This window comes from Streptomyces sp. BA2, assembly GCF_009769735.1.
In the GTDB taxonomy this organism is placed as follows: Bacteria; Actinomycetota; Actinomycetes; order Streptomycetales; family Streptomycetaceae; genus Streptomyces.
This window is the reverse complement of record NZ_WSRO01000002.1, coordinates 7,948,758-8,006,428: the sequence shown is the minus strand read 5'-3', so window position 1 is coordinate 8,006,428 and position 57,671 is coordinate 7,948,758. Positions and strand designations below refer to the sequence as shown.

Annotated in this window: 48 protein-coding genes, 1 tRNA gene and 1 pseudogene (2 of these 50 cut by a window edge); 16 read left to right on the top strand and 34 right to left on the bottom strand. The window is 70.4% G+C overall.

Translation table 11 applies throughout. The features are described from left to right. Together E5671_RS38520 and E5671_RS38515 are read left to right on the top strand one after the other, a co-directional pair. A pseudogene (locus E5671_RS38520) lies at positions 1-22 on the top strand (IS110 family transposase); its annotated part reaches 343 nt to the left of the window's first position; the annotation flags it as partial. A gap of 134 nt (positions 23-156) precedes the next feature. Continuing rightward, positions 157-636 carry a Haze protective factor 1 gene (locus E5671_RS38515; protein WP_160508811.1) on the top strand — a complete coding sequence of 160 codons (480 nt, stop codon included), beginning with the start codon at positions 157-159 and terminating at the stop codon, positions 634-636. Between the two features lie 262 nt (positions 637-898). Here the strand turns inward: E5671_RS38515 and E5671_RS38510 are convergent. Next, positions 899-972: transfer RNA gene (locus tag E5671_RS38510), tRNA-Pro, on the bottom strand. A gap of 130 nt (positions 973-1,102) precedes the next feature. Here E5671_RS38510 and E5671_RS38505 point away from each other — a divergent pair. Together E5671_RS38505 and E5671_RS38500 are read left to right on the top strand one after the other, a co-directional pair. After that, on the top strand, positions 1,103-1,831 hold the full coding sequence (locus tag E5671_RS38505; RefSeq protein ID WP_160508809.1) for a transketolase: 729 nt from the start codon (positions 1,103-1,105) through the stop codon (positions 1,829-1,831). 120 nt (positions 1,832-1,951) lie between these two features. Next, a complete protein-coding gene (locus tag E5671_RS38500) occupies positions 1,952-2,866 on the top strand; it encodes a transketolase family protein (protein ID WP_160508807.1) in 915 nt (304 codons plus the stop codon). On the opposite strand, the gene E5671_RS38495 is transcribed toward E5671_RS38500, so the two are convergent. The 3 genes from E5671_RS38495 to E5671_RS38485 form a co-directional block, all read right to left on the bottom strand. Next, positions 2,832-4,148, bottom strand: a complete 1,317-nt coding sequence (locus E5671_RS38495; RefSeq protein ID WP_160508805.1) for an MFS transporter — start codon at positions 4,146-4,148, stop codon at positions 2,832-2,834. The genes E5671_RS38500 and E5671_RS38495 overlap by 35 nt on opposite strands. A gap of 279 nt (positions 4,149-4,427) precedes the next feature. Then, the gene (locus E5671_RS38490) at positions 4,428-4,808 is read right to left on the bottom strand and encodes an MmcQ/YjbR family DNA-binding protein (protein WP_160508803.1); all 381 of its coding nucleotides are present in this window, start codon (positions 4,806-4,808) and stop codon (positions 4,428-4,430) included. 476 nt (positions 4,809-5,284) lie between these two features. Then, positions 5,285-6,331 carry an alpha/beta fold hydrolase gene (locus tag E5671_RS38485; RefSeq protein WP_160508801.1) on the bottom strand — a complete coding sequence of 349 codons (1,047 nt, stop codon included), beginning with the start codon at positions 6,329-6,331 and terminating at the stop codon, positions 5,285-5,287. A 486-nt stretch (positions 6,332-6,817) separates the two neighbouring features. Here E5671_RS38485 and E5671_RS38480 point away from each other — a divergent pair, with 486 nt between their 5' ends. After that, on the top strand, positions 6,818-10,351 hold the full coding sequence (locus E5671_RS38480) for a ThuA domain-containing protein (protein ID WP_160508799.1): 3,534 nt from the start codon (positions 6,818-6,820) through the stop codon (positions 10,349-10,351). A 76-nt stretch (positions 10,352-10,427) separates the two neighbouring features. Beyond that, positions 10,428-11,246: a sugar phosphate isomerase/epimerase family protein gene (locus E5671_RS38475; RefSeq protein ID WP_160510688.1), complete on the top strand. Its 819-nt coding sequence runs from the start codon at positions 10,428-10,430 to the stop codon at positions 11,244-11,246. Here the strand turns inward: E5671_RS38475 and E5671_RS38470 are convergent. From E5671_RS38470 to E5671_RS38450, 5 genes are all read right to left on the bottom strand, one after another. Continuing rightward, entirely contained in the window at positions 11,216-11,812 is a 597-nt protein-coding gene (locus E5671_RS38470) for a GNAT family N-acetyltransferase (RefSeq protein WP_160508797.1), read from the bottom strand. The two genes, E5671_RS38475 and E5671_RS38470, sit on opposite strands and share 31 nt — an antisense overlap. Next, positions 11,809-12,372: a helix-turn-helix domain-containing protein gene (locus E5671_RS38465; RefSeq protein WP_202121427.1), complete on the bottom strand. Its 564-nt coding sequence runs from the start codon at positions 12,370-12,372 to the stop codon at positions 11,809-11,811. Before E5671_RS38465 ends, E5671_RS38470 begins: the two co-directional genes overlap by 4 nt. Positions 12,373-12,433: 61 nt before the next feature. Further along, positions 12,434-13,279 carry an ABC transporter ATP-binding protein gene (locus E5671_RS38460; protein WP_160508794.1) on the bottom strand — a complete coding sequence of 282 codons (846 nt, stop codon included), beginning with the start codon at positions 13,277-13,279 and terminating at the stop codon, positions 12,434-12,436. A gap of 38 nt (positions 13,280-13,317) precedes the next feature. Beyond that, on the bottom strand, positions 13,318-14,346 hold the full coding sequence (locus tag E5671_RS38455) for an ABC transporter substrate-binding protein (RefSeq protein WP_160510686.1): 1,029 nt from the start codon (positions 14,344-14,346) through the stop codon (positions 13,318-13,320). Between the two features lie 52 nt (positions 14,347-14,398). Beyond that, positions 14,399-15,262, bottom strand: a complete 864-nt coding sequence (locus E5671_RS38450) for an ABC transporter permease subunit (protein ID WP_160508792.1) — start codon at positions 15,260-15,262, stop codon at positions 14,399-14,401. A 1,076-nt stretch (positions 15,263-16,338) separates the two neighbouring features. Here E5671_RS38450 and E5671_RS38445 point away from each other — a divergent pair. Continuing rightward, on the top strand, positions 16,339-17,334 hold the full coding sequence (locus tag E5671_RS38445) for a LacI family DNA-binding transcriptional regulator (RefSeq protein WP_336605972.1): 996 nt from the start codon (positions 16,339-16,341) through the stop codon (positions 17,332-17,334). Between the two features lie 219 nt (positions 17,335-17,553). Here the strand turns inward: E5671_RS38445 and E5671_RS38440 are convergent, their stop codons facing one another. Continuing rightward, entirely contained in the window at positions 17,554-18,480 is a 927-nt protein-coding gene (locus E5671_RS38440) for a LysR substrate-binding domain-containing protein (protein WP_160508788.1), read from the bottom strand. Positions 18,481-18,570: 90 nt separating this feature from the next. Here E5671_RS38440 and E5671_RS38435 point away from each other — a divergent pair, with 90 nt between their 5' ends. The 3 genes from E5671_RS38435 (at position 18,571) to E5671_RS38425 (ending at position 21,441) form a co-directional block, all read left to right on the top strand. Further along, positions 18,571-19,341, top strand: coding sequence for a TSUP family transporter (locus tag E5671_RS38435; RefSeq protein WP_160510685.1), 771 nt, complete (start codon positions 18,571-18,573; stop codon positions 19,339-19,341). Between the two features lie 11 nt (positions 19,342-19,352). Then, on the top strand, positions 19,353-19,883 hold the full coding sequence (locus E5671_RS38430) for a hypothetical protein (protein WP_160508786.1): 531 nt from the start codon (positions 19,353-19,355) through the stop codon (positions 19,881-19,883). Between the two features lie 280 nt (positions 19,884-20,163). Further along, entirely contained in the window at positions 20,164-21,441 is a 1,278-nt protein-coding gene (locus E5671_RS38425; RefSeq protein WP_160508784.1) for an RICIN domain-containing protein, read from the top strand. 33 nt (positions 21,442-21,474) lie between these two features. Here the strand turns inward: E5671_RS38425 and E5671_RS38420 are convergent, their stop codons facing one another. The 7 genes from E5671_RS38420 to E5671_RS38390 form a co-directional block, all read right to left on the bottom strand. Beyond that, complete coding sequence (locus E5671_RS38420; protein ID WP_160508782.1) at positions 21,475-22,374, bottom strand: LysR family transcriptional regulator; 900 nt, start codon at positions 22,372-22,374, stop codon at positions 21,475-21,477. A gap of 103 nt (positions 22,375-22,477) precedes the next feature. Next, positions 22,478-23,677, bottom strand: coding sequence for a glycine C-acetyltransferase (locus E5671_RS38415; protein ID WP_160508779.1), 1,200 nt, complete (start codon positions 23,675-23,677; stop codon positions 22,478-22,480). A 43-nt stretch (positions 23,678-23,720) separates the two neighbouring features. After that, positions 23,721-24,749, bottom strand: a complete 1,029-nt coding sequence (tdh, locus tag E5671_RS38410; RefSeq protein WP_160508777.1) for an L-threonine 3-dehydrogenase — start codon at positions 24,747-24,749, stop codon at positions 23,721-23,723. Positions 24,750-24,871: 122 nt separating this feature from the next. After that, on the bottom strand, positions 24,872-26,059 hold the full coding sequence (locus tag E5671_RS38405) for a Gfo/Idh/MocA family protein (protein WP_160508775.1): 1,188 nt from the start codon (positions 26,057-26,059) through the stop codon (positions 24,872-24,874). Positions 26,060-26,115: 56 nt separating this feature from the next. After that, on the bottom strand, positions 26,116-28,359 hold the full coding sequence (locus E5671_RS38400; protein ID WP_443032759.1) for a right-handed parallel beta-helix repeat-containing protein: 2,244 nt from the start codon (positions 28,357-28,359) through the stop codon (positions 26,116-26,118). Then, positions 28,356-29,807 (bottom strand): M1 family metallopeptidase, encoded by a 1,452-nt coding sequence (locus tag E5671_RS38395; RefSeq protein ID WP_160508773.1) that lies wholly within the window; start codon positions 29,805-29,807, stop codon positions 28,356-28,358. Before E5671_RS38395 ends, E5671_RS38400 begins: the two co-directional genes overlap by 4 nt. A gap of 264 nt (positions 29,808-30,071) precedes the next feature. Then, positions 30,072-31,349: a serine hydrolase domain-containing protein gene (locus E5671_RS38390; protein WP_237330328.1), complete on the bottom strand. Its 1,278-nt coding sequence runs from the start codon at positions 31,347-31,349 to the stop codon at positions 30,072-30,074. Between the two features lie 346 nt (positions 31,350-31,695). Here E5671_RS38390 and E5671_RS38385 point away from each other — a divergent pair, with 346 nt between their 5' ends. Both E5671_RS38385 and E5671_RS38380 read left to right on the top strand, forming a co-directional pair. Continuing rightward, a complete protein-coding gene (locus E5671_RS38385) occupies positions 31,696-34,137 on the top strand; it encodes a polysaccharide lyase 8 family protein (protein ID WP_160508771.1) in 2,442 nt (813 codons plus the stop codon). Positions 34,138-34,202: 65 nt separating this feature from the next. Further along, positions 34,203-36,092, top strand: coding sequence for a DUF2264 domain-containing protein (locus tag E5671_RS38380; RefSeq protein ID WP_160508769.1), 1,890 nt, complete (start codon positions 34,203-34,205; stop codon positions 36,090-36,092). Positions 36,093-36,119: 27 nt separating this feature from the next. Here E5671_RS38380 and E5671_RS38375 read toward each other — a convergent pair whose 3' ends face one another. From E5671_RS38375 to E5671_RS38355, 5 genes are all read right to left on the bottom strand, one after another. Continuing rightward, the gene (locus E5671_RS38375; RefSeq protein ID WP_160510682.1) at positions 36,120-36,692 is read right to left on the bottom strand and encodes a GAF domain-containing protein; all 573 of its coding nucleotides are present in this window, start codon (positions 36,690-36,692) and stop codon (positions 36,120-36,122) included. Continuing rightward, positions 36,689-37,285 carry a GTP-binding protein gene (locus tag E5671_RS38370; RefSeq protein ID WP_160508767.1) on the bottom strand — a complete coding sequence of 199 codons (597 nt, stop codon included), beginning with the start codon at positions 37,283-37,285 and terminating at the stop codon, positions 36,689-36,691. The genes E5671_RS38375 and E5671_RS38370 overlap by 4 nt, the downstream gene beginning before the upstream one ends. Further along, on the bottom strand, positions 37,263-37,634 hold the full coding sequence (locus E5671_RS38365; RefSeq protein WP_160508765.1) for a DUF742 domain-containing protein: 372 nt from the start codon (positions 37,632-37,634) through the stop codon (positions 37,263-37,265). The genes E5671_RS38370 and E5671_RS38365 overlap by 23 nt, the downstream gene beginning before the upstream one ends. Before the next feature lie 2 nt (positions 37,635-37,636). After that, positions 37,637-38,071 (bottom strand): roadblock/LC7 domain-containing protein, encoded by a 435-nt coding sequence (locus E5671_RS38360; RefSeq protein ID WP_160508763.1) that lies wholly within the window; start codon positions 38,069-38,071, stop codon positions 37,637-37,639. Between the two features lie 67 nt (positions 38,072-38,138). After that, entirely contained in the window at positions 38,139-39,929 is a 1,791-nt protein-coding gene (locus E5671_RS38355) for a sensor histidine kinase (RefSeq protein ID WP_160508761.1), read from the bottom strand. 276 nt (positions 39,930-40,205) lie between these two features. Between E5671_RS38355 and E5671_RS38350 the strand changes: the two genes are divergently transcribed. Beyond that, positions 40,206-40,754 carry a YciI family protein gene (locus E5671_RS38350; RefSeq protein WP_160508759.1) on the top strand — a complete coding sequence of 183 codons (549 nt, stop codon included), beginning with the start codon at positions 40,206-40,208 and terminating at the stop codon, positions 40,752-40,754. 69 nt (positions 40,755-40,823) lie between these two features. Here the strand turns inward: E5671_RS38350 and E5671_RS38345 are convergent, their stop codons facing one another. Continuing rightward, on the bottom strand, positions 40,824-42,068 hold the full coding sequence (locus tag E5671_RS38345; RefSeq protein ID WP_160510681.1) for an MBL fold metallo-hydrolase: 1,245 nt from the start codon (positions 42,066-42,068) through the stop codon (positions 40,824-40,826). 109 nt (positions 42,069-42,177) lie between these two features. On the opposite strand from E5671_RS38345, the gene E5671_RS38340 reads away from it, so the two are divergent. Together E5671_RS38340 and E5671_RS38335 are read left to right on the top strand one after the other, a co-directional pair. After that, on the top strand, positions 42,178-43,356 hold the full coding sequence (locus tag E5671_RS38340; protein ID WP_160508757.1) for a glutamate dehydrogenase: 1,179 nt from the start codon (positions 42,178-42,180) through the stop codon (positions 43,354-43,356). A gap of 24 nt (positions 43,357-43,380) precedes the next feature. Next, a complete protein-coding gene (locus E5671_RS38335; protein WP_336605970.1) occupies positions 43,381-43,995 on the top strand; it encodes a TetR/AcrR family transcriptional regulator in 615 nt (204 codons plus the stop codon). Positions 43,996-44,134: 139 nt separating this feature from the next. Here the strand turns inward: E5671_RS38335 and E5671_RS38330 are convergent, their stop codons facing one another. After that, on the bottom strand, positions 44,135-44,953 hold the full coding sequence (locus E5671_RS38330; protein ID WP_336605969.1) for an SGNH/GDSL hydrolase family protein: 819 nt from the start codon (positions 44,951-44,953) through the stop codon (positions 44,135-44,137). A gap of 124 nt (positions 44,954-45,077) precedes the next feature. After that, positions 45,078-47,168: an alpha-galactosidase gene (locus tag E5671_RS38325; RefSeq protein WP_160508755.1), complete on the bottom strand. Its 2,091-nt coding sequence runs from the start codon at positions 47,166-47,168 to the stop codon at positions 45,078-45,080. Between the two features lie 168 nt (positions 47,169-47,336). On the opposite strand from E5671_RS38325, the gene E5671_RS38320 reads away from it, so the two are divergent. After that, on the top strand, positions 47,337-48,143 hold the full coding sequence (locus E5671_RS38320; RefSeq protein ID WP_160508753.1) for a tyrosine-protein phosphatase: 807 nt from the start codon (positions 47,337-47,339) through the stop codon (positions 48,141-48,143). Between the two features lie 16 nt (positions 48,144-48,159). On the opposite strand, the gene E5671_RS38315 is transcribed toward E5671_RS38320, so the two are convergent. From E5671_RS38315 to E5671_RS38275, 9 genes are all read right to left on the bottom strand, one after another. Next, on the bottom strand, positions 48,160-48,282 hold the full coding sequence (locus E5671_RS38315) for a DUF6126 family protein (protein WP_160510678.1): 123 nt from the start codon (positions 48,280-48,282) through the stop codon (positions 48,160-48,162). Positions 48,283-48,335: 53 nt separating this feature from the next. Then, on the bottom strand, positions 48,336-48,968 hold the full coding sequence (locus E5671_RS38310; protein ID WP_160508751.1) for a helix-turn-helix domain-containing protein: 633 nt from the start codon (positions 48,966-48,968) through the stop codon (positions 48,336-48,338). A 74-nt stretch (positions 48,969-49,042) separates the two neighbouring features. Then, on the bottom strand, positions 49,043-50,428 hold the full coding sequence (locus tag E5671_RS38305; protein WP_160508749.1) for an aspartate aminotransferase family protein: 1,386 nt from the start codon (positions 50,426-50,428) through the stop codon (positions 49,043-49,045). Continuing rightward, positions 50,425-52,314, bottom strand: coding sequence for a 1-deoxy-D-xylulose-5-phosphate synthase (dxs, locus tag E5671_RS38300; protein WP_160508747.1), 1,890 nt, complete (start codon positions 52,312-52,314; stop codon positions 50,425-50,427). The genes E5671_RS38305 and dxs overlap by 4 nt, the downstream gene beginning before the upstream one ends. A 25-nt stretch (positions 52,315-52,339) precedes the next feature. Continuing rightward, entirely contained in the window at positions 52,340-53,506 is a 1,167-nt protein-coding gene (gene ispG, locus E5671_RS38295) for a flavodoxin-dependent (E)-4-hydroxy-3-methylbut-2-enyl-diphosphate synthase (RefSeq protein ID WP_160508745.1), read from the bottom strand. 4 nt (positions 53,507-53,510) lie between these two features. Beyond that, positions 53,511-54,536 (bottom strand): adenosyl-hopene transferase HpnH, encoded by a 1,026-nt coding sequence (hpnH, locus tag E5671_RS38290; RefSeq protein ID WP_160508743.1) that lies wholly within the window; start codon positions 54,534-54,536, stop codon positions 53,511-53,513. Between the two features lie 5 nt (positions 54,537-54,541). Next, on the bottom strand, positions 54,542-55,192 hold the full coding sequence (locus tag E5671_RS38285) for a phosphorylase family protein (protein WP_160508741.1): 651 nt from the start codon (positions 55,190-55,192) through the stop codon (positions 54,542-54,544). Further along, entirely contained in the window at positions 55,192-57,189 is a 1,998-nt protein-coding gene (gene shc, locus E5671_RS38280) for a squalene--hopene cyclase (RefSeq protein WP_160508740.1), read from the bottom strand. The genes E5671_RS38285 and shc overlap by 1 nt, the downstream gene beginning before the upstream one ends. A 103-nt stretch (positions 57,190-57,292) precedes the next feature. After that, positions 57,293-57,671 carry the final stretch of a polyprenyl synthetase family protein gene (locus E5671_RS38275; RefSeq protein ID WP_443032758.1) on the bottom strand. It continues 767 nt past the right edge of the window, so 379 of the gene's 1,146 nt are visible here — the last part of the coding sequence; its start codon lies beyond the right edge, outside the window; it ends in the stop codon at positions 57,293-57,295.

The following is a 57,671-nucleotide window of genomic DNA, read 5'->3' as shown; positions in this document are numbered from 1 at the left end:
CGCCCAAGCCCAGCAGACCGCACAGGACCGCATCCTCGACGGAGACCCCTACAGGATCTACATTGACTAGTCTGCAATCGTAGGCAGTTGATGTCTGACCGAGGACCAAAGAAGGCCCTCGCTCAGCTGCATGCCCATTAGGTATAGAAGGTTCCCGTGCCTGAAAACGCGGACCAGCAACTCTCTGGCATCGTAACGATCGATCGATCGATCTTCGGCCTGGATCAATCAAGGAGGCCCGGGGAGGACGACGATCCCTACTGGACAGACCTGCCATTGGACAGTAAAGCGGCGGTTCACGTCGAGAAGGGGGCCGCCTTAATCATCAGCAACGCCCAATCGCATGAAGCTGCGGTCACGCTGAAGGTTCAAGACTCCACGACCGGTGACGCTTATCCAGGGTTTCAGCTTCTTGGTAACTGGCCTTTCCTCAGCCGGAGTGGCGACGTCTCTCTTCTGAACATAGACGGCCCTGAGTTGACGTTCAATCTGGATCCTGACTCGAGTTACACGCTTCAGGTTTGGCGAAAAGGAGGTGAAACCGCGTCGACACGCTTCAACGAACTAATGGGAAACGAGCACCCCATCACAGGGCTTGAGAACTATCGCCTCGTATTCACACGACAGACGCCGTAGTGCGATCCTGGACTAAAGGGTGTTCCGCTCATGATCTTCAGCTTGGGTGGGGTGAGCCCGCTGACTGTTCGGCCCGATCGTCTACCCAGCGAGGGCGAGGTCCGTGAACATCCCGCCGTTGTGCAGGGCCCTGACAGCCGGTTGACGTTGCTCCCAGACTGCCGCCCCCAGGGAGCGCAGGGAGCCGCTCCCCACTCCCGAAATCGCTCCCAAACACGAAGTAGGGGCCACCCGAAGGTGACCCCTACCTGCGACGTTTCCGTCGGGACGACAGGATTTGAACCTGCGACCCCTTGACCCCCAGTCAAGTGCGCTACCAAGCTGCGCCACGTCCCGGTGCCCGTGTGACCTGGGGTTTCCCCTGGCCGAACGCGCACCGAAACAATACCGCACTCCGAGCCGTGATCGCTCACGCCTTTCCCTCCCTGTTGACCTCAAGCGAACTTGAGGTTGCACGCTCTGTGGCATGACGACGACAACGGAACGCACGCACGGATACGGATTCGGGGACTTGTCCCGCCTCATGGCGCGGATGACGGGGGACGAGAAGCACGGGCCCGCCGCGACGTCCACCCTCGACGCGCTCTGGGTCCTCTACGACCGGGTGCTCAGGGTCACACCCGAGCAGGTGGACGACCCCGGGCGCGACCGGTTCCTGCTCTCCAAGGGGCACGGGCCCATGGCGTACTACGCCGTCCTCGCCGCCAAGGGCTTCCTTCCCGTCGACTGGCTGGAGGGGTTCGGGGCTTACGACTCACCGCTGGGGCACCATCCGGATCGGGTGCTCGTGCCAGGGGTCGAGATCGGCAGCGGGTCGCTCGGGCACGGGCTGCCGCTCGCGGTCGGGACGGCGCTGGGGCTCGGGGCGCGCGGCATCGCGGACGCCCGGGTGTGGGTGCTCGTCGGGGACGCGGAGCTGGACGAGGGCAGCAACCACGAGGCCATCGCCTTCGCCGGCCCCTCCGGGCTCGAACGGCTGCACACCGTCGTGATCGACAACGCCTCCGCCCGGCACGCCAGGCCCGGCGGCATCGCCGCGCGCTTCGAGGCCGCCGGGTGGTCGGCCGAGACCGTCGACGGGCGTGACCACGACGCGTTGTACGCGGCGTTCACCGCGCCGCACCCGGGGCGGCCACGGGTGGTCGTGGCCCGGGTCGAGCCGAAGGGGTCCGTGAGCGAGCCCAAGGTGGCTTGAGCGGGGCAGCGTCCTCCCCCCCCCCGGCCCCCCGGCGCCGCGCTTCTTGGCCGTTCTTCAGCCCTCACGGGGCTCTTCTCCGTTCTTTTATCGGTTCTTCTCTTTGGAGGTTTCTCTGTCATGGACACCATGCGTGATCGCTTCGCCCCCGTCCTCTCGCGGCTGCTCGACGAGGATCCGCGCGTCGCCGTCGTCCTCGCCGAGATCGGCGCGGACGGGTTCGCGGAGGCGCGGCGCAAGCACCCGGGCCGGGTGATCAATGTCGGGATCCGGGAGCAGCTGCTCGTCGGGGCCGGCGCCGGGCTCGCCCTGGCCGGGCTGCGGCCCGTCGTGCACACCTTCGCGAGCTTTCTCGTGGAGCGGCCGTTCGAGCAGGTGAAGCTGGACTTCGGGCATCAGGGCGTGGGCGGGGTCCTGGTCAGCGCCGCCGCGTCCTTCGACTGGCCCGCCGGTGGCTTCACGCACATGTCGCCGGGCGATGTGGCGCTGCTCGACACGCTGGACGGCTGGACCGTTCATGTGCCGGGGCACCCGGACGAGGCCGAGACGCTGCTGCGGCACGCGGTCGCCGCGGGCGACGACAAGGTGTACGTCCGGCTCTCGGTGCAGTCGAACGCTCGGGCGCTGCCGGTCGACGGGGCTCGCTTCCGCACCGTACGGGAAGGCCGAGGCGGGGTCGTGATCGCCGTCGGGCCGATGCTGGACAACGTACTCGCCGCGAGTGAGGGCCTCGATCTCACCGTGCTGTACGCGACCACGGTGCGGCCCTTCGACGGGGAGGCACTGCGCCGCGCGACGGGGGCGGGAACGGCGGCCGACGTCGTGGTGGTCGAGCCCTATCTGGCCGGTACCTCCACCGCCGCCGCGAACGACGCGCTCGCCGACGTAGCGCACCGGGTGCTCGGGCTCGGCGTCGGCCGTGCCGAGCTGCGCCGCTACGGGCAGGTCGACGAGCACATGGCCGCGCACGGTCTCGACATCCGCTCGCTGCGGGAGCGGATCACCGGCTTCGTGGGGGCGCGGGCTCTCGTATAGGCCCGCCTCCGTGCCCATGATGTGGCCGGTCCGTTCCCGCTCCCCCGCCCTGGACGGGCGCCTTGCCGTCCACCCGCACCAATCCGCGTATCGCGGGCACCGAAAGCAGGGCCAGGCAGACGACGACCGTCGTCACGGCGCCCGTGATCAGCACTTGCTCCGCGCCGAAGGCACTCGCGGCGGGGCCCGCGAGTGCCTGGCCGACCGGCAGCAGGGCGATCGATCCCGCGACGTCGTACGCGTGGATGCGGTTGAGGACGTCGGACGGTACCTGGGTCTGGACGCTCGTCGCCCACATGACTCCCCAGAAGGAGAGCCCCGCGCCCGCGATCGCGGCGCCCGCAGCCATCAGCGGCACGCCGAGCTGCGCGCCGACGGCCGCCGGAAACGCGCAGTAGCCGATCAGGGCGACGGAACCGGCGCGGAGCATGCGGCGGGGGCGCAGCCGCAGAGCGACCAGGCCGCCGAGTACGGTGCCGGCGCCCAGGGCGGAGTTCACCAGGCCGTACGCCCCCGATCCGTGCTCCTGGACGACGAGCGTGGCGACGAGGGGCGTCAGTGGACCGGTGGTCGTGATCATCAGTACGCAGAAGATGGCGATGACGCCCCAGAGCCAGGTGCGGGACCTGAACTCCCGCCAGCCCTGCACCAGATCGGCCCGGAAGCCGCTGCTGTGCGGCAGCGAGCCGGGGAGCGCGGGCGGCAGCCGGAGCAGGACCAGACACAGGGCGCTCAGGCCGTACGTCCCCGCATGCGCGGCGAAGACGGCGCCGGGCGAGGCGAAGGCGACGAGGACGCCCGCGACGGCCGGGCCCGCCAGGGCCGCGGCCGACTCGGCCACGCGTATCGCGCCGTTGGCCTTCTGGACGTCGGCGGCCAGGCGCGGGACCGTGCTGGCGACGCCGGGCTGGAAGAGGGCGCCCGCCGCGCCGTTGACCGCGCCGATCACGCAGATCTGCCAGAGGACGACGTGGCCGGTGAAGAAGAGGACCGCCGCGACCGACTGCGTGCCGAGCCGGACCACGTCCGCGCCGATCATCAGCAGGCGGGTGCTGAACCGGTCGGCGAAGACCCCGCCGAATATCACGAGGCCCGCGAAGCAGACCGTCGTGGCGGCCATGGCAAGACCGACGGCACCCGCGCCGTGCCCGTGCTGGAGCAGCCCTGCGGCGAGCGCGACGGGCAGCATCGTGTCGCCCAGCTTGGCGATGGTCCGCGCCCCGAAGAAGAACCCGAAGTCCCGCGACCAGATGCTCTTCCGGTCCACGGCCGCTTCAGTCATCGACCGAACTCCGCGGCCAGGGGCCCCCCGCTTACCGCGCGCGGCCGCCGGGGCCACCGGGGCCCGATTCTCCGCCGGGGTCTGCGCACGCCCGCCTTCGTCAACCCCGTCCTCGTCAACCCCGCCCCCTGAAACCCCTTCCCCTGACGGCACCCCTGTCCCCTCCCCTGGCGACAAACCCCCTCCCCCGGCAGCAGCGAAGGCCCGGTGTCCCGTGAGCCCTCGTCCTCCACCCCTGCCTGGATCATGCCACGGGGCACTGACAACGGCCGCCCCGTTTCAGCTCGTCGGCGGGAGCCCCAACTCCGGGTAGGCGTCGAGGAGTCGGGTGGGGGCGGCCTGGCGCCAGGAGTCGGCGAGGATGTCACTCAGTTCGTCCTTGTCCAGCGCCGACAGACGTGCGCGCACCCAGGCGAACATCGCCTCGTGGTCGGCGATCCAGAACTTGTCCGGCTCCGCCAGGACCAACTCGTCGCGCTCCTCCTTCGGGCACCGCACGGCGATGGACGTCTCGTCCTCGGGGAGCGTGGCGAACATCTTTCCTGCCACCCGGAAGGTGGGCATGCTCCAGGCGATCTTCTCCGTCGTATCCGGCAGGGCCAGTGCGATACGCCGGACGTCGTCACCCGTGACCTGGGCTTTGGCATGAACTCGAGACATGCCCCGAACGGTAGCCAACGCCACTGACAGCGGCCCCCGGACGCCGTTCACGACACGGCGAAACGGCGCCCCGGCTACACGGCTACACAGCTACACAGCTACACAACAAAACGACGAAACGGCGGGCCGCCACACTGGAGGTGGCAGCCCGCCGCGTCACGGCGAAGAGGAGGGGTCAGGTCGCGAGGGCCCAAGCCTTCTGGTAGCCCGGCATGCCGTCCGCCGTGCTTCGATCCTCGCACTGCTCACAGACGGTGTGCTGCGCACAAGCCCGCGGTTGTGCGGGCTCGCCCTGAGCACTGCGTGCGGCCAACCACACCGCGATGTAGGCAGGACCGGCCGTAATCACAGCTACGGCGATCTCGGTGAAGGCCATCGGTCTCACCCCCAGGTTCACTGTCGTGTCCGTATCACCATAGGGGCGCGGGGTGTTGACGGTAGGCAGCTGGCGACCGGGGCCATCAGCTCGGCGCGTTTCACAGCACCCGCTTGTCCATCCAGTTCCTCAGGTCCTCCTGCACCTCGTCCCTGTTGGTCTCATTGAGGATCTCGTGCCGCGCCCCCTCGTACCCCCTCAAGGTGAGATCGTCCAGGCCCAGATACCGGTAGTCCTCCACGAGTTCATGCACCAGCGTCATGCCCTGGTTGCAGGGGTCCTCGGTGCCGACGGCGATATGGACGGGCAGGTCGGCCGGGACCCGGGCCAGGTTCCGCGGGTCGTTCATCTTGCGCACGGCACGCACCCAGTCCAGGCAGAGACCGGCCGAGAAGGGAAAGCCGCAGCGCTCGTCGGCTACGTACGCATCGACCTCGGCCTCGTCACGGGAGAGCCATTCGAAACCGGTGCGGTGCGGGTACGGGTCGTTGAAGGCCGCGAAGAGTTCGGGGAGGTACGACGAGAGTGCCTCGCGGCCGTCCTCGGCGATCTCGCGCTCCAGACGGGCGATCGACTCGTCGATCCCGACCCCGGGCAGGGAGCGGAAGGTGCCGGAGAGGATCAGGCCCGCGAGACCGTCCGGGTACTCCTGCGCGTAGTCCCTCGCCAGGTGCGAGCCCATGCTGTGGCCGAGCAGGAAGAGGGGGGTCCCCGGATGCAGGGTGCGCACCTGGTCACCGATCGCCTTGAGGTCGTCGACGATGGCGCGCCAGCTGTCGGAGGCTTCCGCGTCGGACGGCGCGGTGGTAGAAGACGCGTCGGAAGAGGACGCGTCGGCAGCAGACACCTCGGCAGCAGACGCGTCGGCGGACGAATCCGTCACCCCGTACCCACCCGTCGCCTGCGCCGTCGCGCCATGCCCCCGGTGGTCGGAGGCGATCACCCCGTAGCCGTGCGCCATCAGATGGCGCGCGAACCGGTCGTAGCGCAGGGCGTGTTCACCCGCGCCGTGCGCGATCTGCAGAAAGGCGCGCGGCCTGCCGCCGTCGGGCAGCCAGGTGTACGTGGCGACGGGGACGCCGTCCATCGCGTTCACGAGTCCGGCGGTGTACGCGGCGGGGGCGGGCGTCGAGGCGTGGTCAGGCATTGCGGAAGGCTCCCCTGTACGAGATCTGGAACGGGTTCTTGGCCGACTTCTGCAGAGCTGGGTTCCCTGCGACGGTGACGGCTTCTGCAGAGCTGGGTTCCCTGCGACGCCTTCTGCAGAGCTGGGTTCCCTGCGACGGCGACGGCCTCTACAGAGTTGGGTTCCCTGGGTCGGCCTCTGCAGAGCTGGGTTCCCTGCCCCTGAAACCCTCCCCCGCACACGCGCCCTCATACCAGTGCCTCTCCGTGACTCCCTTCTCACGCCAGGCCCTTCCGACCCATTGACCCCCCATCAGAGAGGAACCTACGCTGAACAGCGCGCAGGAGAAAGCGCTTTCTAGCCTCCGCCTCCCCAGGCCCAGGTCAAGCACCCCGCGCACTGCACCCCCCGCACCACACCCCGCGTAACTCGCACTCACCGCACTCACCGCACTCACCGCACACCCGGCTACCGGCAGCCGTCCACCCGCCCAGCCCAGGGAGCGCCATGAGTTCCACGAGTCCCACCGCGCCCAGACGCGGCCCCGCCCCATCGAGACCGGGCCCCACCACGCCGAGCCCCTGGCTCGCGCTCATCGCCCTGCTGGCCCTCGTCATCGGCCTCGGCCTCACCGCCCCGGCCCAGAGCTCGGCAGCGGAAGCGGAAGCGGAGCCGAAGGCCGCGGCGGCCCCCTTCCGTGTCCTGGTCTTCTCCAAGGTCACGAACTTCCCCCACGACTCCATCCCCGCGGGTGTCGAGGCCATCAAGAAGCTCGGCAGCGAGAACGGCTTCGAAGTGGAGGCCACCGACGACGCGGCGGCCTTCACCGACGCCAGTCTCGCCCGCTTCCAGGCCATCGTCTTCAACAACACCAACTCCACCCCGGAGAAGGGCGACCTGCTCGACGCCGACCAGCGCGCGGCCTTCCAGAAGTACGTCCGTGGGGGCGGCGGCTGGGTCGGCCTGCACGCGGCGTCGGCCAGCGAGCGGGACTGGTCCTGGTACGAGGGTCTGGTCGGCGCGATCTTCGACAAGCACCCCGAGGTGCAGACCGGGCGGATCAAGGTGCTCGACCACGCGCACCCCTCCACCAAGGGGCTCCCGGAGCTCTGGGAGCGCACGGAGGAGTGGTACAACTGGCGCGCCAACCCGACGGGGAAGGTGCACACGCTCGCGCAGGTGAAGGTGCGCGACGGCGTCACCGGGCTCGACGAGGGCGTCGACCAGCCGTGGTCCTGGTGCCAGAACTACGACGGCGGCCGCTCCTGGTACACGGCGGGCGGGCACGCCAAGTCGGCCTTCCAGGAAGAGGGCTTCCTGAAGCACCTGCTCGGCGGCATCGAGTGGGCCGCCGGCAACAAGCCCGGCGACTGCACCGCCACCAAGACCGGGGCCTTCCAGCGGACGCCGCTCGCCACCAACGACCTGGCCGACCCCTTCGAGCTGGCCGTCGCCCCCGACCGCCGGGTGTTCTTCATCCAGCGCACCGGGAAGCTGAAAATCATCGACCAGGAGACGCTGAAGGTCTCCACGGCGCTCGACTTCGACTACACCCCCGAGATGACGAGCCAGTCGGACGGGCTGCTCGGCCTCGCGCTCGACCCGAAGTTCCAGGACAACCACTGGGTCTATCTCCTGAACTCCGACAAGAACGAGAAACGCATCAACCTCTCCCGATTCACCGAAGCGGGCGGCAAGGTCGATCCGGCCACGGAGAAACGGATCCTGACCGTTCCCACCTTCCGTGGCGAGGGCCGGGCGAACTCGCACATGGCGGGCTCGATCGCCTTCGACAAGAAGGGCGACCTGTATATCGCGACAGGTGACAACACCGATCCGTTCGCGTCGGACGGATTCAGCCCGATCGACGAGCGCGAGGGCCGCCGCGCCTGGGATGCGCAGGGCACCTCCGGCAATACGAACGACCTGCGCGGCAAGGTCCTGCGCGTCACGCCGAAGGACGACGGAACGTATTCGGTGCCCGAGGGGAACCTCTTCGCGCCGGGGACGGACAAGACCCGCTCCGAGATCTACGCGATGGGCATGCGCAACCCCTTCCGCATCACCACGGACCCGCTGAGCGGCGCCCTGCTGATGGCGGACTACGGGCCCGACGCGAAGGGCGCCGTCGCCGACCGTGGCCCCGAGGGGACCGTCGAGTACCACCGCATCACCAAGGCGGGCAATTACGGCTGGCCCTACTGCATCGGCAACAACACCCCGTTCAACGACTACGACTTCGCGACGAAGAAGTCGGGCGCGAAATTCGACTGCGCGAAGATCGTGAACGATTCGCCGAACAACACGGGCCTGCGCGAGCTGCCGCCCGCGCAGCCCGCGGACGTCTGGTACGCCTACTCCGCCTCCGAACAGTTCCCCGAACTCGGCACGGGTGGCGGCGGCCCGATGAGCGGTCCCGTCTACGACTACGACGCGGCCAACACGTACAAGACGAAGTTCCCCGAGTACTTCGAGGGGAAGTGGTTCAACTACGAGCTGACGCGGAAGTGGTTCAAGGCCTTCTCGATGCAGGAGAAGGACCAGACGTTCACCGATCCGCGTTTCGAGCCCGCGAAGGCGGGCGATCTGAACTCGATCAACTCCATTTTCCCGGACATGAAATGGAACCAGCCCTTCGACGCCGACTTCGGTCCCGACGGGGCGATGTACGTCATCGACTTCGGGCTCGGCAGCGGCACGGGCCGCGGCGGCAGCAACGAAGGGGCGGGCATCTACCGTATCGACTACGTGGCGGACGGACGGCTGCCCGACGCCCGCGTCAAGGCCACTCCGGACAACGGCGGCACCCCTCTGAAGGTCAAGTTCTCCAGCGAGGGTTCGGGGCTGCCCGGCGGCAAGCCCGTCACGTACGCATGGGACTTCGACGGCAACGGCACGACCGACTCGACCGAGGCCGACCCGACGCACACGTACACCAAGAAGGGGCTGTTCAGCGCGCGGCTGAAGGTCACGGGCCCGGACGAGCTGAGCGGTATGGCCGTGCAGGAGGTCACCGTCGGGAACACCCGCCCCGTGGTGACCATCCAACAGCCGCCGAACGGCGGGACGTTCAGCTTCGGCGACACGATTCCGTTCAAGATCAAGGTGACGGACAAGGAGGACGGGCCGATCGACTGCAAACGGGTCGTCGTCCAGTCCCAGCTCGGACACGACACCCATCTGCACCCGCTGGACAACTACACCGGCTGCGCGGGCGAGATCGTGACGGACGCCGGGGACAGTCACGGCCCCGGCCAGAATCTCTACTACGGGATCACGGCCCAGTACGAGGACAAGGGCGCGGCCGGTGTGCCCGCCCTGACGGGTTCCTCCTCGCTGACCCTGCGGACCTCCTTCCGCGAGGGCGAGCACCGCACCACGACCGGGGGCGCGCACGAAGGGGCGGTCATCGGTGACCGCGCCGACGCGTCCGGCGGCAAGCGGCTCATCGAGATCGAGGACGGCGACTGGGTCTCCTTCGACCCCGTGCACCTCAAGGGCGTCGACTCCGTGACGGTGGGCGCGGCTTCGGGCGGGCTCGGCGGTGACATCGAGTTCCGCGCCGGGTCTCCCACGGGCAAGCTGCTCGGCAAGGTGAGCGTGCCGAACACGGGCGGCTGGGGCAACTTCGTCTCACCGACCACCGAACTGGCCGGCCACGACGGCACGACGAAGCTGTACGCCGTCTTCACCAACCCCGAGTGGACGCCCGAGAAGGCCGATCTCCTGACGGTCGACTGGCTGCACTTCAACGGTCCCGGAGTCGAGAAGAAGACCGGCGCGAAGGTGACGGTCAAGGCGGCCCCGGCCGACGGCACCGCACCTCTCGCCGTCAAGCTCACCAGCACGGTGAAGCTCCCTGAGGGCCGCACCGCGGCCTCGTACCACTGGGACTTCGGCGACAACGCCAAGCCTTCCGGCACGGAGACCGGCAGCGCCGAGCACACGTACGCGCGCAAGGGCTCGTACACGGCGCATCTGACCGTCACCGACGACAAGGGCGACACGACGACCGGCGCTGTCCGGATCACGGCGAAGTGAAGGGTCAGCCATGACAGCCATGAAGAGAACCGGAACCGGTCTGAACGGGACCAGACGCGCCTTTCTCGGTACGTCGATGGGGCTGGCGGCAGCAGTCGGTACCGCACTGCCCGCGCGCGCGGGTGACGCGTCACGGTGCCGGCGCATCCCGCGCGGCGGCATCGGCATGCACCTCTACACGATGCGCAATGCCCTCGCGCAGGACTTCGCGGGCACGCTGGAGCAGCTCGCCGACATCGGCTACGCGACGGTGGGCGTGAGCGGCCGGCACGGGAACAGCGCGGCCGGCATCAGGCGGATGCTCGACGCCGTGGACCTGAAGGCGGTCCTCGAACACGTCTCGTACGACATCCTCAAGGGCAGCGGTCTCCCGCAGGCGCTGGAGGACCTGCACACCCTCGGCGCGAAGTGGCCGGTGGTGCCGAGTCTGCCCGGCGCGCTGCACACGCCGGACGGATTCCGGGAAGCGGCGCGGCAGTTCAACCGCATCGGGCAGGCGTCGCGCGACGCGGGCCTCGGCCCGGTGCTCTTCCACAACCACGGCACGGACCATGTGGTGGTGGACGGCACGAGCCTGTACGACATCCTCGTCACCGAGACCGACCCGCATCTGGTCGGCTTCGAACTGGACGTCTACTGGGCGGCGAAGGGCGGCGCCGATCCGGCGACGTACTTCGTGCGGCATCGGCGGCGGTTCCCCGCGCTCCACGTGAAGGACATGGCACCGGACGGCGGCTTCGCCGACGTCGGCTCGGGGACCCTGGACTTCGCCGCGATGTTCGCCCACGCGCGCGTGGGCGGCGTCAAGCAGTGGCTGGTGGAGCACGACAGCCCTGCCGATCCGTTCGCCACGGCGCGGAACAGTTACGCGTATCTGGCGGCGCTGCGGTACTGAAGTGCCGGTTCGTCCGGCCGGGGTGCACTCGAACTGGCCACCTTCTTAAAGAAGAGGGTCGTCGGGTGGAGCACTCCGGCCGGATCAGCCGCGTAGTCCGGAATGACCCCGGCAGCCGTCCAACCCCCTGACCGGTAAAGGGACTCGGCGGGGCTGCCGGTCTCGGTGTCCAGGATCAGGAGGGTCACGCCCGCGTCGGCCGCCGCCTGCTCCGCGGCGGCCAGGAGGATGCGGGCGAGGCCCTGCCCGCGGGCGGAGCTGTGGACCATCAGCTTGAGGATCTCGGCGCGGTGCCTGCCGTTGGCCTTGTCCACGAAGCCGACGCTGACGGTCCCGGTGATCCGCTCGCCCTCGCGCGCGGCCCAGACGGCGAGCCGCCCGTCCGCCACCGCAGGGGCCAGGCCCCGCCACCAGTCGGCGGCTGCCGCCCGGTCGAAGGGCGCGAGGAAGCCGAGGGAGGAGCCGCCGTCCACGACGTCGGCGAGCAGGGCGCCCAAGTCGTCGGCGCACTCGATGAGTTGATCTGCGGAGAGCCGCGTCACCACCGGCTTGGACAGTGCCCTCATGGCGCGACCACCACCAGGGCGTACCGCACGGCCCGCTCCCCCACGCACCGGAACCGCGTCGGCCCCCACAGCCGGAAGCGAAGGCAGTCCCCTGCGTCCAGGACATGCGGATCACCCTGCACGGTGACCTCCAGCGCCCCTTCGAGCACCCAGATGTGCTGTTCGAGACCGGGCACGGGGGGCCTGTCGTACGCGACGTCCGCGCCCAGTTCCAGGCGGCCCTCGACGAGTTCGCCGCGCAGTCCCGCCTGGGGCGGGGACACCGACCGCCGCACGAAGCCGGACGCGCTGTCGGTCCACACGCCCTGCTCAGCCGCGCGCACCAGCTGCGCGGGCTCAGCCTCCACCTCGCTCAGGAGCTGCGACATGGTGCGTTCGTAGACGGCGCAGAGCCGGTTCAAGAGGGACGCGGTGGGGCTGATCTCCGCGCGTTCGGCCCGCGACAAGGTGGAGCGGCTCACGCCGCTGCGGTCCGCCAACTCACCCAGGGACCAGCCGCGTTCCGCGCGCAGCTCTGCGAGGCGGGCGGCGAGCCGGTCGTCGACACCATCGTGTTCCATATCTGGCACGCTATCCCGGATATGACACGGACGGCAATCGCCGATGCCGGTGGCTCATGCCTCAGTCGTGCACAGACACCGCCCCCAGCAGCTCGCGGATGCGCCCGGTGCCCTCGCGGAACTCGGCTGTCGCCAGCGTCGTCGCGTACGAACGCTCGGCGGGTAGGCCCACGTCGATGATCTCCTCCACCGTTCCCGGGCGCGGGCTCATCACGACGACGCGGTCCGCCAGATAGACGGCCTCCGGGATCGAGTGGGTCACCAGGAGCACGGTGGTCCCGGTCTCGCGCCAGATCCGGTTCAGCTCGACGTTCATCTGCTCGCGCGTGAGCGCGTCGAGCGCCCCGAAAGGCTCGTCCATGAGCAGGACCGGCGGCTCATGCAACAGCGCCCTGCAGAGCGCGACGCGCTGTTGCATGCCGCCGGACAGCTCGTGCGGATAGGCGTCCTCGAAGCCGCCGAGGCCGGTCATGCGGATCAGCTCGTCGGCACGCGCGCGTGCCTCGGCTCCGGGGATTCCCCGCATCTCCGCCTGGAGGAGGATGTTGCGGCGGGCCGTGCGCCAGTCGAGGAGCGCGGCCCGCTGGAAGACGTATCCGATGTCGCGGCGTGGCCCGCGCACCTGCTCGCCGTTGAGAAGTACACCGCCCGACGAGGGCGCGAGCAGCCCTGCGACCAGCTTCAGGAGGGTGGACTTGCCGCAGCCCGAAGGCCCGACGATCGCCACGAACTCGCCCGCGCCGACGTTCAGCGAGACGTCGCGCAACGCGGTGACGTCCTTCTTCTTCGTACGGAAGCGGACGGCGACGTCATCGAGGCGTACCGCGGTCGGTCGCGCCTCCCCCGGTGCCGCCCCCGGTGCCTCCCCTGCCGGCTCCCCCGCCGTCGCGCGTGGCTCGTCACTCATCTTGAGAGTCGCATCCTTCGCCATTCCCCTGCCGCCCCTCAGCCCTTGATCCCCTTGGCCGCGTCCCAGTACTCCGCGACGGGCTTGGCCTTCTTGACCATGCCCGCCTCCGCGAAGACGTCGATGGTCTGCTGCCAGTCCGCCTCGGTGTTGGCGCCCGGCGCCTTCCCCTTCGTGGCGTCGGTGTGCAGCAGGGTCAGCGTCGTCTTGAACTGCTCGGACAGCACGTCCTTGGGCGGCAGTTGCTCGGAGGCGCCCTCCATCGAGGCGACCGCGGGCTCCGGGCTCTTCTCGGCGGCCGCCCAAGACTCGCTCACGGCGGCGGTCATGCGCTTGGCCAGATCTCCCCTGCCCTGAAGGGTCTTGGGCCCGGCGATGAGGCCGTTGGAGTAGAAGTTGAGGCCGTTCTCGGAGAAGCGCAGATACGAGACGTCCTTCTTGGCCTTGTTCTGCATGGTGGGGCCCTGGTCGCTCGCGTACCCGAGCAGCGCGTCCGTCTTTCCGGAGATCACCGCGGCGATCTTGCCCGCCGGGTCGGTGTTCTGGACCTTGACGTCGGAGAGCTCCATGTCGTTCTTCGCCAGGAAGATCGGGAAGGTCTTGGTGAGCGCGTCGCCCGCCGTGCCCGCGATCGTCTTGCCCTTGAGGTCGGCGGGCGACTTGATGCCCTGGGCATCGAAGAACTGCACGGAGGCGGGCGTCGTCTGCAGGAAGACACCCAGGCTCTTCACCTCTACGCCCTGGTCGACGCCCGCGAGCACCGCCGGAGTGTCCGCCCAGCCGAAGTCTGTTTGCCCGGCGCCGGTGGCCTGCACGGTCTTCTGCGATCCCTGGCCCGCCCTGATGTCCAGGTCGATGCCGTGCTTCTCGAAGATCTTCTGCTTCTCGCCGTAGTAGAACGGCGCGTGCTCGCCGTACGGATACCAGTTGAGCGTCAGCGTCACCTTGTCGAGCTTCTTGCCGGAGTCGCTGGTGCTCGTCTTGTCGTCATCGCCGCCGCAGGCCGTCGCGGTCACCGCGACGAGGGCCAGGGGGGCGAGGCCGGTGAGCAGTCTGCGCGCGTGCATGGGGCGGCCCTTCTCGCGTACGACGGACATGGCTGGAGGGGGAGGGCGGGGGTCAGTACGTCGTGGTGGCGGCCACGTCCCTGCGGCTGGCGTGCCACGGCAGGAGCAGCTTCTCGGCGATCTCTACGAGCACGAAGAGGACGACGCCGATCAACGACATGACGAGCAGCCCCGCGAAGAGCATCGGGGTGTCGAGGTTTCCGTTGGCCTGGAGGATCACATATCCGAGGCCTTCGTTCGCGCCGACGAACTCGCCCACGACGGCGCCGGTCACGGCGAGCGTGACGGCCACCTTGAGGCCGGAGAAGAGGTGCGGCAGCGACGCCGGGAAGCGGATCTTGAGGAAGGTCTGCCAGGGACGAGCGCCCATGGTGGCGGAAAGCTGGAGCATCTCCGGGTCGACGGCTTTCAGTCCCGTCACCATCGAGATGACGACAGGGAAGAAGGCGATGAGCACGGCGATGAGGATCTTCGGGGCGATCCCGAAGCCGAGCCAGACGACGAAGAGCGGGGCGATCGCGATCTTCGGCACGACCTGGGCGAAGAGGAGGATCGGGTAGAGCGTCTTCTCGACGGTCGTCGAGTAGACCATGAGGACCGCGGAGAGAATCCCGACGCCCACGGCGATGACGAATCCGAGCAGGGTCTCGTACGTGGTGACCCAGCTGTGCTGCCAGAGATAGTCCGGCTTGTCGAGGATCACGTCAAGGGTGGCGCCGGGCGAGGGCACGAGATACGCCTCGACCATCTCGGTGGCGGCGATCAGCCACCAGGCGCCGAAGCATACGAGTAGCAGGAGGAGCGGACGCCAGCTCTTCTCGGCCGCCTCGGCGGTACGTTGTCGCAGGGTCGGGCGGCTGCGGTCGGCAACGCCTGCCGTTTTCACGGGAGTTTCCTGCAGTGCGCTCTGACTCACGGTGAACTCCCCTGGCGGTCAGCGAACTTCGGAGGCAGTTGCGGAGTTTCGATGATGCGGAGGGTGGCGCGGAAACCGCTTTCAGAAAGCGCTTTCTGATAAGGTGTCCGCCACGCTAATGACTGGCTGACCGCAGGGTCAATAGGTCGGCTCGAAGTTTCGCGACGCGAGACGAGGGGGGCGCGGTGCGGGCGCTAGGGCGCGAGCAGGAACCTGGGGCGGGGCGGGCCCGCGGGGGGCTGCCTGGAGCGGGGTTTCCCGGTGAGCGGCAATCGGCGCCCGGGGGCGGACGCCCCGGAGAGCCCCGGGCCGGGCGTGTGCCCGAGGAGGATGCCGGAGCCGGAAGGCCCCGCGAGGAACAGCCCGGAGCGGGGCAGGGGTTGGAGGAACTGCCCGGAGCGGGGCGAGCCAGCGATCGGCAATCGGCACCCGGGCGCGGACGTGAGGAACAACCCGGAACCGGGCGCAGCAGGTCCGAGGAGCAACCCGCAACCAGGCACGGACAGGAGAGGCACCCCGAAACCAGGCCCGGACCAGAGCAGCCACCCCAAACCGGGCGCGGACGCAAGGGAGAGCTCCGGGCCGGGAGCGGACCCGAAGAACGGGCCGGAGCAGGGCGCGGACGCGAGGAGCAAGCCGGAACCGGACGTAGAGCCGAGGAGCAACCCAAAACGCTACCCGGACGCCAGGGAAAACCCGGGGCCGGGCGCGGACCTGCAAGAGACTCCCAGACCGGACGCGGGCTCGACGGGATACCCGGAGCCGGGCGCGGACCCGAAGGAAAGCCCGGGACCGGACGCGAACCCGCGGAGCAACACGGAACCGGGCGTAGGCCCGAGGACCAGGCCGCACCCGGGCGTAGGCCTGAGGACCAGGCCGCACCCGGGCGTAGGCCCGACGACCAGGCCCCACCCAAGCGAAGGCCTAAAGCCCTGACCCCACCCAAACGCACACCCGAAAACCAGACCCCACCCAAGCGCACGCCCGCGCAGTCCCCCCAAGCCGGGCGCGGGCGGGGGCGAGGCGTGGGGCCCGGGCGGGGGCGGGGGGGTGGGTTGCATGTCACTCTGCATGCCGTGGCCCGCGCCGCCGGGGTCTCGCCGGCCACCGCGTCGCGCGCCCTGAACGGCACCACACGCGTCCGCGAGGACCTGCGGCGTCGGGTGCTCGAAGCGGCGGACCAGCTCGGGTACATCCCCAACGCCCATGCGCAGGCGCTCGCCAGCTCGTCGAACAACACCGTCGGGGTCATCTGTCACGACGTCGGCGACCCCTATTTCGCGGCGATCGCCAGCGGGGTCATGGCGGCGGCCGCCGAGCAGGACCTGCTCGTCATGCTGGCCAGCACCTTCCGCGCCCCGGCACGGGAGATCGCGTACGTCTCGATGCTGCGGGCGCAGCGGGCCCGCGCGATCCTGCTGATCGGCTCAGGCTTCCAGGACCCCGCGTGGGAACGGTCGTTGGCGTCCGAGCTCGCTCCCTACATACGTGACGGTGGCCGCGTCGCCGTGGTCAGCCGGCACCGCAGCCTCCGCGTGGACACGGTGCAGCCCGAGAACCGCGCGGGGGCGGGCGCACTGGCACGGGCACTACTGACCCTGGGCCACCGGGAGTTCGCCGTCCTCACCGGCCCCGAACGGCTCACCACGGTCGCGGACCGCCTGTCCGGGTTCCGCGCGGCACTGACCGACGCGGGGGTCGCCCTTCCCCCGGAGCGGATCGTGGAGGGTGCCTTCACCCGTGACGGAGGCCATGCGGCGGCGGTCGAACTGCTGCGGCGTGGGCAGCGGCCGACGTGCGTCTTCGCGGTGACGGACGTGATGGCCGTGGGGGCGCTGGGCGCGCTGCGGGAGCGGGGACTCCGCGTACCGGACGACGTGTCACTCGCTGGCTTCGACGACATCCCCCTGGTCGGGGAACTCACGCCGCCGCTGACCACGGTGGCGCTGCCGCTGACGCGGATGGGCCGGGACGTACTCGCCCTGGCCCTTCGTGAACGGGGCGCGAGGTCGCGGGTGGTGCGGGTACGGGGGGAGGTCGTGCTGCGGGCCAGCACCGTCTCCCCTGGGTAAGGCCCCGGCGGCGCCACCGTCGCCAAACAACCCGTACAGCCGCCCGGCGCCTGCCGAAGTTGACCGGACTCCGTCGAGCCCCCGCCGTCACCAACACGGCTTATTCATAAAGGAGTTACCTCCACCTACCCGAGTTGCCCACCAACCCACGATCGCGTGGGTCCGCCTCTTACGCCACAGCAAATCCCTCCCGGCCCGGCCCTGCCCAGCCCGATCCGCTCACTCCAGACCACGACGGGTCCACGCCTCCCCATCCTCAGCCCGCGCCGCACGCCGCAAGTGTTCGGCGAGCGCTTCCGTCGCCGGGGGCGGTGAGGGGTTCTTGGCGCCCCACGCCAGCAGGTGCTGCCGTCGGGCCCACGGATCCTGTAGTTCGCAGACGTCGAGGGGCCGGCTCGGGTCGATGGCGCGGCGTGGTACCACCGCGAGGCCCACGCCGGCCGCCGCGAGGGCGACGACCGCGTTGAGGTGGGCGACGCTGGTCCGGTGGCGTGCCACCGGTGCGTGCGGGCCGAGGTGCTTCTCGATCCAGCGCCCCAGCGAGGAGTCGGCGGAGAGGCCGACCAGCGGGTGTTCCGCGGCCTCGCGGTAGGTCAGTTCGGTCCGGCCCGCGAGGATCCCGCCCGCCTGGCCGATCACGACGAGGGAGTCGTCGCCCAGGGGTTCCATCGCCAGGCCGCAGTCGCGTGCCTCGTCGTCGACGACCACACCCAAGTCGGCCTCGCCGTCCGCGAGCCTCCGCACGGTCTTCGGCGTACGGCTCTCGGACACCGTGACGTCGACGTCCGGGTGCGCCCGGAGGAACGAGATCAGGGCGCGCGGCACCAGCCGGTGCATCGCGGAACCGCCGCACAGGAGCGTCAGCGGAGCTGCGGGGGACCGGGTGTAGCCCGCGACCGCGCTCTCGAGCCGTACCGTCTGGGCGAGGACCTCGCGCGCGTGCCGGGCCAGCGTGCTCCCCGCCGGGGTGGGGCGCACTCCCCTGCGGCCGCGGATCAGCAGCGCCACACCGGCCTGTTGCTCCAGGGAGCGGACCCTGGCACTGGCCGAAGGCAGGCTCAGATGCATCCGGCGGGCGCCCGCTGTGATCGACCCCTCCGTCACGATGTCGAGGAAGAGCCGCAGATCGTCCAGGTCATAGCGCACCCCCGTGAGCCTATGGCACAGCCTTAGGCTGGGTACACCGATAACGCATTGTGGGCCCACGGGCCACGGGGCGATGCTCGGCGGGTGGCAGTGGCAGACATACTCCTCGTTCTCGTGGCAGGCACCGCCGCCGGAGCCTTGAACTCCGTCGGCGGCGGAGGCACGTTCGTGGCGCTGCCCGCCCTGGTCGCGGTCGGCCTGTCGCCCGTGACGGCGAACGCGTCGTCGACCATCGCCCTCGTTCCGGGAGCGGTGGCCGGCGGATGGGTCTACCGACGCGAACTCGCCCCGGTCGGGGCGGCGTCCACCAAGGCGCTGACGGCCATCAGTGTGATCGGGGGCGGGCTCGGCGCCGCCCTGCTCCTCGCGCTCCCCGCCGCGTCGTTCGACGCCGCGGTGCCGTGGCTGCTCGCGTTCGCCACGGTGGTGCTCGCCTTCGGTCGGCGCGTCTCCCGTGCGGTGAGCGGCGCGCTCGGCCGCGAGATCAGCATCAGCTCCCGGGCCGTCCTGATCGGCCAGTTCTTCCTCGCTCTGTACGGGGGATACTTCGGCGGCGCCGTAGGCATCATGATGTTCGCCCTGTGGGGCATCGGCCTCGGCCTCGACACCGCGGTCAGCAATCCGATGCGGGTCACCCAGATCGCGGCCATCAACCTCAGCGCGACCGCGCTGCTCCTCGTCGCATCGGACGCGCTGAGCTCTCCGCTCATCCTCGCCACCATGCTGGTCGGCGCGCTGGCAGGCGGCTTCACCGGCGCCCACTTCGCACGCCGCCTCTCCGACCGGCTGCTACGGAGCATCATCCTGACCACCGCCGTGACGATGACCGTCCTCTACTTCGTGCGCGACGTGCGCGGTTGAGGACGATCGACATGGCGGACGAGGACTACACGGACGCGGCCCGAGCGCGTCTCGCGATGGCTTACGAGGCCTGCGAGCTGGCCGGGCTCGCGCGCGGCGCCGTACCCATCGGCGAAGACGAGCTGCACCCCGACGGCACCGCGCGCTCCCCCGGAGCGGTCCTTGCCGACGCCGCCCACGTGCTCAGGGCCGCGCAGCGCTTCTTCGAGGCCGCCGCCGTGTGCGAGCGGCTCGGCGGCGCGAGCTGGCAGCTCATCGGGGACGTCCTGGGCGTGGACGCGCGCACGGCGCGGGCGCGCTTCGCCGTCGCCGAGTCCTGCTTCCGGGAGGAACCGCGCTCCCCCGGTGAAGTCTCCGCCACCGGAGCACTCGACGGTGCGGGCTGGTGGCGGGCGTACGCGGCGGGCAATCCGCTGGAGGCGGCACGTGACCTCGACGACTGGGTCCTGCGCCACGAGGACGGGGACGACGGCCTGGGGCCCGCGCCGGTCTCCGGCGGCCTTGCGCGGAGCCGCAAATGGATCGCGCCGCACGGCAGTTGATACGGGATCGGATCGCTCACGAGTGAGAACCGGCCCGCTCACTACAGGCACGTTCCGACCTGCCGCGCCTCCCACGAACTGGCGTACCGGCGCGTCGAGTTGAGCCCACCTGGAGGTACGCCCGTGCGGATGACTGCCCCAAGTCCCGGTAATTGAGGGGTAAATAGCAGCCGAAATCCACCCGTATCGGTAATCGGGCCCAGCTCCTACTCTGTGAGGCGCACACGCGGGGGATCACTGCTTTCGGGGGATCGCTGTCCGTCTTCCACGGAGGTTGGCAATGTCTGCGTCATCCGATGCGTTGTCCGGTGCGTCATCCGATGCGTTGTCCGAGGGGATCTACCTGCTCAAGAACGAGGCGAGCGGGCTGTACGCGGGAGTGCGAGGGGCCAAGACCGCGCAGAGCGTCCCGATCGTGCAGCAGGAGCTGCACCCGCAAGGAACCGCCCGGCACAGCCAGTTGTGGCATCTGCGGCCCAACGCCGCCAAGGAGGGCGCCTGGACGCTGCAGAACGTGCACAGCGCCCTGCGCATGGACATCATGACCGGCCGCGGCCGCGCGGGCTCGCCGGTGCAGCAGTGCCCGGCGGAGACCCGGCAGGATCTGCTGGTGTCCCAGCTGTGGCGGCCGGTGGCGTCGGGCGACGACCGGTACACGCTGGTCAACGTGAACAGCGGCCACCTGCTGTCCGTCCACGACGACAGCAACGCGCCGGACGCGACCCTGGAACAGGCGGCCAAGCCCGCCGCGGAGGCCCGCCCCGCTCAGCAATGGCGCCTCGAACGGGTGGAGAGCCGCGGCGAGACCACGGCGTTCGACGCGCTGACGGCCACCGTGGTCTCCTCCAGCGGCGGCATCCTCGGCTCGGTCCTCGGCTCCCTGAGCGGCGCTGCCAAGCAGGCGCTCGACGCGGGCGGCGGGATCTTCGAGGCCGCGGCCAAGGCGATCCCGGACAGCGATACGCCCTACGTACGTTTCGAGGGCTTCCGCGGGGACGAGTTCATCCGCTTCTCCAAGCGGCGCGGCATCGAGGCAGGGCCCAGGAAGATCGCCGATCAGTTCCCGCACCTGCCCAAGCCGTTCAGCGACGGTTTCGACGCCGTCGGCCCTGCCGCCAAGCGAGGCGGTCACACCTATCTGGGCTTCACGCGCGACCAGGCCGTCGAGTTCTCCGACAAGGGCCATGGCCCCGTCCACGACGCGGAGAGCATCCTGCACCCCGGCCTCGTACAGGCGGTCGGCGAGTTGTGCGACGTCACCGGCTTCGGTGCCGAGGGCGGCAGGCTCGTGGTCTTCGGCCGCAAGGACAGCTGCACCATGGACCCCACGAGGGTCGACCTGGCACGCGGCTCGTCCCACCAGCAGTTCCTGCTGACGGCCGCGCCCGATGCCTTCGGGTTCGGGCCGGACGCGGCGGCCACGGCCGTCTCCGACTCCACGGCGCACTACTTCCTCACCAAGGGCGACGAGTTCGTCGTCGTCTCCGAGGACAAACTCATCCAGGGCCCGGCCAGGCTCACCGAGGCCTACCCGTTCCTGGACGGCCTCTGGATGTAGCCACCACGTGGATGTGACGACCGCCCGGTGGTGTCACCCCGCCGCTTCGCCCAGTGCGTCGAGCACCGGGCGGATCAGCGGATGCTCCTCCGCACCGCACCGCACCGCCGCGAAGACGCGGCGGGTGGGAGCGACGCCCTCCACCGGGCGGATCACCACCCCGGAGACGTCCATGCCCCGCAGCGCCGACCGAGGCACCAGGGCGACGCCCGCGCCCGCCGACGCCAGGGCGACCACAGCCCGGAAGTCGTCCGACCAGTGTTCGAGCAGGGGCTGGAAGCCCGCCGCCTCGCAGGCGAGGATCACCACGTCATGGCAGGGGTTGCCGACGAAGGGCCCGATCCACGCGTCCTTGGCCAGCTCCGCGAGCGGCACACGCTCCGCCTCCGCGAGGCGATGCGTCTCCGGCAGCACCGCGTCGAACGGTTCCGCGTACAGCGGGACGCGCGTCAGCCGCGGGTCGTCCGCGCCCGGCGCTCCCCGGTACTCCACCGCCACGGCGACGTCCACCTGCCGGTCGAGCACCATCGGCAGGCTGGCGTCGCCCTCCGCGTCCTGGACCCGCACCCGTATCCCCGGCGCGGCGTTCGCGAGACGGGCCAGGGCGGGACCGACCACCAGGGCGATCCCCGTGGCGAAGGACGCCACCGTCACCGTCCCGGCCGCGCCCGAGCTGTACGCGGCGAGCTCCGCCTCGGCCCGTTCCAGCTGGGCGAGGACCGCGTTCGTGTGGGAGAGCAGGATCTCGCCCGCCGGCGTCAGCCGGACCCCGCGGGCACCTCGCTCGACCAGGCGGTGGCCCGTCTCCTGCTCCAGGGCGGTCAGCTGCTGGGAGACCGCGGACGGCGTCAGATAGAGCGCGGCGGCAGCGGCCGTGACCGTGCGGTGGTCGGCCACCGCACGGAGGATGTGCAGCCGCCGCGCTTCGATCATGGGGTCGATTGTCCCAAACCACGGGCCCCACCGACACCAGCGGTCCAGCCAAGGGTCTCAGGCACCCTCACTCAAGGGCACCCTCACTCAGGGGCACCCTCACTCAGGCGTCCAGCTCCGCCCGCGCGGCCACGAACGCCTCCACCGCGCGGTTCACGTCCTCCGTGGAGTGCGCGGCCGACAGCTGGACGCGGATGCGGGCCGCGCCCTGCGGCACCACCGGGTACGAGAAGCCGATCACGTACACGCCGCGCTCCAGGAGCAGCTCGGCCATCCGTCCCGCGACCGAGGCGTCACCGATCATCACCGGGGCGATGGCGTGGTCGCCGGGCAGGATGTCGAAGCCTTCCTCGGTCATCCGCGAGCGGAACAGCGCCGTGTTCGCGGCGAGCCGCTCCCGCAGGTCGCCCGCCGACTCCAGGAGGTCGATGACCTTCAGCGAGGCCGCCGCGATCACCGGGGCGAGCGTGTTGGAGAAGAGGTAAGGGCGCGAGCGCTGGCGAAGCAGCGCGACGATCTCCGCACGGGCGGCGACGTAGCCGCCGGAGGCGCCGCCGAGGGCCTTGCCCAGCGTGCCCGTGATGATGTCGACGCGGTCCATGACGCCGTGCAGCTCGGGGGTGCCGCGACCGCCGGGGCCGACGAAGCCGACGGCGTGCGAGTCGTCGACCATCACCATCGCGTCGTAACGGTCGGCGAGGTCGCAGATCTCCCGCAGCGGGGCGACGTACCCGTCCATGGAGAAGACGCCGTCGGTGACGATCAGCTTGCGGCGCGCGCCGCCCTCGGCGGCCTCCTTCAGCTGCTGCTCCAGGTCGGCCATGTCGCGGTTGGCGTACCGGAAGCGGCGGGCCTTGCTCAGCCGGATGCCGTCGATGATCGAGGCGTGGTTGAGCGCGTCGGAGATGACCGCGTCCTCGGCGCCGAGCAGCGTCTCGAAGACTCCGCCGTTGGCGTCGAAGCAGGACGAGTAGAGGATCGTGTCCTCCTGGCCGAGGAACGCGGACAGGCGCCCCTCCAGCTCCTTGTGCACCTCCTGCGTGCCGCAGATGAAGCGCACGGACGCCATGCCGTAGCCCCAGCGGTCCAGTGCCTCGTGCGCGGCGGCGATCACCTCGGGGTGGTCGGCGAGGCCGAGGTAGTTGTTCGCGCAGAAGTTCAGCACCTCGCCGGGGCGGCCGCCCGCGGTGACGGAGACCGTGGCGGACTGCGGGGTGCCGATGACGCGCTCGGGCTTGTGCAGGCCGGCGGCGCGGATCTCGTCGAGGGTGGTGCGCAGGTCGTCGCGTACGGAGTCGAACATGCTTGATTCCTTCAGGAGTCCGGGAGGTCGGGAAGCCGGTGGGTCAGTGGGTCCAGTCGAGGATGACCTTGCCGCCGCGGCCGCTCGCCGCGTCGTCGAAGGCCGCCTCGAAGTCGCGGTGGCCGTAGCGCCCGGTGATGACGGGGGCGAGGTCGAGGCCGCCTTCGAGCAGCACGGACATCGAGTACCAGGTCTCGAACATCTCGCGGCCGTAGATGCCCTTGATCGTGATCATGGAGGTGACGATCCGGGACCAGTCGACGGCGAACTCCTCGGCCGGCAGACCGAGCATGGCGATCTTGCCGCCGTGCGTCATGTTGGCGAGCATGTCGCGCATCGCGACGGGGTTGCCGGACATCTCCAGGCCGACGTCGAAGCCCTCGCGCAGGCCCAGTTGGCGCTGTCCCTCGGTGATGGAGGTTTCGGCGACGTTCAGTGCCAGGCTCGCGCCGACCTTGCGGGCGAGTTCCAGGCGCTCCTCGCTGACGTCCGTGATGACGACGTTGCGGGCGCCCGCGTGCCGGGCCACGGCCGCGGCCATCAGGCCGATCGGTCCCGCTCCGGTGATCAGGACGTCCTCGCCGACCAGCGGGAAGGAGAGCGCGGTGTGCACCGCGTTGCCGAACGGGTCGAAGATCGCGGCCACGTCGAGGTCCACGGGGACGCGGTGCACCCACACATTGGCGGCGGGCAGCGCGACGAACTCCGCGAACGCCCCGTCCCTGCCGACACCGAGACCCACCGTGGCGCGGCACAGGTGGCGGCGGCCCGCCTGGCAGTTGCGGCACTTGCCGCAGACGAGGTGGCCTTCGCCGCTGACCCGGTCGCCGATCTTGATGTCCGCGACGTCACGCCCGGTCTCGACGACCTCGCCGACGAACTCGTGCCCGACGACCAGCGGCGCCGCGATCGCCTGCTGCGCCCAGCCGTCCCAGGCCCGGATGTGCAGATCGGTGCCGCAGATCCCGGTGCGGAGCACCTTGATCAGGACGTCCCCGTGGCCGATGACCGGCTCCGGTACGTCCATCAGCCGGAGCCCTGGCTCCGCCTTCTCCTTGACCAGCGCCTTCAACGCAACGGCTCCTGTCGTACGTCGCTTCTTCCACCGACGACACAGGAATCTTCCCTACGGCGGCGCCCTGGTCCATCGAGGATTTCTTAAGCGCCGCCGCAGCTTTCCTTCAGGCCTCTCCCTCAGGGCCGGGTCTGACCCCGCTCGAAGTAGGCGACGAGCTCCGGATCAAGCTCCGGCACCTCCCTCGGCGTACCGCCGTCCCGGAGCGACTGCGTCGCGCGCACGCCCGCCGCCACCGCCATCCGGGCCGCGACCGGCGACGTGTCGGTGCGCCCTCCCTCGCGCACGAAACGTACGAACTCCTCGATGAGCAGCGGGTCGGAGCCGCCGTGCCCGCCCTCGTCCTGGGCGTCGGGCACCGCGTACTCGGCGTCGGCTTCGGGGCGATGGGCCGAGCGCCGCGCGTTCCAGACCTTCACCACTCCCCCGGGGCCGTCGCCGAAGTTCTCCAGACGGCCCGCGTCCCCGATGACGGTGTAGTTGCGCCAGTAGTCCGGGGTGAAGTGGCATTGCTGGTAGGAGGCCAACACCCCGTTGTCGAGGCGCATGTTGACCAGGGAGACGTCCTCGACGTCGATGACGGGGTTGAGGTCGCGCTGGGTGTGCGGCGGCCAGTGCCCGTCCTTGGTGTACCAGTCGTCCGTCTTCGGCTCGCCCGGCTCACGGCGGTGCGGATTGTCCCCGTAGACCATGAGGTCGCCGAGGGCCTGCACCTGGCGGGTGTAGCCGCCGGCGAGCCAGTGCAGTACGTCGATGTCGTGGGCGGCCTTCTGGAGCAACAGGCCGGTGGTGTGCCGCCGTTCGGCGTGCCAGTCCTTGAAGTACCAGTCGCCTCCGTAGGCGACGAAATGGCGGACCCAGACGGTCTTGACCTCGCCGATGTCTCCGCGCCGGATGATGTCGCGCATCAGCCTGACCACGGGCATGTGGCGCATGTTGTGGCCTACGTAGAGGCGCGTTCCCGTCTCGTGGGCGGTCCGCAGGATCTCGTCGCAGGCCTCGATGGCGATGTCGAGTGGCTTCTCCACGAAGACGGGCTTCTTCTCGCGCAGCGCCTCGCAGGCGAGCCGCGCGTGGGTGTGGTCGGGGGTGAGGATCACGACGGCGTCGACGTCCGGGTCCTCGACGACCTTGCGGTGGTCGGTGGATATCAGGGCGCCGGGGAAGGCCACGGCCGCCTCCGTCCGCGCGGTGACGTCGTGGTCGGCGAGCGCGGTGACGCGGGAGCCCGCGCCGGGCCGGTGTGCGGTGCGGGCGAGCGAACCGCGCAAGCCGTAGCCGAGGACGCCGAGACGGAGGTCGGTCATGGTGTGCCTTTCCGTACCGATACCTGTGCACATACCTGTGCGCGTGCGGGTGTTGACTATGTACGTGCAGGGTGCACGAGTACGTGGGCGAGCGCCACGCGTGCCGTGCCGGTGCGCTTGATCCTTATGTATCTGGCTTCCGTGTCCGTGTCGAGGAGTGTGGGCCGAAGCGCTCGCCCGGTGACGTGCAGGGTCGTGGCGTCGGAGAAGTCCGCGCTCCTCGCGAGCTGCACGTCGAAGTCGGCGGTGGCCATGGAGGTGTTGTTCCAGACCTCGACCTGCCCCACGCGCCGCGCGTCGCCGAGGTCGACCTGCCACCAGGCGCCCGGTTCGGACAGCGTGCGCGTGTCGGTGGAGGTGTCCCCGTCGGTCGCGTACGCCGCCTCGGCCGCGCCGTCCGTGGACGACTGGGACGCCGTGCCCGCGCGGGCGAGGTCGGGGCGCAGCCGCTCGGCCGGCCCTCCGTGCGCACCCGCGCGGGCCGCCACGGCGAGCGCACGCGAAGGCAGCCGGTCGAGTTTGGTGTGGTTGCCCTCCATCGTCGATCCGGTGCCGGTGAGGGCCGGTGCGTCGGTGTCGGTCCAGTTGCCGGTGGCGTGGTTCTGGATGCCGTAATCGGCCCAGTTGGAGACCCACTTGTAGCCGACGCGGGTGATGACGTTGCCTTCGACGCGGATGTACGAGGACTGCTCGTCGAGGTAGATGCCGTTGCCGTCGCGCTCGGTGTTCCCGTAGGCGGAGCGGTTGATGTAGTTGCCGGAGACGACCGTGCCGGGCTGGGCGCCCTGGGTGTAGATGGCGCCGCCGTCGTGCTGGGCGTGCTCGACGCGCATCACGTTCGTGATCCGGTTGTGCGTGATCCGGTTGTCGCGGAGCACGGACTTCTGGGCCTCGGGCTGGTTCCAGCCCCAGCCGACGGAGATCCCCGAGTAGGGCAGGTCGTCGAGAGTGTTGTGGTCGACGGTCAGCTCGGCCTCGTATCCGGCCCAGATGCCCACGGCGTCGGTGTACTCGACTCCGGTGCGGCGGATCGTGTTGTACGCGACGGTGTTCCGCTCGCCCCCGAGTTCGGCCTCCGGCTTCGGCTCGGTGTCGCCGACGTACACGGCGCCGGACGACAGGTCCGTGAAGCGGGAGCGGGTGACCGACGTGTCCTTGGTGCCCGCTTCCAGGATGACTCCGGCGCCGCCCAGATGCGTGAACTCGGCCCCGCTGACGCTCACATGGCGACCTCCGCGCACCGTCAGCGCCGCGCTCGGCTTGGTGTAGTGGCGGCCCGCGTGATCGACCGGCCCCGTCGCTCCGGTGAGGGTGAGACCGGCCTGGGTGCCCGCGTAGCCCTCGTCGGTGGAGGGCTGGCCGTACGCCGCGTAGGCGAAGCCGATGCCCTGCACGCGCAGGTCGTGGGCGCCGTCGAGGACCATGAGGCGCTCGGTCACCGGGGTGAACACGCCCGCGCGCCGCATGTCCTCGCCCTTGCGCGGGAGGTAGGTGACGGTGCGGTCATCGGCGTCCCAGACGAATTCGCCCTGCTTGTCGAGGAGTTCGCGGGCGTTCTCCAAGAAGGCGACTCCGGAGTAGCGCGACGAGTCGACGGTGGTGGAGTCCCAGGCGGGGCCCGTACGGTTCGTGCTGCTCGCGGAGTTGGTCCAGCAGGGCTGCGCGAAGGTCATCCGGTCGCCGTCCACGGAGGCGATCCGGCAGTGGTAGTCGCGCCAGCGGATCTTGATGACGGCTTCCGCGTCTGTAGGGCGCCGCCACTTGTCGATCCCGGTGGCGGTGGCCCCCGTCATGCCGGTCTTCGTCGCGTCGCAGGTGGTCGCCGCGCAGGCCTCGCCACGCGCGCGTACCGCCCGCTCGCCGTCCACGAACAGCTGGCGCGGGGTGACCCCTTCGGGGACATCGGCGGTCCAGGTGCCGTCGGCGGCTTCGGACCATCCCTTGAGCGCCCGGCCGCCGGAGAACACGGGCTCGGCCCCGCGCGCGGCGGTCCAGGTGACGGTGTGGCCGTCGCGCCCGGAGTCGGCCGCCCCCAGCTTCAGCGGCTCGCTCATCTCGTAGGTGCCGTCGGCGAGTTCGACTCGTATGTCGCGTCCGCTGACAGAGCGGGCGGCGTCACGCGCGGCCTGCGGGGAGCAGGGCCGGGAGACGGTACAGGACGCTCCCGAGCCGTTCGGGGAAGCGTGGAGGATCTTGGGGCCCGGGGTGGCCTGGACGGCCTGAGCGGCGCTCTGCGGGGCGATGAACGCTGCGACGGCCGCGACGGCGAGCACCCCCGCGGTCATGTGTGGCCGCTTCACTTCGCGACACCCCAGTCCGGGTGGCCCGGCATGGGCGGGTTGTCGAGGTCGAACAGCCAATGGTCGAGGAACGTGCCGACCGAGTCGTCGCCGGTGACCTCGACGGCGTTGTCGATGAAGTCCTGGGTGGAGGCGTTGCCGTGCCGGTGCTCGGTCAGCCACGACTTCATGACGGCATCGAACTTCTCTTTCCCTATCTGCTGGTTGAGGGCATAGAGGGAGACCGCCGCGCCGTCGTAGATGTTGAAGCCGCCGAGCCCGGTGGGCTTTCCGGGCGGTCCGTCGGTCTTGCGGACCGCGTCCAGCTTGGCGTACGCGGTCTTCATCTTCTCCTCGATGGGCTGGAAGCCCTTCTCATCCGCCCACACGGCCGCGTAGTAGACGGCAGGTCCTTCGTTCAGCCAGGCGTCCTGCCAGGTCGCGGGGGTGACGGAGTCGCCGAACCACTGGTGGGTCAGCTCATGGATCATGGTGGTCGAGTAGGTGGGCCGGTCGAACCACGACGGTCCGAAGAGTGACAGGGTTTGATTCTCCAACGCGTCGCTGTAGCCGTCCCGCACGATCTGCACCCCATACGTGTCGAACGGGTAGCGCACACCGAGGGTCTTCTCCAGCCACGCCAGCTGCCCGCCGGTCTCCTCGGCGATGGGCTTGTACTTGGCCTGCTGGTCCTCGGGGATGAGGTGGCGCAGTTTCACTCCGTGCGGGCCGCGTCCGTAGAGGTAGGTCTGCTTGTTGACGGAGATGCCCAACAGCTCGGGCGCCATGGGGGACTTGAGGGTGAAGTCCCAGGTCTTCTTGGATCCGGCCGCGTCGCGGGTGCCGGTGAGGTTGCCGTTGGCGCCGGGCGTCCAGCCGTCGGGGGCGGTGAGGTGGAAGGACCAGGTCGCCTTGTCGGAGGGGTGGTCGTTGACCGGCGCGAAGGTGTCCGCGCGGGAGGCCTGGGCGGCGGAGGCGAAGCCACCGTCGGACATGTAGCGCCAGCCCGGCTGGCTGATCGGCTTGGTCCTGCCGTTGCCGTGGTAGGTCAGTTCGACGTCGAAGGTCCGGCGGTCGCGCAGGCCGCCCGCCGGGGTGACGGTGAGCTCCTGACCGCTCTGACCGGGCGTGATCGCCCACGCGGCCTTCTTGCCGTTGACCTTCACGGCGTCGATGGCCAGCGAGTCGACGTCGAGGTTGAAGGACGACAGGTCCTGGGTGGCTCTCGCCTTGATCCTCATGGTGCCGGTGAAGTCGTACGTCACCGGCGTGAAGTCGAAGGAGAGGTCGTAGTGGCGGACGTCGTAGCCGCCGTTGCCGAGGGTCGGGAAGAGGGGGTCGCCGACGCCGTCCGCGCCCGGGGTCGGGTCGAAGGGCGCCGCGTGGGCGGGGAGGGCGAGCGCGAGGGTGGCGGCAGCGGCCGCAGCCGCTGTCGCGGCACGTGCGGTTCGGGTCCTGTTCTCAGCCATGGAGCCGCAACGTAGTAATCGCTTACCGTCAGCGTCAACACCCGTGACACACCGCTTACCTGGCGAGATCACCGGCCACTCCCTCGACCTGTCGGCACTTTTCCGTACGCGCTTACTGATCGGGGGCGGCGGCACACGATCCCGTGCCGCCGTCTCGTGCCGCCGTCTCGTGCCGCCGTCTCGTGCCGCCGTCTCGTGCCGCCGTCCCACCGCGGCGCGTGTTCTCCGTAGAGGTGGGTTCACCCGCACTGTGGGACAGGGCTGTCAGAGCTCGCAGAACTCGGTCTCGACGGCCGCGTCCTCCAGTCGTTGCTCGCCCCAGTCGCCGTTGCGGTTCATGGTCATGACGCGCCGGCCGTCCGCCGAGGCGAGCGTCCGGGTCGCGGAGCCGGGGATCATGCCGCCGTGGCCCCACGCCCAGCAGTCCTCCTTGAGCTTGAACTGCCGTATGCCGAGGCCGTAGCGGTCCTGTGGACCACCGTGTCCCTTGTCCCCGTCGACGTGGACCGCGTCGAGCAGCTGACGCTGCTGGGCGGGCGGCAGCAGCTCACCGGCCAGCAGCTTGGACATGAAGGTGTTCACGTCTCCGACGGTCGAGATCATCTGCCCGGCGGAGAACGCGACGGTGGGGCTGAACTCGGTGACGTCGCGCACTTTCGCCTCCGGCCCGTCCTCGAACAGCGTGGAGTAGTGCCTCGCGTGGGGGGCGGGCAGTCGGGGCGAGGCGCCTGGCACACTCGTGCCGCGCAGGCCGAGCGGCCGGATGACAAGACGCTCGACCGCCTGCGCGTAGGTGCCGCCGGTGGCCTTCTCGACCACCATGCCGGCGAGGATGTAGTTGGTGTCGGAATAGTCCCACCTGCCTGGCCTGCCGGGCCTGCTGCCCTGCTCCGGCTGGAAGTTGGGCGGGTGGGCGAGCGCGATGTCCACCAGCTCTTCCGGGGACCACCTGGTGTGGCGGTTCCGGTCGAACTCGTCCCCCGCGTACAGGGCGCGGAAGCCCTCGTCCATGTTGTAGTCGAACATGCCGCTCGTGTGGTTGAGCAGGTGCCGCACGGTGATGTTCCCGGGCCGGTAGCCCTTGCCGCGCACCACCCCGGGCAGCCATTCCTCCACGCTGTCGTCCAGCGAAATCCTGCCCTCGGCTTCGAGCCCGAGCAGCACCGTGGCGGTGAAGGTCTTGGTCACGCTGGCGATACGGAACTTCTCGCTGGTGCTCCTCGGCCGCTCGGTGACCAGGTCACCGACACCGGCCCGGCCATCCCAGACACCGCGCGCGTCTCGTATCCGGGCGATGACGCCGGGGGTGCCTTGCGCGACGATCTCGTTCAGTACGGCCTGGGTCTTCGCGTGCGCGGCCTGGGTCTTCGCGTGCTCGGCCTGGGTCTTCGCGTGCTCGGCCTGGGCGTTCGGGTGCGATCGGGGCGGAGCATGGCGGGGTGGCGCGGCCGGTGCGGCGGTGGCGGCGGTGAGCGTTCCCAGGGCGACGGCTGCGACGGCAAGGGCTTTGGGGAGTCCACGAGAGGACTGTTGACGGCTCATGAGAACAGCTGACCAAGTGCCCCATCCCCACACCATCGGGAATGTCCCGGAAAGGCATCGGGGACACGACCTAGGGGACGGTACGTGAACCACCGAGCACGTACCGCAGGAGCGCGGTGAAGTAACCGGTTAACCCTCGACGGCCCCTTGCCGAGGCCATGCAGGGACAGAAAGAACGTAGAAAGATTCCCGGCCCTCTTGCGCGGCATAGCAACCGCTTACATGCTGTCGCGACATCACACCAGCCCGCACTGCCCTCACTCCCCCGCGCCCCGAACACCCTGCACACCCAGAACACCCCGCACACCCGACGCCCCGATGCCCCGACGCCTCACGGGAGTTCCCCATGCGCACGCCCCGCTCCGGCTCCACCGGTCCCAGCCGCCGCACCCTCCTCGCCGCGAGCGCCGCATCCGCCCTGGTGGCCCCGGCCGCCGGCGGCACGGCGTGGGCCGCCCCGGACGCGGACCCGTTCGGCACCCTGCTCACCCGCGCGGCAGCGCAACTCACCGGCGGCGAGTTCGACGCCGCCGACCCGGACTTCGCGGCGGCGCTGAAGGTCCTTGACACCCAGGCGGCGGGCTGGTGGCGGGGCTTGGACCGGTCCGCGGGCCGCAGCGCGCTGTGGGCCGACCTCTCCCCCGCGAAGGACCCGGGCAACTTCGGCCAGAGCTACACCCGGCTGCGCACGATCGCGACGGCCTGGGCCACACCCGGCACCTCCCTCAGCGACAGCGCCGAAGCGGCGGACACCCTGCTCGAAGCCCTGCGCTTCCTGCACACCGACGCCTACAACCCGGGTCGCCCCGAATCCGGAAACTGGTGGTTCTGGGAGATCGGCGCACCCCGCGCCCTGATGGACACATGCGTGCTGCTGCGCGAGAAGGTCCCCGCGGCCGACCTGGCGAAGTACGTCTCCACGGTGGCGAAGTTCTGCCCGGACCCGGACCGCCGCACCAACGCCCAGACCCTGTCGGAGACGGGCGCCAACCGCGCCGACAAGGCCGTCATCGTGGCCCTGCGCGGCCTCCTCGCGAAGGACGCCGCCACGCTGGCCCTCGCACGCGACGGTCTGTCCGACGTCCGGGACAAGGGCAGGAACAGCCTGTTCACGTACGTCACTTCGGGCGACGGATTCTACGAGGACGGGTCGTTCGTGCAGCACGGCTCCGTCGCGTACACGGGTACGTACGGCAGTGTCCTGCTCGGCAGCGCGGGACAGCTGATCGCGCTGCTCGCGGACTCCGAGTGGGCCGTCACCGACCCGAAGACGTCCGTGCTGTACGAGGCGGTGGACCGGACCTTCTCGCCGGTGGTCTTCGACGGACTGATGATGGACGCGGTGCGCGGCCGTGCGACCTCCCGCGAGAAGGCACCGGACCACAAGGACGGCGCGGCGGCCATCACCAACATCCTGCAGCTGGCGAACGGAGCCCCCGCCGCGTACGCCGAACGCTGGCGCGCCCTTGCCAAGGGATGGATCCGCCGCAACAAGACCCACCCCTACCTGAGCCTCGTGGGCGTCCCCGCTCTCGCCCGTGCCAAGGCCGTCCTCGACGACCCCGCCGTACCGGCCACCGACCGGCTCACCGGGCACTTCGCATTCGCTGACATGGACCGCGTCGTGCACCGCCGCCCCGGCTGGGCGCTCACGCTCTCGCTCTCCTCGAAGCGCATCGCCGCGTACGAGGCGGGCAACGGCGAGAACCTGCACGGCTGGTACACCGGCGACGGCATGGCCTATCTGTACGACGGCGACGACCTGGGGCAGTTCGGGGACGGCTTCTGGGCGACGGTCGATCCATACCGCCTGCCGGGCACCACCGTGGACACCCGCAAGCGCGCCGACATCGGCACGGGCGGCGGTACGGGGACCTACCGGCCGAAGAACGCCGTCGCGGGCGGCGCGGTGCTCGACGGGAGGTTCGGCGCCTCCGCGATGGAACTCCTCGCCGACGGCAGCACGCTGCGGGCCAGGAAGGCGTGGTTCTTCCTGGACAACGCGGTCATCGCCCTCGGCGCGGACATCACCGCGAGCGACGGCCGCACCATCGAGACGGTCGTCGAGAACCGGAACCTGTACGAGGACGGCGCACCCCGGCTCACGGTCGACGGACGGCGCAAGCCCTCGCACACCGGCTGGTCGGCGCCCCTGCCCGGAGCCCGCTGGGCCCACCTGGACGGCACCGGCGGCTACGTCTTCCCCGACGACCCCGCCCAGCCGTCCCCCGGCCAGGACGGCCCCCGCCTCAACGCCCTGCGCGAGACACGGACCGGCACCTGGCGGGCGATCAACACGGGCGCGGACACCGGAGGCAGCACCGCTCCGGTCACCCGCCGCTATCTGACCCTGTGGCTCGACCACGGTGTCTCCCCCGCCGCGTCCTCGTACGCCTATGTCCTCCTCCCCGGCGCGAGCGCCACCGCGACCGCAGTCTGGGCCCGCTCACGGCCGGTCCGCATCGTCGCCAACAACGCCACCGCCCAGGCCGTCGAGGCCCGCCGTCACGGACTCCTCACCGCGCACTTCTGGGGTCCTGGCAGCGCGGCCGGGATCACGGCCTCGGGCCCCTGCACCGTGATCACGCGACGCGGCGGCGACGGCATATCGCTGGCCGTGGCCGACCCGGGCCGCACCGGCACGACGGTCACCCTGGAACTGCCCTTCCCCGTACGGAAGGTGGTCCGCGCCGACGACACGGTCACGGTCGCCCCGGGCCGCCGCCCCGTCGCCACCGTCCGCGTCGAGGGCTCTCGAGGCCACACGCACACAGCACACCTGAGGTGACCGGCGCGCCCTCGCCCCGGAAGACCCACCCATAGGAAGCACGGATTAGGAAGCACGGATCCGCCATGCCCGCACCGCACCTGGCCCTGCCGCCCACCGACCGGGTCCTCTCCCCGCTCACCGGCTGGACCCGCTCCCACTGGGAGGCGCTCGCCGACCGGCAGCTGGAGGCGCTCGTCCCGTACGCGACGCCGAACTTCGCGCAGTACCGACTGCCGGGGCGTGGCAGTTGGTCAGGGGTCGTGTCGGACGGTCTTGAGGGATACGCACGGTCATTCCTCCTCGCCTCCTTCCGGATCGCGGGAGCGGGCGGCGAGGTGGACCCTCACCTCGTCGAACGCTACGCGCAGGGTCTGACAACGGGCACGGACCGCGACGCCGCCGGCGGTGAGGCCTGGCCCGAACTCAGTGACTGTTCGCAGCAGATGGTGGAGGCGGCGTCGATCGCGATCGCTCTGCACGAGACGCGCCCCTGGATCTGGGACAAGCTCGACGTCCGGGTCCAGGAGCGGGTCGTCGACTGGTTCTCCGGCTTCGTCGGCGGCAAGACCTGGGACAACAACTGGCGTCTCTTCCAGGTGGTGTCCGAGCAGTTCCTCGCCTCCGTCGGCGCCCCGTACAGCAAGGCGGACATCGACGGCGGGCTCGACCGCATCGAGGTCTGGTACCGCGGCGACGGCTGGTACAGCGACGGCGACGGGCGGAACTTCGACTACTACATCGGCTGGGCGATGCATCTGTACCCCCTGCTCTGGGCACGCATGGCGGGCCAGGACACCGAGGGGCGCGCCAAGGTCTACAGGGAACGCCTGACCCAATTCCTCGCCATCTACCCGCACTTCTTCGGCGCCGACGGCGCCCCCGTCCACCAGGGCCGCTCCCTGACGTACCGCTTCGCGGCGACCGCCCCCGTCTGGATGGGCGCCCTGGCGGACTGCACGCCCCTGGCCCCCGGCCTCACCCGGCGCCTCGCGTCCGGCACCGCGCGGCACTTCGTGGAGCGCGGCGTCCCCGACGAACGCGGGCTGCTTCCGCTCGGCTGGTACGGGACGTTCCTGCCGTCGACCCAGGCCTACTCGGGTCCCGCGTCCCCGTACTGGGCGAGCAAGGGCTTCCTCGGTCTGCTGCTGCCCGCCGACCACCCGGTGTGGACGGAGCGCGAACTCCCGCTGCCCGTCGAGGAGTCCGATCAGTACACGGCGCTCCCCCAGCCCGGCTGGCTCCTGCACGGCACGCGGCACGACGGCATCGTCCGCCTGATCAACCACGGCAGCGACCACAACCCCCTGGAAGGCCCCGCGGCCGACGACCCGCACTACGCCAAGTTCGGCTACTCCACGGCGACCGCCCCCGAGACAGCCCCGAGCGCATGGGAACGCACCGTTGACAACCACCTCGCGCTCCTCGCGCCGGACGGCTCTCCCTCACGCCGCCGCCGCATCCACCCGGTGCGGTGCGAGGGACGCGTGGCCTCCTCCCGTCACGACGCACAACTGCCGGGTATCGAAGGCGAGTTCCCCATCGCGTCGACCAGTGCGCTGCACGGCCCCTGGGAGATCCGCGTCCACCGCGTCGAGGCCCCGGCAGGCGTGACGGTACGCGAGGGCGGCTACGCGGTCGCCGACGAGGCACAGCCGTACGCCGAGCAGGGGCCCGGCTGGGCCCTCACCCGTACGGAAGCCGGGCTGACCAGTGCCGTCGTCGCGCTCCACGGCTGGGACGAGGGGGCGGCGGGCATCGCCCGGGAGGTGGCGGCCAATGCCTACGGACCGCACTCGGCCACGCCGTATCTGACCTTCGCCGGCCACGCGGGCGGCGAGAGCACCCACGTAACCCTGGTCGTACTGTCTCAAGACACCGTCCAGCCAACGGCGTTGCGGGAGTCCATCACTTGCACGGTGGACGGCGACACCGTCCGCGTCCGCTTCCCCGACGGCACCCTGCTGGAGGTGTGAGCGTCAAAAGGGCGCCAGATCGCGCCGTCAGATCCCGCCGTCCTCCCGGCGGTGAATCTGCTCGATCAGCTCCGCCGCCATCGCCTTGATCGTCTCCAGACCCGCTCTGCCCCAGGGCCGGGGCTCGACGTCCACCACGCAGATGGTGCCGAGCGCGATGCCCGTGCGGTCGATGAGCGGGGCGCCCAGGTAGGAGCGGATGCCGATCTCGTCGACCACCGGGTTCCCCGCGAAGCGCGGGTAGTCGCAGACGTCCTCCAGCACGAGGGCCTTGCGCCGCACGATCACATGCGGGCAGTACCCGTAATCGCGCGCCATGTACCGGAACGCCGCGTTCTCCGCGGCCGCCGTGGCGGTCAGCTCGGAGCCGGCGCCGTCGTCGTCAGGGGTGTGCAGGCCCGCGAAGAACTGCCGGTTCTCGTCAATGAAGTTGACCATGGAGTACGGCGCTCCTGTGACCTCGGCCAGGCGGTCGGCGAAGGCGTCGAAGGCGACGTCCGGACGGAGTCCTATGCCGAGTCTGCGCAGCCGCCGCACCCGGCTCGGCGCCTCCGTGTCGACGGGAGTGAGCAGCAGGGGTGCGGTCGAGTCGTACATCAGGTGTGGGCTCCGTAGCTCGGGGCGGCCGGGGCGTGGGCGAGGAGGTGTTTGACGAGGGTGAGGAGGGTGGCGATGCCCGAACTGGAGATCCGCGCGTCGCATCGCACGACGGGCACCTGCGGATCCAGGTCGATGGCGGAACGCACCTCTTCGGGCTCATAGCGGTGGGCGCCGTCGAATTCGTTGATCGCGACGATGAATCCCATGCCGCGCTGCTCGAAGAAGTCCACCGCCGCGAAGCAGTCCTCAAGGCGGCGGGTGTCGGCGAGGACCACCGCGCCGAGCGCGCCTTCGGAGAGTTCGTCCCACATGAACCAGAAGCGTTCCTGGCCGGGCGTTCCGAAGAGGTAGAGCACGTGCTCCGGGTCGAGGGTGATGCGCCCGAAGTCCATGGCCACGGTCGTCGTGGTCTTGTTCTCGACGCCCGACAGATCGTCGGTGCCCTCGCTGACCGTGGTGAGGAGCTCCTCCGTGCTCAGCGGCGCGATTTCGCTCACCGCGCCCACGAAGGTCGTCTTGCCGACCCCGAAACCTCCCGCGACCAGGATCTTCAGTGCGGTGGGGAAGGGGTCAGAGCTGTCGTCGTAGTCCATCGAGCACTGCCTCCAACAGGGACCGGTCGGTGGGGTTGTGGTAGAAGTCCGGGGCTCTCAGGGTGAGCGCCCCGCAGTCGACGAGATCGGAGAGCAGCACTTTGGTCACGACCGCCGGCAGCTTCAGCTGCGCCGCGATCTCCGCGACCGATGTGGGTGCCGCGCAGAGCCCGAGCGCCTCCGTGTGCTCGGGCCCGAGGTAGCCGGTGACCGGGCCTCCGGTGGCCATCACCTGGGTCAGGAGGTCCAGTTGGGCGGTCGGTCTGGTCCGCCCGTCGCTGACCGTGTAGGGCCGGACGAGCCGTCCGGCGGATTCGTCGAGCCATGGCCCGTCGTGCGGGGCCGCCACGCTCAATGCCTCATCGGGGCGGGTTCACCGGCGGGTTGCCGAGGTGCGGTGAGGAGGTAGGGGCGCACGCTCTTGACCAGCATCGTCATCTCGTAGCCGAGCACCGCCGCGTCCGCGTCGCGCCCGGCGAGCACCGCGAGACAGGTGCCGGAGCCCGCCGTGGAGACGAACAGGAGGGTGGAGTCGAGTTCCACGACGACCTGGCGTACGTCGCCGCCGTCCCCGAACCGGATGCCCGCGCTGCGCCCCAGTGAGTAGAGCCCGGAGGCGAGGGCCGCCATGTGGTCGGCGCTGTCCGGGTCGAGGCCATGGACCGACTTCACGAGCCCGTCGGAGGAGAGCAGGACCGCGCTGTGGGTGTGCGGCACGCGCTGCACGAGTCCGCTCATCAGCCAGTCGAGGTCGGATACCTGCCCGGTCGGCGCATCGCTCGCCATGGTGGATCGACTCCTTGAGGTACGAGGGTCTGCCGGGGCAGACGTGGTGCTGGCGGGGTGGTGCGGTTCAGCCACCCTGGTCGCCCCCGTCGCGGGGGGCGTCGAGGTCCGGTCCGGGTGCCGGGTCGCGCGGCTCCTGCGCGGCGGCGAGTCCGATGCCGCGCTGGAAGGCGGCCATCAGGCCCGGGTCGTGCCCGACGTGGTGTTCGCTCTCCGGGCGGGGCGACGGCGCGTCCCGCAACTGGGGCGCGATGTGTTCCTGGGCGCGCCGCTTGGGCAGTTGGGGCTTTCCCACCCGGCCGCGTACGGCGCCGCCGTTGAGAGGGGTCGGCGGCGCACAGGCGTTCTCGGCGGCGGCCTGCCGGTCCTCCGGCCGGATCCCCGGCACGGCTTCGGCCGGCGTCGGCCTGCCCTCCCTGCCCCGTACGGGCAGCGGGGCGGGCGGGGATCCGTGGGCCACGGGAGCGTGCCGTGCGGCGGGCGGCGGGGGCGGGGGCACGTCCCGCTGCGGCTGCCGGGGCACGGCCACCGGTTCCGGGTGGGGAGCCGGTGCGGGCGCCTGGGCCGGTTCGCGTGCACCTCCGTGAGTGACCGGCGGTGCGGCTTCCGGGGCCCGCTGCGGGCGACCCGCGGCGACGGGCTCGTTCTGGGGCTCGGCACCCAACAGGCCCTGCGGCAGGATCAGTACGGCCTGCACGCCTCCGTAGATGTTGGTCTGGAGGCGGACCGCGATGCCGTGCCTGCGGGCGAGCGCGGAGACGACGTAGAGGCCGATCCGCCCGTCCTGGAGGAGGCTCGCGACGTTGACCTGGTCCGGGTCGGCGAGCAGGTGGTTCATCTTGTTCTGCTCGGTCAGCGGCATGCCGAGGCCGCGGTCCTCGACCTCGACGGCGAGCCCGGCCGTCACCAGGTTGGCGCGCAGCAGGACTTGGGTGTGCGGGGCGGAGAACACCGTGGCGTTCTCGACGAGTTCGGCGAGGAGGTGGATGACGTCGGCGACGGCGTGGCCGCGCAGGGTGCCGGCGATCGGCGGCACGAGCTTGACCCGTGAGTACTGCTCGACCTCGGCGATGGCCGAGCGGAGCACCTCCGTCATCGAGACGGGGTTGCTCCACTGGCGCCGCGACATGGCGCCGCCGAGCACGGCGAGGTTCTCGGCGTGCCTGCGGGTGCGGGTGGCCAGGTGGTCGACGTGGAAGAGGCCCTTGAGCAGCTCCGGGTCCTCGACCTCGTTCTCCAGCTCGTCGAGGATCGAGATCTCGCGGTGTACGAGGGACTGCAGCCGCCGGGCCAGATTGACGAAGACCTCGACCTTCTGTTCGCTGCCCGCGTGGCTGGAGAGCTGCGAGGCCTGCACGACGGCGGTGACGGCGACGTCCTGGGCCCGGGACAGCTCGACGGCGAGCAGCCCGAAGTCGTCGCCTTCCGCGGCGGATCTGGCGGGAGTCCTGTGTGCGGGCGGGCCGTCGCCGCGGCGCAGCTTCTCGACGACTTCCCGCAGCTCGGCCTGTCCGCGCGCGGTGGTGCGGCGCAGGGTGCCGACCCGTTCGCGTACGGAGGCCGCGGTGCGGTCGGCGGCGACGGCCGCGATGACGACGCTGGCCAGGCTGATGGCCCCGGCGGCGGCGAGGATGAGGAGCAGCGCGGGTTCGGGCGGGCGGGGGGCCGACCGGACGATGAACAGCACGGCGGCACCGGCGCAGAGCGCCACAGCGACGGCGGGCAGGACGGCGATGCGCAGGAGCTGGGGTCGTATCCGGGCCTCGGGCAGCACCGTGACGGGTCGGCTCCCGGGCCTGCCGTGCCGCCCGCCCTCACGGCGGTCTGCGCGGGCTGCCGGTGCACGGAGGTGAGACATCAGCGTCCTCGGTCAGGGAGCGGGCTCCGACGGGCGCGCGACGCATGGCTTCGCGGCATCGCCGTACCGGTCGGGAGGGCACAGGCAGGACCGCTGCCATGATCCCTGCGTCGACCGGTGGACACTCACGGTAGTCACCAACGCTTCATGTGCGGGAGGCAGTTGACAAAGTCCGGCACCCAGCGTCCCGCTCTGGTATGACGCGTCGCACGGCCGTCCGAATTCGGGGAGGGAATCCTGTTGAGCCTCCGCCGTACGTCGGCGAGAGTCTGTGCCATGGAGTTCTTCTGCTACCACCGCGACCGGCCCGGCTCGACGGCGTTGCGCGAGAAGCTGTTGGAGGACCACTGGTCCTACATGGACCGGTACGCGGAGGAGTTGATCGCACGGGGGCCGACCTTCGCCGCCGACGGCGAGACGCCGAGCGGCAGCGTGCACATCGTCGACCTGCCGGACCCCGCCGCCGCCCGCGCGTTCGCCTTCGAAGAGCCCAACTACCAGGCGGGCGCGTACCGGGACGTGCTGCTGCGCCGGTGGCGCAACACGCTGCGGCGCACCATGTGGGACTTCCCCGGTGGCGCCACCGGGGGCAACCGCTACCTGGTCATCGGCCTCGGCTCGGGCGGGGCCGCCGACCTCGACGTGCCGCCCGCCGACGATGAACTGATCGCGTACGGGCCGCTGCTGTCCGACGACGGCTCCGACTGGCTGGGCACGGCGGCGCTGGTCCGGGCCCCGGACCCGGCGACGGCACGCGCCGTCCTGACCCCGGACCGGTACGCCGGCATCGAGGTGCACGACTGGGAGTTCGGCGGCCGACGTTAGCGAGCCGACGAGCCGACAGGGGCCCGACGCCTCCTGTGTGGCCGACGCCTCCCGTATGACCGAACGACCTCAGCCGACCCGCGCCGCCTCCGGCTCCCCGGTGCCCTCCGTACGCCCGGTGGGGGCGGAGAGCTCGGCGGCAGCGGCGGTGACATCCGGAAGCGACCACCCGCCATCCGGCTCGATCGCGACGCCGCGCCACCACGGCTCCGCCGGAACGGAGTCCGAAGCGGGCTCGAACGGCTCACCCGGGACAGGCAGCGCGATCTTCGCCCCCAGGCGGCCCGCCGCGGCGACCGTGCCCTCGCCCGGCGCGGACCACGGGTGCGGCGCGAGGTTGAACGTGCCCCAGTGGATCGGCAGCATCACACCGTGGGGCCGCCCGCCCTGGAGGTCCAGGTGCGCGCGCATCCCTTCCTCGGGCGTCATGTGGATGTCGGGCCAGAACTCGCTGTACGCCCCGATCTGGATCATCGTGACGTCGAACGGCCCGTGCTCGGCGCCGATCTCCCGGAAGCCGGTGAAATAGCCGGTGTCCCCGCTGTGGTAGATCCGGTGCTCGGGTCCCGCGACGGCCCAGGACGCCCAGAGCGTGTGCTGCTGGTTGCGCAGGCCGCGGCCGCAGAAGTGGCGCGCGGGCGTCGCCGTCAGGGTCAGGCCGCCCACCTTCGCGGACTCGTTCCAGTCGAGCTCGCGCAGCCGGTCGGCGGGGACGCCCCAGCGCTCCAGGTGGGCGCCGACGCCCAGCGGCACCGCGAAGACCGTGTCCGTCCCTGCCAGGGCCCGGATGGTGGGCATGTCCAGGTGGTCGTAGTGATCGTGCGAGATGACCACGACGTCCACCGGGCCGAGCGCCGCGAGCGGCACCGGCACGGGGTGCAGCCGCTTGGGTCCGACCCAGGAGAAGGGCGAGCACCGCTCGCCCCAGACCGGGTCGAAGAGCACCCGCTGCCCGTCGATCTCGGCGAGCACGCTGGAGTGCCCCATCCAGGTGATCCGCAATCCGCCGACCGGGGGCCTCGCGAGGTCGGCGAGGGTCGTGGCGTGCACCGGGACGGTGCCCGTGGGGCCGCGCCGGATCCGCTCCTCCTTACGGAAGTAGATCTTCGCGAATTCGAGCGTCGAACCGGTGGGCCGGGTCCGCGCACCCTCGGGGTTCTGGAAGGACCCGTCGGCGAAGTTCGGCGATCTGTGGATCCTCGCGAGCCGCTCACCGGCCGGATCCGCACCGAAGGGCGCGGTCCTGAGCGAGCGGAGCCCAGAGCTCAGCGAACGGGACACAGCACCTCCTGGAAGGGGTAGGCAGATCTCCATTATGGGCGCCGCCTCCGACAGCGGCCGTCCGGAGGGGTCCGCACCGGCCACGCACGCGTCGGCGCGTGATGTACTCCTACTGATCCCCCATTCAGTAGGAGTCCGCTCCATGCCCCTTCTCTCCCTCACCTGGACCGACCACATCACCGGCCACCGGGGTTTCCTGGTCATCGACCGTCTCGTACGCTGTGTCTGCAGCGGCGGTCTCCGGATGCGTCCCGGCTGCACCCTCGACGAGGTCGCGGGCCTTGCCCGAGGGATGACGATGAAGGAGGCCCTGCACTACGACCCCAGCGCCCGCTACATCCCGCTCGGCGGCGCCAAGGGCGGCATCGACTGCGACCCGCGCGCCCCGGAGGCGTACGACGTCCTGGTCCGCTACCTGAAGGCGATGCGCCCGTACATCGAGAGCTCCTGGACGACGGGCGAGGACCTGGGACTGACCCAGGACCTGGTCGACGAGGCGGCGGCGGAAGCAGGCTTGATCTCTTGCGTCCAGGCCGTCTACCCGCTCCTGGACGACGAGAAGACGGCCCGCGGGCGCCTGGCGGACGCGTTCGCCGTGGAGGTCGACGGGATCGGCCTGGACGAGCTGGTCGGCGGCCACGGAGTCGCCGAAGCGATTCTCTCGGCCCTCGACCGCGCGGGTCTTGCGCACGCGGGCGCGCGCGTGGCCGTGCAGGGCCTGGGCACGATGGGCGGTGCGACCGCCCGCTTCCTCACGCGCGCGGGTCTGACGACAGTGGCCGTCGCCGACATCAAGGGCACGATCGCCAACCCGGCGGGACTCGACGTGGAGGCACTGCTCGCCGCCCGCGACGCGCACGGCACGGTGGACCGCTCGGCCCTGCGCCCCGGCGACCGCGAGCTGCCGGGTGAGGCCTGGCTGTCCACGGAGGCGGAGATCCTGGTCCCCGCGGCGGTGTCGTACACGATCGACCAGGACAACCAGGTGCGCATCACGGCCCGTTGGATAGCGGAGGCGGCCAACATGCCGGTGCTGCCCGAGGCGGAGCGCCTCCTCGCGGAGCGCGGCGTCACCGTCCTGCCGGACGTCGTCGTCAATTCCGGTACCAACGCCTGGTGGTGGTGGACGCTCTTCGGCGACATCGGGCCCGACGCGGACGAGGCCTTCGCGCACACGCGCCGCTCGATGCGGGCCCTGGTCGACGTGGTGCTGCGGCGCGCGGAGGCCGACGGCACGACGCCGCGTGCGGCCGCCCACGCGCTGGTGGCCGACCGGCTGCCGGTGATCGGGGAGCGGTTCGGCTGGTACGCGAACGCATAGCGGGAGGTGGATAGGCTGCCCGGCGTGGCGAGAGTGCGGTTGAGCGTGGCGGAACGGCGGGCGGAGCTGCTTGCCGCCACCGTCGAACAGATCGAGGCGCGTGGCGTGGCGGCCGTGCGCATCGCGGACGTGGCCGCGGCCCTCGGGGTGAGCAACGCGCTGGTCCTGTACCACTTCTCCACCAAGGAGAAGCTGGTGGCAGCGGCCTTCACGCACGCCGCGGAGGGCGACCTTGCCCGTCTCCGCGCCATCCTGAGCCGCCGCACCACGGCCCTGCGCCGCCTGCGTGCCGCCGTCCGCTGGTACGCCCCCACCGGCCAGGCCAAGGGCTGGCGCCTGTGGATCGAGGGCTGGTCCGCCGCACTGCGCGAGCCCACCCTGCGCACGGTGACGCGCGACCTGGACCAGCAGTGGAAGGCCGCCCTCGCGGAGGTCATCGGGGAGGGTGTCTCGGCAGGCGAGTTCACCTGCGCCGACCCCCGGGCCACTGCCCTGCGCCTCACGGCCCTGCTTGACGGCCTTGCGGTGCAGATGACGACCTACGAGGACGCGCTGCCCGGCGTCCGCGCGCTGGCGTGGGTGGACGAGGCCCTGAGCCGTGAACTGGGCCTGGCCCCTGCCGGATCGCCGGCGGGCTGACCCCGCACGCGACGAAGCCGCCTGCCCGGTTCTCCCCCGAGGGCGGACGGCTCACGTCAGGCGTCCAGAGATCGAAGCCGGTGCAGGCGACGAGGTGCTCTGCCGGCTGAGCTACACCAGGTTTTCCGTGGGCCACCGCTCAGGAAGCGGACTCGATGTGCATCCTGACGGTGTACGGGTCCACGCTCCCCTTCGCCTCCACGTGATCCCCCGACGACTCGCCCCTGAGCCGCCGCCCGAACCACGGCACCAGGTACTCGCGCGCCCAGTTGATGTCGTCGCGCCGCACCTCGAGCGTGCCGCGGGGCGGCTCCGGGGGCCACGGCTGGTCCGGGTCCGCGGGGACCTCGAGGCCGAGGACCTGGGCCGCGCGGAGCGCCACGCGCGTGTGGCCCTCGGCGGAGAGGTGCAGGCGGTCGCCGTCCCACGCTCGGCGGTCCTGAATGGTCTTGAGGGACCACAGGTCGAGGACCGGACAGCCGTAACGGTCGGCGATCGCGCGGACATGGCCGTTGTACGTGGCGATCTTGCCGCGCAGGTGCTTGAGAACCGGCACCCCGCGCGTGTCGAACCCCGTGGTCACCATGACGGTGCCGACCGACGACGTGAGGTCGGCGACGGCTCGCTCGAAGCGCTCGGCGACCTCGTCCGGGTCGGTGCCGGGGCGGATGATGTCGTTGCCGCCCGCGCAGAACGTCAGGAAGTCGGGGCTCAGCTCCTTGGCCAGGGGCACCTGGTCCGCGACGATCTGGTCGAGCAGCTTGCCGCGCACGGCGAGATTGGCGTACTTGAAGGTGTGCTCCGGCATCCGGTCGTCGAGCAGCACGGCAAGGCGATCGGCCCAGCCGACGAACGTTCCGTCAGGACCGGGGTCCCCCACGCCTTCGGTGAAGCTGTCGCCGACCGCTGCGTAGGAGGTGAATGTGTCAGGGATGAAGGATGTCGACTCTGCTCTCACGTCGTCGTATCTTTCACCTCTCTAAGTGACCTACGCCACCGTAGGGAGGGGTTGACGGGGGGTGAGATAAGCCACCGGTCAAGTTTCTTCCAAGCCAGGAATACACGGCGGGTCCCGGCGCCGCTTACATACGGCGGAAGCGGAACACCGCGGCGTCCAGGTCTCCGCGAAGTCCCGTGCGCAGTCCGTGGTGCAGCAGCACCGCGCCCCGGTGGGCCTTTCCCGTCTCCTGGCACACGTACGACGCCGTGGGGTCGATCCCTCGCAGCCGCAACCGGGGCGGCTCCTCCCCATGGGCCTGCGCCCGCAGCCAGGCGAGGACCACGGTCTCGTCGCCGTGGACGTACTGCACCGCGCTCAGCGACTCCGAGGGCGGTCGCAGCCGGTAGAGGTCGCCGAGCTGCACTACGGGCCTGATCTCCTTGTAGAGACTCACCCAGTCGCCCGCTTCGGCGAGTTCCGCCGCGCTCCACTCCATGAGGTCGCCGCCGATGCCGAGCACGCCCGCCATCGCGCTCACGAAGCGGAAGCGCAACGTACTGACCCTGCCGTTGAGCTGAGTGTTCGGACTGTCCGTGACCCAGGCGGCCATGACCCGTGCCGGGTGCAGCTGGCTGAATCCGTCCTGGATGGCGAGCCGGTCGAGGGGGTCGGTGTTGTCGGAGGTCCACACCTGGTCGGTGCGCGCGAGGATCCCGAGGTCGATCCGGCCGCCACCGCCCGAGCAGGACTCGAAGGCGACGGAGGGGTGCGCGGCCCGCAAGCGGTCCAACAGCCCGTAGAGCGCGTGCACATGGGCGTTCCAGATCCTCTGCGGATAGTGTTCGCCCGGCCAGCCGGCGTCGCTGAAGCAGCGGTTGAAGTCCCACTTCACATAGTCGACGGGCGCGCTGGAGAGCAGCGCGTCCAGCTGCTCCCACAGATACTCCTGGACGTCGTCGCGGGCGACGTTGAGCACGAGCTGGTTGCGGAACTCCGTGCGCGTACGGCCGGGTTGGTGCTGCACCCAGTCGGGGTGCGCACGGTAGAGGTCGCTGTCCGGGTTCACCATCTCCGGTTCGACCCAGATCCCGAACCGCATGCCCAGAGCGTGCACGTCGTCGGCGAGCGGCTTGAGGCCGCCGGGAAAGCGGTCCGGGTTGGGCGTCCAGTCGCCGAGCCCGGCCCGGTCGCTGACACGCTGCCCGAACCACGCGTCGTCCACCACGAACAGTTCGACCCCCATCGCCGCGGCCCGCTCGGCGAGCACCCGCTGCTGGTCCTCGGAGATGTCGAACCCGGTGGCCTCCCAGGAGTTGTAGAGCACGGGCCGCGGCGCGGCGGCGTCCGGGATCACGTGCGCGCGTTGATAGGCGTGCCAGGCCCGGCTCGCCCCGCCGAAACCGCCGTCGCTCCACAGCCCGGCGAAGACCGGCGTCACGAGCTGCGCGCCGGGGGCGAGCAGCTCCTGTCCGGAGTCGTCGTGCCCCTGGCCCCCGGTGATCTGCACGGCGCCGTCCGGCAGCTGGCTCACCCCGATCCGCCAGGACCCCGACCAGGCAAGGGCGCAGCCGTAGACCTCGCCGCGCTCCTCGGTCGCCCCCTCCGCGTCGAGCGCGACCCAGGGCAGGTGCTGGTGCCCGGTGTGCCCGCGGCGGCTGCCGATGACCTTCTCGCCGTACGTGATCTCCGACCGCACGAGCCGTGCCTCGGCCGCCCAGCGCCCATGCAGCTGCGAGAGCCGCCAGCGCTCGCGCGCGGGCAGCGTCCAGGTGGCGGAGTCGGCGCGGAGCAGCTCCAGTTCCGGTGCGTCAGCGGGCCCCTCGTGGCGCAGGACGGCGTACCGCTCGATGACGTCCCCGCGTGGCCGGTAGACGAGCGTGATCCCCAACTGGTGTACGGTGTCGACGAATTGGAGCCGAAGTTCGTCGCGCTCGGTCACGGCCTCCGAGAACCGCCACTCGCTGCCGCGCACCCCGGCGCCCCGTACGGACAGCGCGGGACGCACGAAGCGGCGCCCGCCCTCGACGGGATACTCCTCGCGCCCGTCGAGCCGTGACTCGAAGGGCCACTCCGCGGGCAGCGGCTCCGCCGCGAGCGCCTCGGCGTCGGCGAGCGCGATGCGCGGCCCCCAGTGCAGGTGAAGGAGCTCGTCGCCGTCCGTGAGCCGCAACGCGTAACTGCTGGTGGGGCCCGAGAGCAGCCACGTACGGCCGTCTTCGCCGACCTCGATCATCGATCCCCCACAGCTCCGACCCGATGCGCGTACGTACATCATCAAGGGGGTTCACCTGTGAGGCAACGCTCATGCACCGGCAGTGATTGCCTCAGGAACCCATGTCGTATGGTCGAAGTCGCACCCCCACCGGCGAGTCGCGCCGGCGGCCGGAGGGGAGGAGCCCCCGTGACGCAGCAAGTCCCGTCGACAGAGCTGTCGGAGCCCGATCTCGCCGGAGTCCGCAACTTCCGTGACGTGAGCGGACTTCCGACCGTCGACGGCCGCAGGGTCCGGCAGGGCCGCCTCTTCCGCAGCGGTCACCTCGCGCACGCCACGGCGGCCGACGCCGCGTTCCTCTCCACCCTCGGTCTGCACACGATCTACGACTTCCGCAACGCGGCCGACCAGCGGCTCGAGGGCCCGGACGTCGAGCTGCCCGGCGTACGCAACGTGAACCTGCCGCTGACCGACCCGGCCCACGGCGCCGAGTTCTGGAAGATGGTCCGCGACGGCGACCTGGACCAGCTGCGCGCGGCCCTCTCCGATGGGCAGGCCGCCGGGCGCATGTCCGACACGTACCGCGAGATCATCAAGGACCGCACCGCCGAGCACAGCCGAATACTCCACGAGATGGCCGCGGACAGCGTCCCCGCGCTGATGCACTGCGCCGCGGGCAAGGACCGCGCGGGCCTCTCGATCGCCGTCACGCTCCTTGCCGTCGGTGTCGAGCGCGACGCCATCGAGGCGGACTACCTGGAGTCGAACGCCATCCACCGCCGCTACAAGGTCCGCCGCGGCGACAACTCCCCCAGCGCCATGCCCCCCGAGGTCATGCAGCTGCTCAGCCCGCTCTTCGAGGCCCGCGCCGAGTATCTGGCCGCCGCCTTCGAGACGATCGAGCAGACCTGGGGCGACACGGACACCTACCTCGCCGAGGGCCTCGAACTCGCCCCGGAGACCCGCGAGCGGCTCCGCGAGCACCTGCTGGACTGAGCGGGCCCGCGTACGGCTACTGGTTCTGCGCGCCCAGCGAGAACAGCAGGTAGATGAAGGCCGCGAAGAGATGGCCCACGGCGACGTAGACGATCAGCCGGATCCAGAGTCCGCGGGGGAACTTCTCCTCCAAGGACATGGCCTTCTTCGCAGGTGCGGGGTCGGGGTCGGGCTGCCGCGCTTCAGGTTCCGTCATCGCTGGTCTCCCGTGGTGGGGCTGTGCGAGGTCCCGCCGAGGCACAGCGCGGTGGCGGGACTCTGCAGCAGGGTGTGGACGAAGAGAAGATCGGCGCCGAGGTGGTCGGCGGCGGCGATCCGGTGCGGGGTCAGCGAGTCGAAGTGCGCGCTGTCCCCGGGTTCGAGCGTGTGCGTGGTGTCGCCGAGCCGCAGCCGAAGGCGCCCTTGAAGGACGTACAGCCACTCCTCGCCGGGATGGACGCGCACGATGTCGCCCTGCGCCCCGTGCGGCACGTGCACCCGCAGCGCCTGCATGCCGCGGGCCTGCGCGCCCGCCTGCCAGTAGGTCCAGCCGCCCGCCCGTGTCGGTTCCATGTCCGCGGCGCGGACGACCGCGTCCCGGTCCGCGGGCGTCTCGCCGAGCAGCTCGGAGACCGTCGTACCGTAGGTGCGGGCCAGCGCGAGCAGCATCGGCAGTGACGGCTGGCGCTGCCCGGTCTCCAGCCGGGAGAGATGGGCGGGCGAGAGCCCGGCGGTGCGGGCCGCTGCCTCCAGCGTCAGCGCGGCACGTCGCCGCAGCTCACGCAGTTGCGGGGCAACTGCGGGAAGGGCCTCCGGGTCGAGCGGCTCGGGCTCGGCTTTGCTCATACCTCGATTGAGCCAGGCTCTTGCCCCCGAGGCAACTTTCTTGCCTCAGAGGCAAAAGTCGGCCTGCACGCGTATCAGCGGTTCGCGACCGCCTGCTTGACCAGCGTCTTCCCGAAGTCCCACATCAGCCCGCCCCCGCTGTGCGCCTCGTCCATCACCGCGGTGAAGGCCTCCACGAAGCGGTCGACCTCCCGTTCCCCGACGGTCAGCGGCGGGATCAGCTTGATGACCTCCAGATGGTCGCCGGAGACCTGGGTGAGGATGCGGTGCTTCTGCAGCAGCGGCACGACGACCATCTGCGCGAAGAGCCCCTTGCGCGCCGCTTGCAGCATCGTCCAACGGCCGCGCAGCTTCAGCGACTTGGGCCTCCCGAACTCGATGCCGACCATAAGACCCCGGCCGCGCACCTCGCTCAGCAGCTCATAGCGGTCGACGAGGGCGCTGAGCCGCGACTTCAGGAGCTCCCCGGTCACGCGCGCGTTCTCGACGGTCTTCTCGTCCTCCATGACGGAAAGGACGGCGAGCCCGGCCGCCATGGCCTGTGCGTTGGACCCGAAGCTCGCCGAGTGCACGAGCACCCGGTCCATGGACGAGTAGACCTTCTTGAAGATCCAGTCCTTGCCGAGCGTCGCGCCCACCGGCACATAGCCGCCGGAGAGCGCCTTCGCGACACACACCAGGTCCGGCTCGACGCCTTCCTCGTGCTGGTAGGCGTAGAACTCGCCGGTCCTGCCGAGGCCCGTCTGCACCTCGTCGGCGATGAGCAGCGCCTTGTGCCGGTGCAGCAGCTCCTGGGCGGCGAGCAGATAGCCGGGCGGCGTCTCGTGCACGCCCTTGCCCTGGATGGGCTCCAGGATGAGCCCGGCCACGTCGCCCTTCGCCAACTCCTTGCGCAGGGCCGCCAGATCACCGAGCGGGACGGCGGTATCGGGGAGCAGCGGTGCGAACCCGTCCCGGAAGCCCGACTCGCCGTTCACCGAGAGGGACCCGGTCGTCAGGCCGTGGAAGGCGTGCGTGCAGTACAGCACCCTCGGCCTGCCCGTCGCGTACCGCGCGAACTTCAGCGCGGTCTCGACGGCCTCCGTGCCGCTGTTGCCGAAGAACACCCGGTCCAGGTGCGGACTGTGGGTGAGCAGCTTCTCGGCGAGCAGACCGGGCAGCGGCTGGCAGTCGAAGCGCGTCAGATCGGCGAGCGAGGCATCCAGGACGTCGTGCAGCGCCTTGCGTACGACGGGGTGGTGGCGGCCGAGGCCCATCACCCCGAAGCCCGCGAGCATGTCGAGGTAGTCGTTGCCTTCCGCGTCCCAGAAGTACGCGCCCTCGGCCCGTTCGTAGACCTTGTCGAAGCCGATGGTGTGCAGCATGCGCGGCAGCTGGTGGTTCAGGTGCCGCGCGTGCAGTTCGTAGCGCTCGGCGCCCCGCTCGGCGAGGAGTCTGCCGAGGTCGAACTCCTTGGTCATGCTCCGTGCTCCTTGGCTGCCAGTGTGGCGCTGATCCGCCCCGCGATCTCGACCGGGGTGAGCCCCAGGTCCGCGAGCACCTCGGCTCGCTTGGCGTGCGCGAGGAACTGCTCGGGGATGCCGAAACGCCTTACGGGTACGTCCACTTCGGCGTCGCCCAGCGCGAGTGCGATCGCGGCGCCGACCCCTGCCGCCCGGCTGTTGTCCTCCACGACCCCCACGACCCGGTGCCTCGCGGCCAGCGCGGGCAGCTCGGCGTCGACCGGCTTGACCCAGCGCGGGTCCACCACGGTGCAGGTGAGGCCCCGCTCCCGCAGCAGCTCGGCGGCCTGCAGGCAGACGGGCGCCATCACGCCGACCGCCACCAACAGGACCTCGGAGTCGGCGTCTTGGCTGTCCTGACTCAACACGTCCATGCCGCCGATCCGGTCCACGGCGGGAATCGCGGGCCCCACCGACTCCTTGGGGAAGCGAATGAGTGTCGGCGCGTCGTCCACGGCGACCGCCTCCCGCAGCTGCGCGCGCAGTTGGTCGGCGTCGCGCGGCGCCGCGATCCGCAGCCCCGGCACGACCTGGAGGATCGACATGTCCCACATGCCGTTGTGCGAGGCTCCGTCGACGCCCGTGACCCCGGCCCGGTCGAGGACGAAGGTGACACCGCACTCGTGCAGCGCGACATCCATCAGGAGCTGGTCGAAGGCTCGGTTGAGGAACGTGGCGTAGACGGCGACGACGGGGTGCAGGCCTCCGGTCGCGAGCCCGGCGGCCGACACCGCGGCGTGCTGTTCCGCGATCCCGACGTCCCACACCCGGTCGGGATAGGCCTGGGCGAACTTCGTCAGGCCGACCGGGCCCAGCATGGCCGCGGTGATCGCGACCACGTCCTCGCGCTCGGCCCCGATGCGTACGATCTCGTCGCCGAACACCGAGGTCCAGGAAGGCCCGTTGGAGGGTGCGAGCGGCTCGCAGGTCAGCGGGTCCATCACGCCGACCGTATGAAACCGGTCGGCGTCGTCCGCGAGCGCGGGCTCGTAGCCGCGCCCCTTCTCGGTGAGGCAGTGGATGAGGACGGGCCCGTGGAAGCGTTTCGCACGTCGCAGCGCCGACTCGACGGCCCCGGTGTCGTGCCCGTCGATCGGCCCGACGTACTTGAGGCCCAGGTCCTCGAACATGCCCTGCGGCGCGAAGGCGTCCTTGAACCCCTTCTTGGCGCCGTGCAGCGACTCGTACAGCGTGTGTCCGACGACGGGTGTGCGCTGGAGTATGTCCTTGCCCCAGGCCAGGACCCGTTCGTAGCTGTCGGTGGTGCGCAGCGTGGCGAGGTGGTTGGCGAGGCCGCCGATGGTGGGGGCGTACGAACGCTCGTTGTCGTTGACGACGATGATCAGCGGCCGGTCCTTCGCGGCCGCGATGTTGTTGAGCGCCTCCCACGCCATGCCGCCGGTGAGCGCGCCGTCCCCGATGACGGCGACGACATGGCCGCGCTCCCCCAGGACCTGACGCGCCTTGGCCAGGCCGTCGGCCCAGCCGAGCGCGGTCGAGGCGTGGCTGTTCTCGACGACGTCGTGCTCGGACTCCGCGCGCGAGGGATAGCCGGAGAGGCCGCCCTTGCCGCGCAGCTTGGAGAAGTCCTGCCGGCCGGTCAGGAGTTTGTGTACGTAGCTCTGGTGGCCGGTGTCCCACACGATGCGGTCGAGCGGCGACTCGAAGACCCGGTGGAGGGCGATGGAGAGTTCCACCACCCCCAGGTTGGGCCCGAGGTGACCTCCGGTCCTGGCGACCGCGTGCACCAGGAACTCCCGTACCTCCTCGGCCAGTTCGTCGAGCTCGGTCTCGGTCAGCGCCTTCAGGTCCCGCGGCCCCCGAATGGTTTCCAGAATGGTCATGCTCGGGCCCCCTCTCTGGTTGATCTCAGCTCACGGTGACGGCGGGCACCCCTGAGGTGACGCCCTCGCCCTCCATCTGTGCGGCGATCTTCATCGCCTCTTCGATGAGCGTCTCCACGATCTTCGACTCGGGGACGGTCTTGATGACCTCGCCCTTGACGAAGATCTGCCCCTTGCCGTTGCCGGACGCGACACCGAGATCCGCCTCACGGGCCTCCCCCGGCCCGTTCACGACACACCCCATGACCGCCACACGCAGCGGCACTTCCATGCCGTCCAGGCCCGCGGTCACCTCGTCGGCCAGCTTGTACACGTCCACCTGGGCGCGCCCGCACGACGGGCAGGAGACGATCTCCAGGCGGCGCTGCTTGAGGTTCAGGGACTCCAGGATCTGGATGCCGACCTTGACCTCCTCGGCGGGCGGCGCGGACAGCGAGACCCGGATGGTGTCGCCGATGCCCTCGGAGAGCAGCGCACCGAACGCCACCGCCGACTTGATCGTGCCCTGGAAGGCAGGACCGGCCTCGGTCACGCCGAGGTGCAGCGGGTAGTCGCAGGCCGCGGCAAGCTGGCGGTAGGCGTTGACCATGACCACCGGGTCGTTGTGCTTGACGGAAATCTTGATGTCCCGGAAGCCGTGCTCCTCGAAGAGCGACGCCTCCCACAGCGCCGACTCGACCAGCGCCTCCGGGGTGGCCTTCCCGTGCTTGACGAGCAGCCTCTTGTCGAGCGAGCCCGCGTTCACGCCGATCCGGATCGGCGTACCGGCGTCGTTCGCGGCCCGCGCGATCTCCTTCACCTTGTCGTCGAACTGCTTGATGTTGCCCGGGTTCACACGGACAGCAGCGCAACCCGCGTCGATCGCCGCGAAGACGTACTTCGGCTGGAAGTGGATGTCGGCGATCACCGGGATCTGCGACTTGCGCGCGATCGTGGCCAGCGCGTCCGCGTCATCCTGCGTGGGACACGCGACCCGCACGATCTGGCAGCCGGAAGCGGTGAGCTCGGCGATCTGCTGAAGCGTCGCCCCGATGTCGGACGTACGCGTCGTCGTCATCGACTGCACCGACACCGGCGCCCCACCCCCCACGGCCACCGGCCCGACCTCGATGCGCCGCGAGAGGCGGCGCTCCGCGATCGGCCGGACCGGCAGCTCAGGAAGGCCCAGTGCGACAGGCGTTCCAGGGGTCATGACGTCACCCCGCGCGGTTCGCGGAGACCGTTTCGCGGGCGGCGCGGATGGACTCCTTCAGGGAGCCCATGGTGGCGAGGACGGCGGTCGGCTCGTAGCCGCAGTGCGCCATGCAGTTGGCGCACCGCGGGTCCTTGCCGCGGCCGTACTTGCTCCAGTCGGTCTCCTCGATGAGCTCCTTGTACGTCGGGACGTACCCGTCGCTCATCAGGTAGCAGGGGCGCTGCCAGCCGAAGAGCGAGTAGTTGGGGATCGCCCAGGCGGTGCACGGGAAGTCCGCCTTGCCCTCCAGGAAGTCGAGGAACAGCGGCGAGTGATTCAGGCGCCAGCGCCGCCTGTTGCCGCCCGCGAAGGCCTTCTTGAAGAGTTCGCGGGTCTGCTCCACGCCCAGGAAGTGCTCCTGGTCCGGCGCCTTTTCGTAGGCGTAGGCGGGCGACAGCATCATCTCGTCGACTTCCAGCTCGTCGTTGAGGAAGTTGAGCACCTCGATGATGTTCTGCGGCGTGTCGTTGCTGAAGAAGGTGGAGTTGGTGGTCACCCGGAAGCCACGCTTCTTGGCTTCCTTGATGGCCTCCACGGCCTCGTCGAACACGCCCTCCTTCGCGACGGATTCGTCGTGCCGCTCCCGCATTCCGTCGATGTGCACGGCGAACGCGAAGTACGGGGAAGGCGTGAACTTCTCCAGCTTCTTGCGCAGCAGCATGGCGTTGGTGCAAAGGAAGACGTACTTCTTCTTCGCCACCAACTGCCGCACGATTTCGTCGATGTGAGGGTGCATCAGCGGTTCGCCACCGGCGATGGACACCATCGGCGCACCGGATTCGAGGACGGCGCCCACGGCCTGGGCCACCGGCATGCGCTGCTTGAGCACTCCGGCCGGGTGCTGGATCTTTCCGCATCCCTCGCACGCGAGGTTGCACGCGAAGAGCGGCTCCAACTCGACGATCAGCGGAAACTTGTCACGCTTGCGGAGCTTCTGTTCAAAGAGATACGTCGCGACCTTGATGGTCTGGCGCAGCGGCATGGCCATCTGGCTCACCTCCGAGGGAGCAAAGAAGAACGGTGCCATTCGAAAAAAGCGGGAAGCACGGCACGAAGAACACGGAAAGCTGATATTCCACCGCGCACCGTGCCGATGCGGACGAGTTCGTGCTGTGGGGCGTCCACGACCACCCGGACGGCGGCAACCGGCCGGTCTCCCGCCCGCATCGCGCTGCGCAGCGTCGTGGCGGACTCCATGTCCACCGCGATCGCGCCCGTGGCGAGCAGTTCGGCGCGTTCGTGTCCGCGGACGACATGGTCGGATCCGATGAGCCGGCCGGTGTGCACGGTGCGGCCGGGCACGGCCCGCCCCAGTTCCTTGACCAGCAGATCAGTGCCGACGCAGGACGTGTGGCCGTGTGCGTCGCGCGTCTCCTCGGCGACGACCAGGTCGCCGGGGTGCATGCCGGGGGCGAGCCCGGCGCAGAAACCGGTGGCCACGACGGCGGCGTGGCGCAGCGGTTCCTTGCCGAGCGCGCCGGTGACGGCGCGCTCGGCGTTCTTGGGGCCCATGCCCGTACGGAGCACGGTGACCCGTCCGTCCGCGCCCCCGCGGTCGCCCGTGCGCAGGGCGAGGCGCTCGATGCCGAGCGCGCAGGCGATCAGCAGCGGTGCGGGGCCCGGCACGGCCGGGGTCCGGTCCATCAGCCCCCCTTGGTGGAGAGGCCCGCGAACGGCTCCCCGTTGACGTACCGGCCAAGGGCGGTGAGCGGGAACACCTGCCGGTAGAGGTGGTAGTTGATGGAGAAGTCCCAGGGGAAACCGGTGCCGGTGAAGTACGGCTCGTCCCAGGAGCCGTCGTCCCGCTGCGTCTCGGCGAGCCAGGCGACGCCCCGCTCCACAGCCTTGGATTCCCGCTCCCCTGCGGCGAGCAGCGCGAGCAGCGCCCAGGCGGTCTGCGAGGCGGTGGAGGCGCCGTGGCCCCGCCACTCCTCGTAGCGGTAGGAGCGCAGGTCCTCGCCCCAGCCTCCGTCGTCGTTCTGCACCGACTCCAGCCAGCCGACGGCGCGGCGCAGCGCGGGGTGCGAGCCGGGCAGGCCCGCCGCGGTGAGCGCGGGCACCACGGACCCTGTCCCGTATACGTAGTTGACGCCCCAGCGGCCGAACCACGAGCCGTCCGGCTCCTGTTCGGCGAGCAGCCACTCGATGCCCCGCCGGGTGCGCGGGTGGTGTGCCTTGCCCTCGACGGCGAGCATCTCGACGACGTGTCCGGTGACGTCGGCGGACGGCGGGTCGATGACCTCGCCGAAGTCGCAGAACGGCAGCCGGTTGGGGAACGGGCTCGTGTTGTCGGCGTCGAAGGCGGCCCAGGCGCCGCCCCTGGACTGCATGCCAAGCGTCCAGCGCATGCCCCGCTCGATCGCGTTCTCCAGGCGCGGGCGGTCGGGGTGCTCCACGCGGCGCAGGGCCAGGATGACCTCGGCGGTGTCGTCGATGTCGGGGTAGTTGTCGTTGTGGAACTCGAACGCCCAGCCGCCGGGGGCGAGCTGTGGCCTGCGTACGGACCAGTCGCCGGGCCGCGCGATCTCCTCGGCGAGCATCCAGTCGGCCGCCTTGACGAGCTGCGGGTGGTCGGCGGGCACGCCCGCGTCGGCGAGCGCGATGGTCGCGAGGCAGGTGTCCCAGACCGGCGACTGACACGCCTCGATCATCCGGGAGCCGTCCTCGCGCCAGACCGCGAACCGGTCGAGCGATGCCAGGCCCGCCTTGAGGACCGGATGCTCCAGGTCGTAGCCGAGCAGATGCAGCGCGATCACGGAGTAGACGGCGGGCGGCTGGATGCCGCCCCAGCAGCCGTCGTTCTCCTGGCGTTCGATGATCCAGCGAGCGGCACTGTTCATCGCGGCCTTGCGCACCTTGCGCGGGGCGACCTTGTGGTAGAGGTGCAGCGCCTTGTCGAGCCGCTGGAATACGCCGTCCCAACTCCCCATGGGAGCAAGGGGCTTACCTGGGTTCGGTACGCGCGCGTCGCTGTGCAGCTCGTCAAGCGGGAAGGGTGCGGGCCGGACGGGGCGCTTGGCGGAGACGACCGTGAGCGGCACGATCGTCTGCCGTGCCCAGCACCCGAAGTCGTAGATGTTGAGGGGCAGCCACTTGGGGAAGTAGATGAGTTCCGGCGGCAGTTCGGGGAGGTCCTCCCACTTCCACCAGCCGAAGAGGGCGAGCCAGATGCGGGTGAAGACGCGGCTCGCCGCGATGCCGCCCTGGTCGCGGATCCAGGCGGAGGCCTTCGCCATGTGCGGGTCGTCGGGTGCGTCGCCCGCCAGCCGGAGCGCGACGTACGCCTCGACGGTGGTGGAGAGTTCGCCGGGGCCGCCGAAGAAGGTGGCCCAGGTCCCGTCATCTCGCTGCTCGCCGCGGATGAAGAGCGCGGCGGCGCGGGTGGTCTTCTCGTCCCGGATCCCCAGGAACTGACGGAGCAGCAGGTCCTCGGCGTCCATCGTCACGTTCGTTTCGAGGTCGCCCTTCCACCAGCCCTGGGCGTCCTGCTGTGCGAGCAGGAAATCGGTGGAGCGTTGTATGGCGCGCGCGGCGGCGTCACGTGGCCCTGCTGCCGTCGCGACGGTCTGGACAAGTGGCTGGCTGGCCGAGGTTGCGCGGGGCGTCACCGCTCCGGTGCTTCCGTCGGTCGTCGCTGTCATGGCTTCCCCTTCGTGCAGTCGTCTTCTCTGCTGTGGGTCCGCCGTCGGCCGACGCGCTGGGCGCCGGCCGGCGACTGCGAGTCCTATATCTGCTCGATAGTGATCATCTCTTTCGTACGACGACGAAGTCGGCGAGCGCGACGAGCTGCGCCCGCACCCGGTTGGGCATCTCGACGGTGTCGAGGGCTTCGATGGCGATGGTGTGCTGGCGCCGGGCCTCCTCGGCGGTCCACTCGCGGCCGCCCGCCTGCTCGATCAGGGCGGCGCGCGCGGCGAACTCCTCCTCGGAGAAGCTGTCGAAGTCATTGCTCTTGGCGTCGGCCGCGAGCAGCTCGCCGAGCTGCTCGGACGCAGGCCCGCCAGCGGCGAGCGCGGCCACGACGGGCAGCGACTTCTTGCGCTGGCGAAGATCGCTCCAGGGCCGCTTGCCGGTGGAATCCGGGTCTCCCCAGATGCCGAGCAGATCATCGACGGCCTGGAAG

Bases quoted from the DNA above. Each gene is read 5' to 3' on its own strand.
- E5671_RS38355 (WP_160508761.1), bottom strand. From the start codon at position 39,929: ATGTCTCACCTCCGTGCACCGGCAGCCCGCGCAGACCGCCGTGAGGGC.
- E5671_RS38405 (WP_160508775.1), bottom strand. From the start codon at position 26,059: ATGACCGACCTCCGTCTCGGCGTCCTCGGCTACGGCTTGCGCGGTTCG.
- E5671_RS38370 (WP_160508767.1), bottom strand. From the start codon at position 37,285: ATGGACTACGACGACAGCTCTGACCCCTTCCCCACCGCACTGAAGATC.
- E5671_RS38460 (WP_160508794.1), bottom strand. From the start codon at position 13,279: ATGAGTGACGAGCCACGCGCGACGGCGGGGGAGCCGGCAGGGGAGGCA.
- E5671_RS38315 (WP_160510678.1), bottom strand. From the start codon at position 48,282: ATGTCCTTGGAGGAGAAGTTCCCCCGCGGACTCTGGATCCGGCTGATC.
- E5671_RS38505 (WP_160508809.1), top strand. From the start codon at position 1,103: ATGACGACGACAACGGAACGCACGCACGGATACGGATTCGGGGACTTG.
- E5671_RS38425 (WP_160508784.1), top strand. From the start codon at position 20,164: ATGTCTGCGTCATCCGATGCGTTGTCCGGTGCGTCATCCGATGCGTTG.
- E5671_RS38465 (WP_202121427.1), bottom strand. From the start codon at position 12,372: ATGGAACACGATGGTGTCGACGACCGGCTCGCCGCCCGCCTCGCAGAG.
- E5671_RS38350 (WP_160508759.1), top strand. From the start codon at position 40,206: ATGGAGTTCTTCTGCTACCACCGCGACCGGCCCGGCTCGACGGCGTTG.
- E5671_RS38390 (WP_237330328.1), bottom strand. From the start codon at position 31,349: ATGAGCCGTCAACAGTCCTCTCGTGGACTCCCCAAAGCCCTTGCCGTC.
- E5671_RS38485 (WP_160508801.1), bottom strand. From the start codon at position 6,331: ATGCCTGACCACGCCTCGACGCCCGCCCCCGCCGCGTACACCGCCGGA.
- E5671_RS38415 (WP_160508779.1), bottom strand. From the start codon at position 23,677: ATGTTCGACTCCGTACGCGACGACCTGCGCACCACCCTCGACGAGATC.
- E5671_RS38285 (WP_160508741.1), bottom strand. From the start codon at position 55,192: ATGGACCGGACCCCGGCCGTGCCGGGCCCCGCACCGCTGCTGATCGCC.
- E5671_RS38470 (WP_160508797.1), bottom strand. From the start codon at position 11,812: ATGAGGGCACTGTCCAAGCCGGTGGTGACGCGGCTCTCCGCAGATCAA.
- E5671_RS38380 (WP_160508769.1), top strand. From the start codon at position 34,203: ATGCCCGCACCGCACCTGGCCCTGCCGCCCACCGACCGGGTCCTCTCC.
- ispG (WP_160508745.1), bottom strand. From the start codon at position 53,506: ATGACCCCTGGAACGCCTGTCGCACTGGGCCTTCCTGAGCTGCCGGTC.
- E5671_RS38480 (WP_160508799.1), top strand. From the start codon at position 6,818: ATGAGTTCCACGAGTCCCACCGCGCCCAGACGCGGCCCCGCCCCATCG.
- E5671_RS38385 (WP_160508771.1), top strand. From the start codon at position 31,696: ATGCGCACGCCCCGCTCCGGCTCCACCGGTCCCAGCCGCCGCACCCTC.
- E5671_RS38500 (WP_160508807.1), top strand. From the start codon at position 1,952: ATGGACACCATGCGTGATCGCTTCGCCCCCGTCCTCTCGCGGCTGCTC.
- E5671_RS38360 (WP_160508763.1), bottom strand. From the start codon at position 38,071: ATGGCGAGCGATGCGCCGACCGGGCAGGTATCCGACCTCGACTGGCTG.
- E5671_RS38455 (WP_160510686.1), bottom strand. From the start codon at position 14,346: ATGCACGCGCGCAGACTGCTCACCGGCCTCGCCCCCCTGGCCCTCGTC.
- E5671_RS38475 (WP_160510688.1), top strand. From the start codon at position 10,428: ATGGGGCTGGCGGCAGCAGTCGGTACCGCACTGCCCGCGCGCGCGGGT.
- E5671_RS38310 (WP_160508751.1), bottom strand. From the start codon at position 48,968: ATGAGCAAAGCCGAGCCCGAGCCGCTCGACCCGGAGGCCCTTCCCGCA.
- E5671_RS38490 (WP_160508803.1), bottom strand. From the start codon at position 4,808: ATGTCTCGAGTTCATGCCAAAGCCCAGGTCACGGGTGACGACGTCCGG.
- E5671_RS38325 (WP_160508755.1), bottom strand. From the start codon at position 47,168: ATGATCGAGGTCGGCGAAGACGGCCGTACGTGGCTGCTCTCGGGCCCC.
- E5671_RS38495 (WP_160508805.1), bottom strand. From the start codon at position 4,148: ATGACTGAAGCGGCCGTGGACCGGAAGAGCATCTGGTCGCGGGACTTC.
- E5671_RS38305 (WP_160508749.1), bottom strand. From the start codon at position 50,428: ATGACCAAGGAGTTCGACCTCGGCAGACTCCTCGCCGAGCGGGGCGCC.
- E5671_RS38395 (WP_160508773.1), bottom strand. From the start codon at position 29,807: ATGGCTGAGAACAGGACCCGAACCGCACGTGCCGCGACAGCGGCTGCG.
- shc (WP_160508740.1), bottom strand. From the start codon at position 57,189: ATGACAGCGACGACCGACGGAAGCACCGGAGCGGTGACGCCCCGCGCA.
- E5671_RS38430 (WP_160508786.1), top strand. From the start codon at position 19,353: ATGGCGGACGAGGACTACACGGACGCGGCCCGAGCGCGTCTCGCGATG.
- E5671_RS38420 (WP_160508782.1), bottom strand. From the start codon at position 22,374: ATGATCGAAGCGCGGCGGCTGCACATCCTCCGTGCGGTGGCCGACCAC.
- hpnH (WP_160508743.1), bottom strand. From the start codon at position 54,536: ATGGCCATGCCGCTGCGCCAGACCATCAAGGTCGCGACGTATCTCTTT.
- dxs (WP_160508747.1), bottom strand. From the start codon at position 52,314: ATGACCATTCTGGAAACCATTCGGGGGCCGCGGGACCTGAAGGCGCTG.
- E5671_RS38340 (WP_160508757.1), top strand. From the start codon at position 42,178: ATGCCCCTTCTCTCCCTCACCTGGACCGACCACATCACCGGCCACCGG.
- E5671_RS38345 (WP_160510681.1), bottom strand. From the start codon at position 42,068: ATGGAGATCTGCCTACCCCTTCCAGGAGGTGCTGTGTCCCGTTCGCTG.